Below are 43992 nucleotides of genomic sequence, written 5' to 3'. Positions count from 1 at the left end.
TCGACTAATTCATAGGAATTGCCGAAGGTTTCTGAAAATCTTTGAATAAGATTTGACGAACCAGTAGCAAAAAGGGCATCATTTGATGCCCTTTTTCTGCACTCAATATAATATTTGCTAATTTCTTCAAATAAGCAGATGTCAAATAAGAGCTTATTTTGAATAGTAAGTTATTGAGTAATAAGAAGAGCACGCCAATCTAATAGGTTGTCGTTTCATGGATTTGCCCTGCAGCAGCGGGGTTGTTGTCGTCTATATTAAGACTTTTGACAGGTTGGTTTTATGAAAGCAAATAATGCTGAAACTCCTGATAGCTCAAATGGCGCAGATATCTTTAAGTGGGTTATCACTTTTGCTCTGCTAGCTGCCGCTGTTGTGGGTAATTACCTGTATGGTGAAATGTCTGTAGTGATTCGCGTCGCTGGTGTTGTTGTATTAATTGCATCAGCACTAGGTGTGGCAGCTACGACAGTAAAGGGTAAGGCTGCGATTGATTTCGCTAAAGAATCTCGTATGGAAGTTCGTAAAGTGGTTTGGCCTACAAGGCAAGAGACTGTACAAACTACCTTGATCGTTTTAGCTGTAAGTATTGTAATGGCTCTAGTGCTTTGGGGCATTGACGGAATTATGGTTCGTCTTGTCAACTTTGTGACTGGGGTATAGAGGGTTTTAATTCATGAGTGAAGCTCCTAAAAAACGCTGGTATGTGGTTCAGGCCTTCTCTGGGTTCGAAGGTCGTGTCGCTCAGTCTCTGCGCGAGCATATTAAAATGCATAGCATGGAAGAGCTGTTTGGTGAAGTTCTTGTTCCTACTGAAGAAGTAGTAGAAATGCGAGCGGGTCAACGTCGTAAATCTGAGCGTAAGTTTTTCCCAGGTTACGTTCTTGTTCAGATGATTATGGACGATGAATCCTGGCACCTAGTACGCAGCGTACCTCGTGTCATGGGTTTCATTGGTGGTACTTCTGACCGTCCTGCACCGATCACAGATAAGGAAGCTGACGCTATCCTTAATCGTCTTGAGAAAGCAAGTGAGTCACCTCGCCCACGTACTATGTACGAAGCGGGTGAGGTTGTGCGTGTTACAGATGGTCCATTTGCTGACTTTAACGGTACTGTTGAAGAAGTGGATTATGAGAAAAGCCGCATGAAGGTGTCGGTATCGATCTTTGGTCGAGCTACACCTGTTGAACTTGAATTTGGTCAGGTTGAAAAACAGGACTAAATATCGAGCCGCAATAGTACAAAAAAACACCTTTTAAGGCTTGTATAAGGCGCGAATTATGATTATAATTTCGCGCCTTTTTACTTCGATGAAAGTGGAAAGCTATTCATATAAACGGGGAGCTGGTCGGTCGATTAGCGTTAGTACCCAAAATTAGGAAAAATCATGGCTAAGAAAGTTGAAGCTTATATCAAGCTACAAGTTGCTGCTGGTATGGCAAACCCAAGTCCACCAGTTGGTCCTGCTCTAGGTCAACACGGTGTTAACATCATGGAATTCTGTAAAGCGTTTAACGCAAAAACAGAATCTATGGAGAAAGGTCTACCAACACCAGTTGTTATCACTGTATACAGTGACCGTTCTTTCACTTTTGTAACTAAGACTCCACCTGCAGCAGTTCTTCTAAAGAAAGCGGCTGGCGTTAAGTCTGGTTCTGGCCGTCCAAACACTGAAAAAGTGGGTACGGTAACTGACGCTCAAATCCAAGAAATCGCAGAAACGAAAGCTTCTGATATGACTGGTGCTGACATCGAAGCAATGAAGCGTTCAATCGCTGGTACTGCTCGCTCAATGGGCCTAGTGGTAGAGGGTTAAGATCATGGCAAAACTAACTAAGCGCATGCGCGTAATCCGCGAAAAAGTTGACGTAACTAAAGAATACGAAATCAATGAAGCAGTTGCTCTTCTTCAAGAACTAGCTACTGCTAAGTTTGTTGAATCTATAGACGTTGCTGTTAACCTTGGCATCGATGCTCGTAAATCTGATCAGAACGTTCGTGGTGCAACTGTACTACCTCACGGTACTGGTCGTGATATTCGCGTTGCAGTATTCACTCAGGGTGCAAATGCTGAAGCTGCTAAAGAAGCGGGCGCAGATATCGTCGGTATGGAAGACCTTGCTGAGCAAGTCAAGAAAGGCGAAATGAACTTTGACGTAGTTGTTGCTTCTCCAGATGCAATGCGCGTTGTAGGTCAGCTAGGTACTATTCTTGGTCCTCGCGGTCTAATGCCAAACCCTAAAGTTGGTACTGTAACTCCAAATGTTGCTGAAGCAGTTAAGAATGCTAAAGCAGGCCAGGTACGTTACCGTAATGACAAGAACGGTATTATCCATACCACTATTGGTAAAGCTAACTTCTCTGGTGAGCAAATCAAAGAAAACTTAGAAGCACTTCTAGTTGCTTTGAAGAAAGCTAAGCCATCTTCTGCTAAGGGTACATTCCTGCAGAAAATAAGCATCTCTACTACTATGGGTGCTGGTGTTTCTGTTGATCAGGCTAGCCTGAACACTCAGCAAGCATAATATATTTGCTTAGGCGTGAAATTTATGTATAATTTTGCGCTTAATATTTGTGGTTGGGGCTGAACTTTGGTTCATTAAATTCTTTCTGAATTTACTGTGAATTATGACCCAGTCTCCGTCCAAGACCGTAGGTGTTTTTTCAATAAAACTTAATTTTCCTACGTAGATGGTGCCCGAACTGACAGAAAGCTCTATGTAAATAGTTACCTTTCTTCTGGGAAGCACCTCAATAACTCTCACTGTTGTGATAATAGTGAGTGGTGTAACGACAACCAGGAGTAAATCCAAGATGGCTTTAAACCTTCAAGACAAAAAAGCAATTGTTGCTGAAGTCAACGAAGCTGCCAGTGGTGCACTTTCTGCAGTTGTAGCTGATTCTCGTGGCGTTGAAGTGGGCGCGATGACTTCTCTACGTAAACAAGCTCGTGAAGCGGGTGTTTATGTACGAGTTGTTCGCAACACGCTAATACGTCGTGCGGTTGAAGGTACAGACTACGAGTGTCTAACAGACACTTTCACTGGTCCTACTCTAATCGCGTTCTCTAATGAGCACCCAGGTGCTGCAGCGCGTCTTTTTAAAGACTTCGCTAAAGAGAATTCAAACTTCGAGATCAAAGCTGCTGCATTTGAAGGTGCGCTAGCTGACGCTGAAGTACTAGCGACACTACCAACTTACGACGAAGCAATTGCACGCCTAATGATGTGCATGAAAGAAGCTTCTGCTGGCAAGCTGGTTCGTACTATCGCAGCACTACGTGATCAAAAAGAAGAAGCTGCGGCATAAGCCTTGCTTTTTTCTGGTTGCTTAATAAACTTATTGTTGATTTAAAAGAGAATTGTTATGTCTATTACTAACGAGCAAATCCTAGATGCAGTTGCAGAAATGTCTGTAATGCAAGTTGTTGAACTAATCGAAGCGATGGAAGAAAAATTCGGCGTTTCTGCTGCTGCTGCTGTTGTAGCTGGCGGTGCTGCTGGTGGCGAAGCTGCTGCTGAGCAAACTGAGTTTGACGTAATCCTAGAATCTGCTGGCGGCAACAAAGTTGCTGTAATCAAAGCGGTACGTGGCGCGACTGGCCTAGGTCTTAAAGAAGCTAAGGCTCTAGTAGACGGCGCTCCTACAGCTCTTAAAGAAGCGGTAGAGAAAGATGAAGCTGAAGCTCTTAAAGCTCAGCTAGAAGAAGCTGGTGCAAGTGTTACTGTTAAGTAATTATTGCATAGTTTCTTAGCCTAACGGCTAATGGCTGGTGGTTTTATAACCACCAGCCTTTTTGCGCTGTAGGGGTTGGGTGATTTTTCCGCTGTTTGAGCACCCAAGTTCCTAGCAAAAAACATTTCATTACAGCTTTATGAAATGTCACTACAGTCAAACAGTTGTTAGTCACTGTCTAAGAATAATTCTAGACAGTTTGGGTCACTTATCAGCGAGCTGAGGAACCCCATGGTTTACTCTTATACCGAGAAAAAGCGCATCCGTAAGGACTTTGGTACTCGTCCACAAGTGTTGGACATTCCATACCTGCTATCGATCCAGCTCGATTCGTTCGAAAAATTTATCGAACAGGATCCAGAGGGTCAATACGGTCTTGAAGCTGCTTTCCGTTCTGTGTTTCCAATTCAGAGCTACAACGGCAATTCCGAGCTGCAATACGTTAGCTACCGTCTTGGTGAGCCAGTTTTTGATGTTAAAGAATGTCAAATTCGTGGCGTAACTTATTCAAAACCACTACGCGTAAAATTACGCTTAGTCATCTTTGATAAAGACGCGCCAGCAGGTACTGTAAAAGACATTAAAGAACAAGAAGTCTACATGGGCGAAATACCGCTTATGACAGACAATGGTACCTTCGTTATTAACGGTACCGAGAGGGTTATCGTATCCCAGCTACATAGAAGTCCAGGTGTATTCTTCGACAGCGATAAGGGTAAGACTCACTCTTCAGGTAAAGTTCTATATAACGCACGTATTATTCCTTACCGTGGTTCATGGCTTGATTTCGAGTTTGATCCTAAGGATAACCTATACGTACGTATTGACCGTCGCCGTAAACTGCCTGCTTCTATTATCCTTCGTGCGTTGGGTAAAACCACAGAAGAGATCCTAGACATCTTCTTTGAGAAGGTGAACTTCGAGGTGAAAGATCAGACTCTACTAATGGAGCTGGTTCCCGATCGCCTACGTGGTGAAACGGCATCATTCGATATTGAAGCTAAGGGCAAGGTCTACGTTGAAACGGGTCGTCGTGTTACTGCACGTCATATCCGTCAGCTTGAAAAAGATGGCGTAGAACATATTGAAGTACCGGTCGAGTACATTGTAGGTAGAGTTGCATCTAAAGATTATATCAATGAAGCAACTGGTGAAATTATTGTTGCCGCTAACCAAGAGATTAATCTTGAAGCGCTAGCTAATCTATCTCAGGCTGGTCATAAAGCATTAGAAGTACTCTTTACCAACGATCTAGATCATGGCCCATTCATGTCAGATACATTACGCGTTGACAGTACTGTTGATCGTATTTCTGCTTTGGTAGAGATCTACCGCATGATGCGCCCTGGTGAGCCACCAACGAAAGAAGCTGCTGAGTCACTATTTGATAGCTTATTCTTCTCAGAAGAGCGTTACGATCTGTCTACTGTAGGTCGTATGAAGTTCAATAGCTCTATTGAGCGTGACGATGCGCAAGAGCAAGGTACGCTGGATGAGCTAGATATCATCGAAGTGATGAAGAAGCTTATCGCTATTCGTAACGGCATCGGGGAAGTTGACGACATTGACCATTTGGGTAACCGTCGTATCCGTAGTGTTGGCGAAATGGCTGAGAACCAGTTCCGTGTTGGTCTAGTACGTGTTGAACGTGCGGTTAAAGAACGCCTAAGTTTAGGTGATCTTGATGCCATCATGCCTCAGGACCTCATTAACGCCAAGCCAATATCGGCTGCAGTTAAAGAGTTTTTTGGTTCTTCTCAGCTTTCACAGTTTATGGATCAAAACAACCCACTATCAGAAGTGACGCATAAGCGTCGTATTTCTGCTTTGGGTCCAGGTGGTTTGACTCGTGAGCGAGCTGGTTTTGAAGTTCGAGACGTACACGTGACTCACTATGGTCGCTTGTGTCCTATCGAAACGCCAGAAGGTCCAAATATCGGCCTGATCAACTCTCTATCTGCATTTGCGCGTTGTAACGAGTATGGTTTCCTTGAGACACCATACCGCCGTGTAGTTGATGGTGTTGTAACTGACGAGGTTGATTACCTATCTGCTATTCAGGAAGGTCAATACGTCATCGCTCAAGCGAACACAGTGCTGAGCGAAGAAGGTACGTTTGCTGAAGAGCTAATCACAGCTCGCCAGAAAGGTGAATCTGGTTTACACCCGCGCGACCATGTAGATTATATGGATGTTGCGACTAACCAAGTTGTTTCTATCGCAGCATCGCTTATCCCGTTCCTAGAACACGATGATGCGAACCGTGCGCTAATGGGTGCTAACATGCAACGTCAAGCTGTTCCGACACTTAGAGCTGATAAGCCCTTAGTCGGTACAGGTATCGAACGTAATATTGCGGTAGATTCAGGTGTTACAGCCGTTGCCAAACGTGGTGGTGTTATACAATCTGTTGATGCTTCTCGTATTGTAGTTAAAGTTAATGAAGACGAGCTAATTCCTGGTGAAGCTGGCATCGATATCTACAACTTAACTAAGTACACTCGTTCAAACCAAAATACGTGTATCAACCAGCGTCCAGCTGTTATGCCTGGTGAGCCTGTTGCACGTGGCGACGTTTTAGCTGATGGTCCTTCAACTGACCTTGGTGAGCTTGCACTTGGTCAGAATATGCGTATCGCATTTATGCCTTGGAACGGTTACAACTTTGAGGATTCTATCCTAGTTTCTGAACGTGTTGTCCAAGAAGACCGTTTCACGACTATCCACATCCAAGAGTTATCTTGTGTGGCGCGTGATACCAAGCTTGGTTCTGAAGAGATCACTGCTGATATTCCAAACGTAGGTGAATCCGCTCTGTCTAAATTAGACGAGTCAGGTATCGTTTACATTGGTGCAGAAGTCAAAGGCGGTGACATCTTAGTTGGTAAAGTAACGCCTAAAGGTGAAACTCAGTTAACTCCTGAAGAAAAGCTACTGCGTGCAATTTTTGGTGAAAAGGCGTCGGACGTTAAAGATACGTCTCTACGTGTACCAAATTCAGTTTCGGGTACTATCATCGATGTTCAAGTATTTACTCGTGACGGTGTTGAAAAAGACAAGCGTGCACTTGAAATTGAACAGATGCAGCTCAAAGAAGCGAAGAAAGACCTTACTGAAGAGTTCCAAATTCTTGAGGGTGGTCTTCTAAACCGCGTTAAAGCTGTTCTTGTTGACGGTGGTTACACTGAAGCCAAACTTGACGCTATCGACCGTAAAAAGTGGTTAGAGCTGACGCTTGAAGATGATGCTCAACAGACTCAGCTTGAGCAACTGGCTGAGCAGTACGATGAGTTAAGAGCAGACTTCGATAAGAAGTTTGAAACTAAGCGTCGTAAGATCACTCAAGGCGATGACTTAGCACCAGGCGTATTGAAGATCGTTAAAGTTTACCTTGCGGTTAAACGTCGTATCCAGCCTGGTGACAAGATGGCGGGTCGTCATGGTAACAAAGGTGTTATCTCTAAGATAAACCCTGTTGAAGACATGCCTTATGATGAGAAAGGTCAGCCGGTTGACATCGTGCTTAACCCGTTAGGTGTACCTTCTCGTATGAACATAGGTCAGATCCTTGAAGTCCACTTAGGTCTCGCGGCTAAAGGTATTGGTGATAAGATCAACCAAATGCTCAAAGAGCAGCAGGAACTAGCTAAATTCCGTGACTTCCTGCAGAAGGTTTACGATCTTGGTGATACCCGTCAGATTGTTGATGTGGCATCTTTGACTGATGATGAAGTGCGCACTTTGGTGAACAACTTGCGTGGTGGCCTGCCAATCGCAACACCTGTTTTTGACGGTGCTTCTGAGCAATCGATCAAAGATCTACTAAAACTTGGCGAACTACCAGAATCTGGTCAGTTGGCTCTGTTTGATGGTCGCACTGGTGATGCATTTGAGCGTCCTGTAACGGTTGGTTACATGTACATGCTCAAGTTGAACCACCTTGTTGATGACAAGATGCACGCTCGTTCAACGGGTTCGTACAGCCTAGTTACTCAGCAACCACTTGGTGGTAAAGCTCAATTCGGTGGCCAGCGCTTCGGTGAGATGGAAGTATGGGCACTGGAAGCATATGGTGCAGCTTATACCCTACAAGAAATGCTAACGGTTAAGTCTGATGACGTTAACGGCCGTACCAAGATGTATAAAAACATCGTTGATGGTAACCATAGCATGGAACCTGGCATGCCAGAATCGTTCAACGTATTGTTGAAAGAGATCCGCTCGCTAGGTATCAACATCGAGCTAGAAGACGAAGAGTAATCCCCACGGGGTTATTTGGTTGAAGGTGCTCACTTTTGCGGGTGAGCCCCTTCTAACTCCTTACAGGAGCTGATTGTGAAAGACTTATTAAACTTTCTAAAAGCACAGCATAAGACTGAAGAATTTGATGCAATCAAAATCGGTCTATCTTCACCGGACATGATTCGTTCATGGTCTTTTGGTGAAGTTAAAAAACCTGAAACGATCAACTATCGTACGTTCAAACCTGAACGCGATGGTCTGTTCTGTGCGCGTATTTTTGGTCCAGTAAAAGACTATGAATGTCTTTGTGGCAAATATAAGCGTCTGAAACACCGTGGTGTTATCTGTGAAAAGTGTGGCGTTGAAGTTACACAAACTAAAGTTCGTCGTGACCGTATGGGCCACATTGAACTTGCTTCACCAGTTGCTCACATCTGGTTCCTAAAATCACTACCGTCTCGTATCGGTTTGCTGATGGATATCCCGCTACGTGATATCGAGCGTGTTCTTTACTTCGAGATGTACGTAGTAACTGAACCAGGTATGACGGATCTAGAAAAGTCTCAGATGCTAACTGAAGAAGAGTATCTGGATCGCCTAGAAGAGTGGGGTGATGAATTCACGGCTAAGATGGGTGCGGAAGCGATCAAAGACCTACTTGCGTCTATGGATCTTCCAGCTGAAATCGAAGAAATGCGTGAAGAGCTTCAGTCTACTAATTCTGAGACTAAGCGTAAGAAAATCACTAAGCGTTTGAAGTTAGTTGAAGCTTTCGTTCAATCTGGAAACAATCCAGAGTGGATGATCTTAACAGTACTTCCGGTACTTCCGCCAGATCTGCGTCCTTTAGTACCGCTCGATGGTGGTCGTTTTGCGACATCAGATCTGAACGATCTTTATCGTCGAGTAATTAACCGTAACAACCGTTTGAAGCGTTTATTAGAGCTTGCGGCGCCAGACATTATCGTACGTAATGAAAAACGTATGCTACAAGAGTCTGTCGATGCATTGCTTGATAATGGTCGTCGCGGTCGTGCAATCACAGGTTCTAATAAGCGTCCTCTGAAATCTCTTGCTGATATGATCAAGGGTAAACAAGGCCGTTTCCGTCAGAACCTTCTTGGTAAGCGTGTAGACTATTCTGGCCGTTCTGTAATCACAGTAGGCCCATATCTTCGTCTGCATCAGTGTGGTCTTCCTAAAAAGATGGCACTTGAGCTATTCAAACCGTTTATCTATAGCAAGCTTGAGACGCGCGGTCTAGCCACGACGATCAAAGCGGCTAAGAAGATGGTAGAGCGTGAAGAAGCGGTAGTTTGGGATATTCTAGACGAAGTTATTCGTGAGCACCCAGTATTACTCAACCGTGCACCTACACTTCACCGTTTAGGTATTCAGGCGTTCGAACCTGTACTTATTGAAGGCAAAGCGATTCAGTTACACCCACTAGTGTGTGCAGCGTATAACGCGGACTTCGATGGTGACCAAATGGCGGTTCACGTACCTCTAACTCTAGAGGCACAGCTTGAAGCGCGCACTTTGATGATGTCGACAAACAACATTCTGTCGCCAGCGTCAGGAGATCCTATCATCGTACCTTCTCAGGACGTTGTGTTGGGTCTTTATTATATGACTCGTGAAAAGATCAACGTCAAAGGCGAAGGTATGTACCTTGCTAGTTCAGCTGAAGCTGAGAAAGCATACCGTACTAAGTCTGCAGAGCTTCATGCTCGCGTTAAAGTTCGAATCACTGAGACAGTTAAAGATGAAGACGGCAATAGCACTACAGAAACCAAATTAGTTGATACAACTATTGGTCGTGCAATGCTGTGGCAAATCGTGCCGTCTGGCCTTCCGTTTAGCATCGTCAACCAAAAGTTAGGTAAGAAGCAAATCTCTCACCTACTTAATGAGGCGTATCGTAAGCTAGGTTTGAAAGATACAGTTATTTTCGCTGACCAAATCATGTACACAGGTTTTGCTTATGCAGCATTGTCTGGTGTTTCAGTTGGTATCGACGATATGGTTGTACCTGATGCGAAGTACACCGAAATCGAAGCTGCTGAAGCTGAAGTTCGTGAAATTCAAGAACAGTACCAGTCTGGTCTTGTGACTGCCGGTGAGCGTTACAATAAAGTAATCGATATTTGGGCATCAACCAATGATCGTGTTGCGAAACTGATGATGGAAAACCTTTCATTTGAAACAGTGGCTAACCGTGAAGGTGAAGATGAGCAACAAGAGTCTTTCAATAGCATCTATATGATGGCTGACTCGGGCGCTCGTGGTTCTGCTGCTCAGATCCGTCAGCTTGCAGGTATGCGTGGTCTTATGGCTCGTCCAGATGGGTCTATCATTGAAACGCCTATCACAGCGAACTTTAAAGAAGGTCTAAACGTACTTCAGTACTTTATCTCAACGCACGGTGCTCGTAAGGGTCTTGCGGATACAGCACTGAAAACAGCTAACTCTGGTTACCTAACTCGTCGTTTAGTAGATGTTGCTCAAGATGTTGTCGTTCATGAACATGACTGTGGCACTCGTCAAGGTATCGATATGATGCCTCATATTGAAGGTGGTGACGTTAAAGTTGCTCTTTCTGAGCTTGCTCTAGGTCGGGTTGTTGCAGAAGATGTACTGAAACCTGGCACTGGCGATGTTCTGATCTCACGTAACACTCTCATTGATGAGAAGTGGTGCCAGATCATGGAAGATAACTCAGTAGACAAAATCCAAGTACGCTCAGTTGTTACTTGTGACGCTGACTTTGGTTGTTGTGCACAGTGTTATGGTCGCGATCTAGCACGTGGACACCTAGTAAACCAAGGGGAAGCAGTAGGCGTTATTGCTGCGCAGTCCATCGGTGAGCCAGGTACACAGCTTACGATGCGTACTTTCCACATTGGTGGTGCGGCTTCAACTGCAGCGGCAGAAAACAGCATCCAAGTTAAAACGACAGGTACTGTAAAGCTGCACAATGCTAAATTTGTTACTAATAAAGAAGGTAAGCTGGTTATCACTTCGCGTGCATCTGAGCTAACTATTATTGACGAATTTGGTCGCACTAAAGAGAAGCACAAACTTCCATATGGTTCTCTACTGAGCAAAGGTGACAACGAAGCCGTTGAAGCTGGCGAAACAGTAGCAAACTGGGAAGCGCACACCATGCCAATTATTACTGAAGTGGCAGGTCGTATCCAGTTTGTAGATATGATTGATGGTGTAACAGTTTCTCGCCAAACTGATGATCTAACAGGCTTATCTTCTAGTGAAGTAACAGAAGCTGCCGCTAGACCAGCAGCTGGTAAAGACATGCGCCCAGCGATCAAGCTTATTGATGCAGCAGGCAAAGATGTAATGATTCCTGGAACTGATATGCCAGCTCATTACTTCTTACCTGGTAAAGCGATTGTGAACATCGAAGATGGTGCTGAAGTCGGTGTGGGTGATACGCTTTCTCGTATTCCTCAAAAATCTGGCGGAAACAAAGACATCACTGGTGGTCTTCCACGAGTTGCTGACTTGTTCGAAGCTCGTAAGCCGAAAGAGCCTGCAATTCTTGCTGAGCACACAGGTACTGTGAGCTTTGGTAAAGAAACTAAAGGCAAGCGCCGTTTAGTTATCACTCGTGATGGCGGTGACGCTTACGAAGAAATGATTCCTAAGCACCGTCAGCTTAACGTATTCGAAGGTGAGAAGGTTGAGCGTGGTGATGTGATCGCAGATGGTCCAGAATCCCCACATGATATTCTACGTTTACGTGGTATACATGCTGTGACTCAGTACATCGCTAACGAAGTTCAAGAAGTATATCGTCTACAGGGCGTTAAGATTAACGACAAGCACATTGAGACTATTGTTCGTCAAATGCTTCGTAAGTGTACCATTACTTTCGCAGGTGATTCAGATTTCCTAGCTGGTGAACAAGTGGAGTATGCAAATGTTAAGATTGCTAACCGTCAATTAGAAGCAGAAGGCAAAGAGCCAGCTCGCTTCGAACGTGAGCTATTAGGTATCACGAAGGCGTCTCTAGCAACTGAATCTTTCATCTCTGCGGCATCGTTCCAGGAGACAACTCGCGTGTTAACAGAGGCTGCAGTTTCTGGTAAGCGTGATGAGTTACGTGGTCTGAAAGAAAACGTTATTGTTGGTCGTCTAATACCAGCAGGTACAGGTTTCGCGTACCACCAAGATCGTCAAGCTAAGCGTGTTGAAGAGCAAGAAGGCCCATCTGTTGAACAAGCAACAGATAACTTGGCTGCTTTGCTGAATGCAGGTTTCTCAGTTGATGAGTCATAGCGAATAAATCGCGTTTAAAGGCACCTTTGGGTGCCTTTTTTTTGTACTAAACCTTACAAAATTGTTCTGATAAAGAAAACGGTTACCAGAAAGTTTTTAAGCGCCAGGCGGCACCGCTAAGCTATCTGCAATTAATTGGATTAACTGATCTTCTACTTCAAATCGTACCTCTAGTATTTCACCAATTAATGATAGGTCACTATCAAAAGATTCAAGAGGTTCATCATCTCCAACGGCTGCATATTTATCGGTAAAATTTAGCACTGGATCTGTAGTCAGGACGATTCGCCCATAAGTTGTGTTTATTTCTTCAGTTGCTTCGAAACCTGTTGAGCGCCATTTATCCATTACCATGTCATAGATCTTAAAATGCCCTTCAGATATATAATCGACTAGGTGTTGGCAAAATACTTGGAGTTCATTTTTTGTAGGAAGCGAAGAGAGTGTTGTTTTTACAGAGGTGGGCTGGAGAGCTGCGAGCTTACAATACTCAACAATAAGCGACTGTCTGGTTTCAAGCCAGTGGTCAATAAGCTCACTTGAGCCACCCCATTGTTCTTGTGTTTTTTTGAATTTATTCAGCATGACCATATCCTCATGATCGAGCCACTTTTGCAGTGACAGTTACGCTTTGACTCCCAAAGCACATGCAGAGCAAAACTTCTCGTTCTTACTAGAGTTTATAGCTAGAAAATCGTTCTGCCACAAACTCTGGTATGAATTAAGATTGCCAGTAAAATGAATGAACTGCAAGCAAAGAGGGATGGTAATGTTAAGCGAGAATGATAGAAAGCGAATAGACAATGCTTATTGGTGTGTCGTATCTGGAAGTGAGGTTTGGTTGGTAGACGGCGCATTACCTTGTGGTTCCGCTCAGGAGCTATCACTACCACAAAAGTCAGGGATAAAAATTGGTGACTATCATGATTTACCAGTGATGTGGCTAGATGTAGCTGAAATTGAGCAGGAATTACCAATGTCCGGATTACGTGAGTGTTTAGCTTTTTCTGAATCACTATTCTTACTCATTAGTAAGGCAGTTCAATACGGTCATATGACGCAGACACTAAGGTTTTGTAGTATTTGTGGCGGTAGGAATCATCTTAATAATACCCAGCTAGCGATGCAGTGTAGCGATTGTCGAACTTTACATTACCCACGAATATTTCCTTGTATCATAGTTGCTGTGCGTAAAGGGAAACAAATTTTATTAGCCCAACATTCTCGTCATCGTAGCGGTATACATACGGTTATTGCTGGTTTTGTTGAAGTGGGTGAGACTCTTGAGCAATGTGTGGTACGTGAAGTTAAAGAAGAAACAGGTATCGATATCACCAATATTCGCTATTTTTCGAGTCAGCCTTGGGCATTTCCATCGAGTTTAATGGTTGGCTTTTTGGCCGATTATCAATCTGGTGAGATTAAACCTGATCATACTGAGCTTGATAATGCTGGGTGGTATTATGCACATGAACTACCATTGATTGCTCCTCAGGGAACGATAGCTAGGGCATTAATCGATCAGACACTGCAGGATTGCGGCTAAAGAATCATGTTCTATTGGTGGTTTATATTTTATGAAAGGCTTGTTTCTTATTGGTAATGTATTGTTTTCAAGAAAAAAACCCTCCGAGAGGGAGGGGGTAAGTAAGATGTCGTTATGAGATGCTGAGTAGCAGGTACTCAGGTTATAATTATTATTTTTGCTAGCGGATCAATTTTTATCACTGTTATAGATTGGGTGCAAATTAAGCGCTGATTTAAACGTTAATAACTTGATCCAGGTTACAAAGCACGCCGCTTTTAGTGGTCAAACAGTGTTAGAATAGCCGCGATAAATCGAAGCTCAATAGTTGGAAATACGGAATGACTGAACTGAAAAATGATCGTTATCTGCGTGCGATTTTAAAGCAACCAGTAGATTACACCCCAGTATGGATGATGCGCCAAGCGGGACGCTATCTGCCTGAATATAAAGCAACCCGTGCTGAAGCGGGTGACTTTATGTCTCTGTGCAAAAATGCTGAATTAGCATCAGAAGTTACTCTTCAGCCATTACGCCGTTTCCCGCTTGATGCTGCTATTTTATTTTCTGATATTTTAACTATCCCAGACGCTATGGGCTTAGAGTTACGTTTTGCAGCAGGCGAAGGTCCTGTATTTGATAACCCCATTACCTGTAAAGCTGATGTAGAAAAAATTGGTATCCCAGACCCTGAAGGTGAATTGCAATATGTGATGAATGCGGTACGCCAAATACGCAAGGACTTAAACGGAGAGGTTCCATTAATTGGTTTCTCTGGTAGCCCTTGGACATTGGCGACCTACATGGTTGAGGGAGCGAGTTCAAAGGCGTTTACGAAGATCAAGAAAATGATGTATTCAGAACCGCAAATACTCCATACTTTATTGGATAAACTAGCAGATAGTGTTATCCAATATCTTAATGCGCAAATTAAGGCTGGAGCACAGTCTGTTATGGTGTTCGATACTTGGGGTGGTGTATTGACTCCGCGTGACTATCATCTATTTTCATTGCAATATATGGAGAAAATTGTTGATGGATTAATTCGTGAAAATGATGGTCGTCGAGTTCCAGTGACCTTGTTTACCAAAAATGGTGGTATGTGGCTAGAGAAAATTGCAGCGACAGGCTGTGATGCCATTGGTTTAGATTGGACGATTAATATTGAAGAGGCCGTTGAGCGTGTCGGGAATAAAGTGGCATTACAAGGAAATATGGATCCTTCAATGTTATACGCTTCACCAGAGAGAATTCGTCAAGAAGTTGCAGATATCTTAAAAGGGTTTGGGGAGGCGGGAACTGGTCATGTATTTAATTTAGGTCATGGTATTCATCTCGATGTGCCGCCGGAAAATGCGGGTGTTTTTGTTGATGCTGTGCACGAATTATCTAAGCCTTACCACAAATAAACCAACATTCACTAAAGCGTCTGACCTAATTAGACGCTTTTTGTTTTTTGGTTGGTATATTTTAAGTATGATGGCTTATTATTATGATTCTTATCACTATTTTGTGATTTTATGTTTGTAGTTCCTTGCTGTTGAATCATGATTTAATCATGTAGAGTGGTAATGTGAGGTTATTTCTGCTTTGCATAAAGAATGATAACCGGATGACAAATTAGCTCTAAAAGTAAATTGACCCAAATTATACTGACATTATTAATTGCAGAGGATACGGGAAACAAATGAAGACACGCGACAAAATAGTGCTTGCCGCATTGCATCTCTTTAATGAAAACGGTGAACGTAATATCACCACTAACCACATCGCTGCACATATTGATATTAGCCCTGGTAATCTCTACTACCATTTCCGTAATAAGCAGGAAATAGTACGTGAGATTTTTTCACTCTACTCTAATGAACTGTTAGAACGGTTTTCTCCAATTCATGGGCAGCAAGAAAGCTTAGTCTTGCTCAAGCATTACCTAGACTCTACGTTTAACTTGATGTGGAAGTACCGTTTTTTTTACGCCAATCTTCCAGAAATTCTTCAAAGAGATGAAGAGTTACATGATGATTATATTCAGATTCAAGAAAAATTGCAGACAAACCTAGTCAACATTATGCGATCGTTTGTTGAATTGGAATTACTAGCGGTAGAAGAAAATGAGATGAAACCTTTGGTGACAACGCTGCATTTGATTGCTTCTAGCTGGCTTGGTTATCGTTCTGCGATGTCACAAAAGACTCAGATCACCGAGCAGATAATTCACCAAGGTATGTTGCAGATGATCACAGTGGTAAAGCCAAAGGCAACGTTGCAAGGATTGGAACAATTACAACTACTTGAAGACGGTGTTAAAGCAATTCATGCTTAAGCATAACTAAATGCGATTGTTCAAATCATATTAACCCTTTAAAGTACCATAATAGTCTTTAAGGGGTTTTTTATGCATTACGATGTGTTCAATGGTGATGCTGATGGTATTATTTCATTGCTTCAACTAAGGTTAGCCGAGCCCAGAACAGCGGTTCTAGTTACTGGCTTGAAGCGAGATATTCAGCTTTTAAATTCTTTACATTGTCAGTCAGGGGATACTCTGACAGTGCTGGACATTTCGATGTTAAGTAATATGGCAGCGCTCCATAAAATACTTAATTGTGGCGCTTCGGTGTTCTATGTAGACCACCACCAGTCTGGGGAGATCCCTCATGCAACTGGACTCGAGGCTCATATTGATCTTAATGCTGATGTGTGCACAGCATTGATTGTAGATAAATTACTCGGTGGGCAATTCCACTACTGGGCAATAGTAGCAGCTTACGGCGATAATTTAGTTTCTAAGGCTGATAAACTTTCGTTAGCCGCTGGCCTGAGTGGGCAGCAGAGAATGGAGCTAAGAGAGTTAGGAAGTTTGATTAACTACAATGGTTACGGTGGTACTTTAGCGGATTTGAACTTTGCTCCCGATGAACTTTATCAAAAGTTGTTAGCTTATAATGATCCCTTTGCTGTTCTTGATGACCACAAATCACCATATCCTATATTACGCGATTCGTACGATCGAGACATGGCACAAGTACTCTCGATAGAGCCATTGCATCGCAGTCATTACATCGCGGTGTTTGAGTTGCCAGATCAAGCAGCCTCGAGGCGTATTAGCGGAGTTTATGGTAACTGGCTTGCAAATCAATCCCCTAACTCTGCACATGTTGTGTTGACAGAGAATCAAGATGGTAGCTACAAGGTGTCGTTGCGTGCTCCTATTAATTATAGGTTGGGAGCTGGAGAGTTATGCGCTCAATTTTTTACAGGAGGAGGGCGTGCTGCTTCTGGAGGAATTAATGTATTAGATAAAGATAAGCTGCCTGCATTTATATCTAAAGTCGAAAGCTTTTATTGTCAATCAATTTCAGCAAGCAAATGAATCACCTAGTTAACCAACTCTTTGGGTTCTGAGCTTTGCTGTTACGTCTTATTTCAAAATACAGTGAGGCTTTGGGCTGGCCGCCAGTATCACCCGCTAGAGCAATTGTCTCACCAGCAGAGACTTTATCACCTTCGTTTTTTAGTAAGCTTTGATTAAAGCCGTATAAGGTCATATCGCCTTTACCATGATCGAGCAGAATGACGAGTCCATAACCTCTCAAATAGTCAGAAAAGACGACGGTTCCTGAATAAACGGCTTTAATGGTCTGGCCATATTTGGCACCAATAACCATCCCTTTCCAGTTAAGCTGTCCCGTTTGTCTAGAACCATAATTATGTAGTACGCTCCCTTTCAGTGGCCAAGGAAGTTGGCCCTTTCGCTTGGCTAGTCCGTCCATGGGAATGGTATTATTACGCTTCGCTGCTTTAGCAATTTCTGCTTTTAGCCGCGTTTCATTACGTTGGAGTTCTGTCAGATAAACCTTATCATTGGAGATGTTTTTTCTAATGCTGCCGACTGTACCTTTCCGTTTAGACTGTTCTTTAGTTAAACGCTTACGTGCTTGCTTTTGCTTAGTAAGCAAAGTAGTAATTTGCTGTTTTTCTAATTGAAGCTGCGTGTCACTTTTAGTTAATTCAGTTACCGTTTTTTCTAGCTGTTCAATTGTTCTTGCCCGTTGCTTAGCTAGGTGCTGGAAGTATTGGCTTATTCTGTCTTCCTCTACTCCTTGATTAAGAAGGTTGGTTGAAGAGTTTGCTCTTTGTGTAGCGTAATAAGTTTGCAAAAGCTCAGCTAGGACTTCAGTTTGTTTTTGTTTTTGTTTTTGTAATGAAGCCATGCGTTTTTCTAGCGCAGAAATACTTTGGTTGGTTTTATATAACGATGCCTTTGCTTGCTTAATGTCTTTTTCCAATCGAGCAATACTGAGCTCTTGCTTTTTTAATGACTGCTGGAGTGAATCGAGTTTTTTTTGTCGTGAACTTAACGCCTGTTTCTGTCTGGAAATTTCATTGCTGACACCTTTTAGTTCAGTCGGTGACGAGGACCTGCATGGGAATGCTAAAATGGTCAATATGATGCATAGTAATCCAGCAATTTTAGGTAAAGCTAATGTTCGTCTCGATTGCTGTATTGCCATGTGAGGTGTCAGTCCTAAATCCTTATTTGGCAGTCAGTATAACCAAACACATTCCTCTGAAGAAAGAGTAATGTTAAAACTTGTTGAGGAAGAAATAAAAACTAGCTACTGGTAAGTAAATAAGAGAGTTTTCTCTGTGATATTCATAACTTTGTATGTTGGTGGGTATTGAGATGTGTCAAATGAAACTTTGCCTAGAAAGTGTAAAGTCCTACTGGTTATTTAATCATTTGCAAGCCAGTAGAACTTTACGCTAAAACTGGGCGAAGGTTATTTCACTAATATTTCACCTGTCATTTGATCTGGAATATTCAGACCTGATAGAGATAACATTGTTGGAGCTAGATCAGAAAGTTTACCACCCTCTTTTAATTCAATCTGTTTATCGCCCACATAGATAAGAGGGACTGGGAGGTTGGTATGCGCAGTATGAGTGCCTCCTGTCTCGGGGTTAACCATCATTTCTGCATTACCGTGATCTGCGGTAATCAGCATTTGCCCACCGACTTCTTGGATGGCTGATACAACCTTACCTATACAGAAATCTAGTGCCTCAATGGCAGATTTAGCTGCGTCATAAACACCAGTATGACCAACCATGTCAGCATTTGGATAGTTACAAATGATAGTATCATATTGACCTGATTTAATAGCTGCAATCATTTTTTCAGTTAATTCTTCAGAGCTCATTTCTGGTTGCAGATCGTAGGTTGCAACTTTAGGAGATGCTACTAATTGGCGCTCTTCACCCTCAAATTCTGTTTCTACACCGCCATTAAAGAAAAAGGTCACATGGGCATATTTTTCCGTTTCAGAGATACGTAATTGAGTATGACCTTGTTTTGATAGCCATTCACCATATGTATTTTCTAGAGATGCTGGAGGGAAAGCAATTGCAAGAGGTATATCCGCTGCATATTGTGTAAGCATCACAAAGTGAATGTTCGGGAATACTGTGCGTTCAAAACAGTCAAATCCAGGAACAAATGTCCGTGTTATTTGTCGTGCTCTGTCAGCTCGGTAGTTCATAAAGATAACCGTATCACCATCTTGGATGATCGCATCTTCTTGGCCATTAGTTTTTATCGCAGTAGCTTTAACGAACTCATCGTTTTCTCCCCGTTCATAAGCAGCTTTCAAACCTGAAACTCCAGAATTGGATTGGAACTCTGCTTTAGCTTGAGTTAAAAGGTCATAAGCTGCTTGAACACGTTCCCAGTTGTTATCACGATCCATTGCATAGTAACGACCGATAAGTGAAGCAATACGACCTTTACCCAGCTTGTGAAATAGTTTATCGAAACGCGTTAGGGAATTTTCTGCACTACGGGGTGGTGTGTCACGGCCATCTAAGAAACAGTGCAAATAGATCTTTTCTGCGCCTCTGCTTGCTGCCATTTCTATCGCAGAGTAGATGTGATTTTCATGGGAATGAACACCGCCCGGAGACATTAGTCCCATGATGTGGACTGCTTTTTGAGATTTTACTGCTGTATCAATCGCTTCAACTAGAGCTGGTGTTTGTGAAAACTCACCATCGGCGATGGACTTAGTGATTCGGGTCAAATCTTGGTAAACCACTCGACCTGCCCCAATATTGGTGTGGCCGACTTCTGAGTTGCCCATCTGTCCATCAGGTAAACCTACATCAAGACCTGAAGCAGAGATGAGTGTATTAGGATAACCGGCTAGTAGATTGTCGATGACTGGTGTTTTAGCGTTTGCAATAGCATTATGTGCGGCATCTTCTCGATGACCATAGCCGTCCAAAATAACAAGAGCCAATGGTTTCTTAGCTGACATAGTGATGTCCTCATCCAATTCATAGTAACTTAGGAAACAAAATTAGCGTAATTTTACTACACTTTTAAGCCAAAACTGTAGGTAAAGATCAAAGATTATCGGGTTGTTTGTGTTGTTATCTTTCAATTCTTTACCTATTAAGGTTTTAGCAAGTCATAGTTTCCTGTTTGTAAGCTTATTGTCGTCAATTATGAGTGAATATAAAGCTGTTATTAGCGATTATTCTGATAGCCATTAGTTAATGATCATAACTTCCTTGAGTAAGGCTATGATAGCCCTTGCCAATGTAGCAGTATGGTGTTGGTTTGGTTTTTGTTAATAGGCTTCTAAAATAATTACTGCTGTGTAAATAACAAATAACCCTAAAATACCGAGTAGGGCGCCCGTTTTTGCCATATCTTTACCTTCAATAAACCCAGTTGAATAAGCCAGTGAATTTGGGGGCATAGAATTTAACCTTAAAGGTCAACATGGCTTTAGCATAAAGTATCTCAGTATTGGGGTTTTAGACGTGGATAGGAATTTGAATACTCAATGATGATCTTTTAATCTGAGTTTGTTTTGAGTCAAAAAAGCCCTGAAAATCAGGGCTGTCATATGAGATATATATTTTTTAATCTGTTTCAAGACCAGAAGCGAATGGCGTTCCCATTATCGTTGAGTGGCCGGTAGCCATAGAATCATCGAACTTAATAGAGTTTTTCGCAAATAGATTGATTACCGTTGAGCCTAACTTAAACCGCCCCATTTCCTGCCCTTTTTTAAGTACTACGGCTTTGTCGCCCGTGTTTGGATAATCCCATTTATACACGCTATTACCACGTGGTGGAGTGATGGTACCAGCCCAGACTTGCTCAATACTGCCAACAATTGTAGCTCCGACTAGTACTTGTGCAATAGGGCCAAACTCGGTATCAAAAATGCTTACAACACGCTCGTTACGGGCAAATAAATTAGGGACATTTTCTGCCGTGAGAGGATTCACTGAAAATAGGTCACCTGGTACGTATATCATTTGACGCAAGGTACCGTCACATGGCATATGAACTCTGTGATAATCACGTGGTGAAAGATAAAGAGTTGCAAAGTCACCACCAAAAAATTCTGTCGCTAATTTAGCATCCCCTCCAAGTAGCTCTTGAGCAGTGTACTTATGCCCTTTAGCTTGAATAAGTTTGCCATCTTGGATCGGCCCAAATTGGCTAACGCAAGCATCAGCAGGGTGAGTAATAGTATTTTCCTGAGAGGAAATTGGCCGTGAACCTTCTTTTAGCTCACGAACAAAAAAGTCGTTAAAGGTCTTAAAATGCTTAGGATCTGAGTGCTTTGCCTCATCCATATTGACATTGTATTGTTTGATAAACCAGCGAATGACGCTTGTTGTTAGACCACCAGCTCTGGCTGACGCCAGTTTTCCGATGAAACGTGTCAAACCGTGTTGAGGGATCCAATACTGTAGTCCAACTTTGATTTTATCCATTGTTATATATTCCAATGCTAACTAAATATTTGTTTACTTTGGGGCGTGAGATATTACTGAATTTTGCCAATAAAGTCAGTATTCTCAATGCTGAATTTCGCCTTAAAGATCCGCTTTTTTGTTACGCGAATATTGACGGTTGGCTTTAACCTCCCCCATGCTTTCGAGAATGCGGTGGTAATTTTCGAATCTGGTATTACTTACTTCACTCTTATCGACGGCCTCACGCAATGCGCATCCTGGATCATCCTTGTGCTTGCAGTCACGGAACTTGCAATTGCCTAGGTAGGGACGAAATTCAATAAATGCTTTAGTCACTTCTTCTGCTGCTAAGTGCCATAAACCAAATTCTCGAACCCCAGGAGAATCAATCAAATCACCACCAGTTGGAATATGGTAAAGGCGAGAAGCCGTAGTGGTGTGCTGGCCCAATCCGGAATTTTCAGACACTTCACCTTCTTCGACATTAAACTCTGGCATTAAAGCATTGACTAAGCTTGATTTCCCTACTCCCGATTGGCCAACAAATATATTGACACGATCTTTTAGCTTAGTTTCAAGATCGGCTATACCTTCGCCATTCTCTTTACTTACAAATAAAACTTCATAGCCAATGTGTTGGTATTTTTCTAACGATTGATGATACAGAACACGTTTCTCATCTTCTAGGAGATCAACTTTATTGAGGACAAGTAGTGGAGCAATATTAAGCGTCTCTGCTGCGACTAAGTAGCGATCGATGATATTGAGAGAAAGTTCTGGTAGCACTGAAGACACGATAACCATCTGTTCAACATTAGCAGCTACAGGTTTTAAACCATCGTAGTAATCTGGACGAATTAGAACTGAGCTACGAGGTTCGACCGCTTCCACTACTCCGTTAATACCTTCCATCGACTCTAATCCTGGTCTCCAGATGACGTTATCGCCAGATACCAGTGTCTCAATACCACGGCGTAAGTTACAACGATGCACTGTGCCATTTTCAATATCCTCAATATCAGCGTGTTGACCGAAACGAGTAATCACAAGGCCTTTTTGAGTAGCGCCCAGCATAGATTCCTCCCACTGAAAGGCATCTTCTTTCGACAATTTTCTTTTTTGATTGCTTCGTACTCGTCGAACTTGACCTTTGGTTAATTTTTTCTTTTTTGCCACAATTCTCTACTTAACTATATTCATCTAGGTGATCCTTAGGTTTTCTATCTTGAGGATCAGAATTTGGGTATAGTACCTTTTTTAGCATAAAACCAATAGGCAACGATTTATGTCCTTTAGCGATCAAAATTTAATTTGGATTGATCTGGAAATGACAGGTTTAGACCCCGAAACCCATAAAGTCATTGAAATTGCTACTATCGTCACCGATAGTGAATTGAACATTCTAGCTCAAGGGCCAGTACTTGCCATTCATCAGTCCGAACAAGAATTGGCGAAGATGGATGAGTGGTGTACCAGAACACATACAGGTAGTGGCTTAGTCGCACGAGTTCGTGCCAGTAAAGTGACAGAACAAGAGGCAATAAATCAGACCGTCGAGTTTTTAGGTAAGTGGGTTCCTAAAGGTGCCTCACCTATATGTGGCAATAGTGTGGGCCAAGATAGACGTTTTCTCTATAAGCACATGCCAGAACTTGAAGAGTATTTTCATTACCGATATGTAGATGTCAGTACAATAAAGGAGTTGACCCGCCGTTGGGATCATCAAGTATTGAGTGGCTTTTCTAAGTCTGGGAGTCATCTGGCGTTAGACGATATACAAGAGTCTATTGCTGAGTTGAAGTATTATCGTCAAACTATTTTCAAAATATAACTCGTATGGTTTTCCAAATGTGATGTGGTATTTTAGAGACCGAATAAAGACAGGAACACTTTGTTTTGTGTTCTTTTTCATCAAACAGAAAAAAAAACGGCTTTTTTTACTGTAAGGACTTGCATCACAAAAAAATGCTCTTATAATTCGCAGCCCAACACGACGTAAACGTTGTGAATGCGACACTGGCTCAATTGGTTAAGCACAACCTTATCAAGGTTAAAGTCACACCTTTCTAATATGAATAGTGAACCTAAAGTGTCGCTCTGGTAAGTAGGAATCATCATACTTTATTTGATGAACACGGACGCGGGGTGGAGCAGTTTGGTAGCTCGTCGGGCTCATAACCCGAAGGTCGTCGGTTCAAATCCGGCCCCCGCAACCAATTCTCTTTTTTGAGAACATGCGACACTAGCTCAGTTGGTAGAGCGCAACCTTGCCAAGGTTGAGGTCACGAGTTCGAACCTCGTGTGTCGCTCCAGATACACAAGCAGTCATCATGCTTAAAATGATGAATACGGACGCGGGGTGGAGCAGTTTGGTAGCTCGTCGGGCTCATAACCCGAAGGTCGTCGGTTCAAATCCGGCCCCCGCAACCAATTAAAAAGTGGTATGATTTTCTAAGCCGTTGGGCTAAGTTTTTCATAAAACTCGCTAAGGCCACTGATTAAAATCAGGCCCTTCAGATAAACAAGCGTCATCATGCTTAAAATGATGAATACGGACGCGGGGTGGAGCAGTTTGGTAGCTCGTCGGGCTCATAACCCGAAGGTCGTCGGTTCAAATCCGGCCCCCGCAACCAATTTAAAGGTGTTATGAATTGCTGGCTCGTCAGGTTCTGCTATCCATAATACCTGCGAAGGTCATTGATTTATGTTTGTCCTCGCAACTCTCTTTTTAGAATATGCGACACTAGCTCAGTTGGTAGAGCGCAACCTTGCCAAGGTTGAGGTCACGAGTTCGAACCTCGTGTGTCGCTCCAGATACACAAGCAGTCATCATGCTTAAAATGATGAACACGGACGCGGGGTGGAGCAGTTTGGTAGCTCGTCGGGCTCATAACCCGAAGGTCGTCGGTTCAAATCCGGCCCCCGCAACCAATTTAAAGGTGTTATGATTTGCTAGCTCGTCGGGCTCAGCTATTCATAAGGCCCGCGAAGGTCATTGATTCATATCTGGCCCTAGCAACCAATTCTCTTTTGAGAACATGCGACACTAGCTCAGTTGGTAGAGCGCAACCTTGCCAAGGTTGAGGTCACGAGTTCGAACCTCGTGTGTCGCTCCAATTTATCGTTGCCATCGTTCTTAATGATGGAGAGTGCAACACTAGCTCAGTTAGTTGAGTGCAACCTGATCAAGGTTGAGGTAAAGGATGTTCTATTTGTGAACAAGTTACCTCGTGTGTCACTCCAGATATAGAAGCGGTTATCATACTTCAAGTGATAAATACGGACGCGGGGTGGAGCAGTTTGGTAGCTCGTCGGGCTCATAACCCGAAGGTCGTCGGTTCAAATCCGGCCCCCGCAACCAATTTTAAGGTGTTATGATTTGCTAGCCCATCGGTTCAGCGACTCATAAAACCCGCGGAAGTCATTGACTATATCTGGCTTCCGAAGACAATTATCTTTTGAAAATATACGAAACCAGTTCCGTTATTTGAGTGCCGTCTTGTCAGTTGAGGTCATTCTCTTCTGATTTATGATTAGTAAACCTCGTATATTGAACCAAACTTCCCTTTGACTAGGTGCTTAAATAGCGCAGGTCACCGCTCTTTTTTAATGCTGTGAAGCAAAACTCATCAAATTTAGAAGTCCTCTGTTTAGGCTTTGTAAAAGATATAAGTAAAGATCGCTATAGGATGCTGTAGTATGGCAAAGGCCTCGGGTTAACTGTATTTTTTAAAAGTGTTAACAGACTTATCCACATATTATTAATTGTGGATAAAGTGGTGAGTAACCTGATTATTTTCTGATTTATAGGGAAGTCTAATATGATCTTCAGTTTGATGGAGTTTTATCTTTAATTCTAAAAATGATGATAAGTTCTTGTATATAAAGATATTTGCTGTATTTAATGCTGTTTTATAAAGCTACTTGCTTGATCATTATCTAATTGTTCTTTGATCTTGGTCATTGGATGTAAATGTGATTAACTTCTGCATCTAGAAGAAAAAAAGTAATCATATTTTGCTTTTTCCACATTTTATGTCTTTAGACCTATGTCAAGTTTTTACCTTTGGAGTGATGAAAATTTTACGCGTCTCTGGGAAGTCCTTTTTTCACTATTCTTATTAGCCTATCTAGCTTAGTTGAAGATGCAGGGATTTGTGTGATTTGTTGCTCAATTGCCCAATCAATATGCTCATCAAGTACATCATTTATGCCATATCGTTGCTCGAGTGCATCAATAATATTAGCCGAATATGGTGCATTGCCCATTGCAATCGATAAATTTCTTAACCATTGAGTATGACCTATCCGACGAATTGCAGAGCCTTCCATATTTTTGAGAAAGGTATTTTCATCCCAAGAAAAAAGCGTAATGAGATCGGGTGATGATAAAGCTTTTTTGCGATGAAAGTCTTCCTCTTGAGTCAATTCAGCGAAACGATTCCAAGGGCAGACGAGTTGGCAGTCATCGCAGCCATATATACGATTGCCGATTGCCTTACGAAATTCTTCAGGGATAATGCCATTAAACTCTATGGTCAAATAAGAAATACAGCGCCGTGCATCTACCACCCCGTCTGAAATAATAGCCTGAGTCGGGCAAGAGGTTCGACAAGATGAGCACTTTCCACAGTCTCCCTGATGAGGTGGATCAATAGGCAGTGGTAAGTCAACGAGTAACTCGCCTAAGAAGAACCAAGAGCCACAATCTTTATCGAGAATAAGCGAGTGCTTACCAGTCCAACCTAAACCTGCTTTTTGTGCAAGCGGACGCTCTAATATGGGAGCAGAGTCAACAAAGGGCCGGTAACCATATTGTCCTACCTCTTGTTCGATTTTTTGCCCGAGTTTTTTTAGCTGCTTACGGATTAATTTATGATAGTCTCGACCAAGTGCGTAACGACTGATGTAGGCATGATTTGGCTCTGCAAGGTTGGTTGCAAACTGAGCTTCTGGAGGAAGGTAGTCCATGCGAACACTGATTACTCTTAAAGTACCTGGAAAAAGTTCTTCGGGTCTTGCCCGCATCATTCCATGGCGTGCCATCCAATCCATATCACCATGATAACCAGCGTTCAGCCAGTTTTTTAAAGCTGTCTCGTGCTCTCGTAAGTCTATATCACAAATACCAGCCTGCTGAAAGCCGAGCTCATTTGCCCAGACTTTGATCTTGTTTGCTAGCTCTTGATAGTTCATGCTTATGACTCAGTAGAGTGGGGAGCGGATTTTAACGGATCTTTTTTATTGAATCTAGCAGCCAAAATAAAGAATTCATGCCAGAATAACAAGAATTTGGCTTTTACTTACACAACAGGCCTTGTCTGATAAATCCAACCCAGTTTACTATTCTTAGTTCTTTTATTTTCATATAGCCACCTAGTAGAGATTGATCTTCATGACCACAAAACAGTTTGCCCTTAAAGACGAACTTGCCACCATTCAGCTTGGGGCACTATTGGCAAATTTATGTACTCAGCAAACAACAATCTATTTACATGGGGACTTGGGAGCTGGTAAAACGACGTTTAGTCGAGGTTTTGTTAGGGCACTTGGGCATTCTGGTAATGTAAAAAGCCCAACTTACACCCTGGTTGAGCCATATGAATTAGGATTGTGGCAGGTTTACCATTTTGATCTATATCGTTTATCGGATCCTGAGGAGTTAGAATTTATGGGGATTCGGGACTATTTTACCTCTGATGCGATTTGTTTGGTGGAATGGCCAGAGAAAGGGCAAGGGCTACTACCTCATGCAGATTTAGATATTGTGTTAACTTATGATGGTGAGCAACGCAAAGTAGATATCGTTGCCAACAGTAATTATGGTTATCAATTAGTTGAACAGTTGGAGTTATGACAATCAATAAATTCTCTAAGTTTGTCTGCGCTTTTGGGCTTTTCATGTTGCCTATATTCGCATGGGCAAATGCGTTAGAAGGAGTACGTGTTTGGCCATCTCCTGATGAAACGCGAGTTGTAATCGATCTTTCCTCAGAGGCAGAATTCAGCTATTTCTCACTCAGCAGCCCTCAAAGGCTGGTTGTGGATCTTAAACAGACAAGTTTAAGTACTAAGTTGCCGATTAATGTTACTGATAGCCCTATTTTAAAGAAGGTTCGACAGAGCTCCCCTCCAGAAAGGGGGACTTACCGTTTGGTTCTTGAATTAAAAAAACGTATTACCCCTCAGTTGTTTAAGCTTGCGCCAACTCCTGGAGGCCAATATGGTCATCGTTTAGTTATTGATATGCCTCATGGAACGATATCATCTTCTGCAAAAGTGACGTCGAAATCTATTACGCCCCAGGTGAGTCGTGATGTATCACAGTTACACGGGACGGCTGATATTGTTGTTGCAATTGATGCAGGGCATGGAGGAGAAGATCCCGGCTCTATAGGTCCTTCACGCAAATATGAAAAACATGCAACTCTCGCAATCTCGAAGAAAATTGCAGATCAGATAAATGCTGTTCCGGGTATGAAAGCAGTATTAACTCGCCGTGGTGATTATTTTGTTAACCTTAATAAGCGTTCTGAAATTGCCCGAACGAACAAAGCGCATTTGTTGGTGTCGGTACATGCTGATGCCTTTAGTTCTCCTCAGCCACGCGGTGGCTCAGTATTTGTACTTAATACCCGTCGAGCTAATTCAGAAATTGCCCGCTGGGTTGAGAATCACGAAGAACAGTCTCAACTACTTGGTGGGGCAGGTGAAGTACTTGCGAAGAATAATAGCGATAAAAACATCAGTCAAACATTGCTGGATTTGCAATTTAGTCACTCTCAAAAAGAGGGCTATAAGGTTGCCACTCATCTTCTCAAAGAGATGGGAAGTGCGGGTATTAAATTACATAAAAGGAATCCTGTTAATGCGAGTTTGGCTGTATTGAAGTCTCCGGATATTCCTTCGGTATTAGTAGAAACGGGGTTTATTTCTAACCCGACAGAAGAAAAGTTACTATTTCAACGTAGTCACCAAGACAAACTGGCACGAGCATTGGCTAAAGCGATTGTTCAGTATTTTGAAGCGAGCCCCCCTGAAGGTACTTTATTTGCCAATCGAGGTAAATCGATTAAACACAAAGTTCAACGCGGTGAATCGCTTTCTGTTATTGCCAAAAAATATGGGACGACTACTCGGGTTCTTATGCAGTCTAATAAGCTAACAAGTACAAGTTTGGCGGTAGGACAGCGATTGACAATACCGGGAGCCAAAGGTTCTGTGCCAGTACCTCGACTTAGTAATCCTGTTGAAACGAAAACAATTACTCACAAAGTCGCAAAAGGTGAATACCTAGGTAAAATAGCGACAAGGTATAAGGTCTCTGTTACTGACATTAAACGAGAAAACAAATTACGCACTGATACACTCAAGTTGGGCCAGAAATTGCGTATTACTGTGAGTATGAAGGACCAACCTCTGAAAAAGCACAAAGTTAAACGTGGAGAATTTCTCGGTAAAATAGCCCGGCAATATGGTGTTGGTGTTAGCGTGATCCGTCAAGCGAACAATTTACGCTCTGATACACTCGCCGTTGGGCAGGTACTCATTATTCCCAATAGACCCTAGTATGACTATTAAGATTTTGCCAGCTCGACTGGCTAACCAGATTGCTGCAGGAGAAGTTGTTGAAAGACCTGCATCCGTTGTTAAAGAGCTAGTGGAAAATAGCCTAGACTCTGGTGCTACTCGTATCGATGTAGATATCGAAAAGGGAGGTTCAAAGCTTATTCGTGTTAGGGATAATGGTAAAGGTATTGCTAAAGAAGAGTTGAGCTTGGCTTTGAGTCGCCATGCGACATCCAAAATTGACTCTCTCGATGATCTTGAAGCGATTATGAGCTTAGGTTTTCGAGGTGAAGCTTTAGCGAGTATTAGCTCTGTATCACGTTTAACCCTTACGTCTCGAACGGTCACTCAAGAGCAGGCTTGGTCAGCTTATAGCGAGGGGCGAGACATGCAGGTGAAATTGCAGCCAACGGCACATCCTATTGGGACTACAGTTGAAGTTTTAGATGTATTTTTTAATACCCCAGCTCGGCGCAAGTTCCTTCGTACTGAAAAAACTGAGTTTACTCACATTGACGAGCTACTAAAGCGTATTGCTTTGAGTCGCTTTGAAGTAACAATCAACCTTAGGCATAATGGTAAGATTGTTAAGCAATATCGAGCTTCCCAGACAAAGGTGCAAGAAGAGAAACGCATTGCCGCTGCTTGCGGTAGTGCTTTTGTACGTAACATGCTTAATATTGAACTGGAGCATAACGGACTTAAATTGCATGGATGGATCACAACTCCAGATGGTGCACGACAGCAAAGTGATCTTCAATATTGTTACGTAAATGGCCGTATGATGCGTGACAAACTTATTAATCATGCAATACGGCAAAGTTATCAAAATACGTTACGTCCAGAGCAATTTGCAACTTATGTGTTGTTTATTGAGTTAGAGCCTAAGCAAGTCGATGTCAATGTCCATCCAGCTAAACATGAGGTTCGCTTTCATCAAGCTCGCTTAGTTCATGATTTTATTTACCAAGCGCTCAGTGATGCTTTAGCCCAAACTACTCACATTGAAAAGCCACATATTAATGTTGCTGCCTTTTATGAGAACAAACCATCACATATAGATAGCGTGAATGTCAGTAATAAAATAGATGACTCTTCAGTGGTTTGCGACTCACCTTGCATTACAATTGAACCAATACCTAGCTATACACATCAAACTAACGCTGAAAAGGAGAACGCCTTTGCAGGAAGTTCTGGCCAGATTCGTGAAGCTAGTAACGTAAATGATTGGCTTAATAATGGTGAGGGAGCAAGAGGGAAATCCTCTGCTAAGAAGCAATTTGGAGAGTCTCCCCCAAGTAAAAAAAATGTTGAGGCCTATACTCAGCTACTTAAAAACCCGATAACAGATAATGTATGTCGATTTGACGCGCTCAGTGAAACTGGACATCAGGCAGAAACGATACCTGCTAATGTGTTTGATGAAACTATTGAGGCATTAGGAAAGGCTATTTGTATGACGGATGGTCAGTATGTGTTAATGGGCGATAACAAGGGGGTGAGAATAGTCTCACTTGTTCAAGCGGAGCGTATACGTATTAAAGGCCAACTTAATGTCCATGAAGGCAGTTTGAAAAGTCAGCCCTTACTTGTTCCTTTGTCACTAACCTTGAGTTCATCTCAAATCTTGGTTGCTGAGCAAATTATGCCCATGCTGGCCCGTCTCGGTATTGAGATAAGGCAACGTAATTCTTCTTCCTTGATGGTGATGGGGGTGCCCCAACCTCTTCGACAGCAAAACTTACAACAACTGTTACCGGATCTGTTATCTTACGCCGCTGCGATGTCAGAGAGAGAGCAAAATTTGCATCTACAGGAACTTTCTGACTGGTTAACCACTCAAATCACTCAGGTAAAAAGTGCCTACACTTTGTCGGAAGCTATTCACATCGTTGCGGATATTGAGCAGCTTTGGCAAGGTAGTTTGCCTCTCGACGATCGTACTTTTGTGTGTCCTGTTGATTTCTCTTCAATCACAGCAGCGATGAAATTATGAAACAAGACTTACCCTTGGCTATTTTTTTAATGGGGCCAACTGCATCAGGCAAAACAGAGTTAGCTATTCGGCTACGAAAGAAATTCCCAGTTGAAATTATTTCTGTCGATTCCGCTCTCATCTATAAAGGTATGGATATAGGAACGGCTAAACCTGATAGCGGTGAACAGGTGCAAGCGCCACATCGCTTAATTGATATTTTAGATCCTGGAAAATCTTATTCAGCTGCAGATTTTCGTCGCGATGCGCTTATGGAAATGCATGAGATTTCGCAGCAAGGCAAAATACCTCTGTTGGTTGGAGGCACAATGCTCTATTACAAAGCGTTATTGGAAGGTTTGTCACCGCTACCGGCTGCAAATCCTGAAATCCGTCAGCAAATTGAGCGAGAGGCATTGACGCAAGGATGGAATATACTGCACGATCAACTCAAACAAGTAGACCCTATCTCTGCTGAGCGCATACACCCTAATGATCCTCAAAGATTGTCGCGGGCATTGGAAGTGTATAGAATTTCGGGTAAAACATTAACGGAACTAACTGAGACGAAGGGTGATAGTCTTCCGTATAAAGTTAGGCAGTTTGCAATAGCTCCCAAGGAAAGGTCTGAGCTCCACCGTCGCATTGAGTTGCGATTTGACCAGATGATGAAAGCAGGATTTGAGGATGAAGTCAGGGCTTTGTATGCTCGAAAAGATCTTCATCCTGATCTTCCTTCTATTCGTTGTGTGGGTTATCGTCAGATGTGGGACTATTTGGATGGAAGTGGTACACTAGACGAAGCTATTTTTAAGGGCGTTTGTGCTACCCGCCAGTTGGCCAAGCGACAGATCACCTGGTTACGCAGCTGGGATGAACTAACTTGGTTAGATAGCGAAAACATAGAACAAGCTTTGGAAACCGTATCAAATACCATAGTGTCTGATGGTTTTAGCTGTGTATAATGTGATCGCTTTTGCGTGAATGCACCTTGCAAAAGATTCGTTACTTGAAATTTGACCTTAAAGCCATCATAACAAGTAACGTCAGGGTGTTTTTTATTCGTTTAGCTCAGATGCAAAGGCGCACCTAGTTTTTCGCGCACCACTAGCTAAATAACTAGAACAAAATTACAAAATAAGGAAAATAAAATGGCTAAGGGGCAATCTCTTCAAGACCCATTCTTAAATGCATTACGTCGTGAACGTATTCCAGTATCGATCTATCTAGTAAACGGAATTAAATTACAAGGTCAGATAGAGTCTTTCGATCAGTTTGTTATATTGTTGAAAAACACAGTAAACCAAATGGTATATAAACACGCTATATCTACGGTTGTCCCTGCTCGCCCGGTTAGCCACCATAGTGCCGAACGCCCTCAGGGTAGTGAGCGTCAACCAGAAAAATCAGAAGACTAATACTCTGAAACTAATTAATAATTTTACTTTAAGGAGTTGATTGCTTGTTTGACCGTTATGAATCCGGGGAGCGAGCCGTACTTGTTCATATCAACTTCACGCACGAAGGGGAGTGGGAAGATCTCAGCGAATTTGAAATGTTGGTTTCTTCTGCTGGTGTATCTAGTCTACAAGTTGTAACTGGGAGTCGTCAGTCACCACACCCTAAATACTATGTTGGTGAAGGTAAGGCTCAGGAAATTGCGCAAGTTGTGCAAATGTCGGGCGCGAATATTGTCATGTTTAACCATGCCCTTTCTCCTGCCCAAGAGCGTAATCTAGAATCCTTGTGTAAATGTCGAGTACTTGATCGAACCGGTCTTATTTTAGATATATTTGCCCAGCGAGCACGAACTCATGAAGGTAAATTACAGGTTGAGCTTGCTCAACTTCGTCATATATCAACTCGACTGATACGTGGTTGGACCCACCTTGAAAGACAAAAAGGTGGTATTGGTTTACGTGGGCCGGGTGAAACTCAGTTAGAAACTGACCGACGGTTGTTGCGTGATCGTATCAAAGCTATTTTGCGTCGTCTTGATAAAGTCGCAAAACAACGAGAGCAAGGCCGCAGAGCTCGAAGCCGAGCACAAATCCCAACAATATCTCTTGTAGGCTATACCAATGCTGGTAAGTCGACCATGTTTAACTGTATTACTGATGCTGGTGTGTATGCAGCAGATCAGTTGTTTGCTACTTTGGATCCGACATTGAGGAAAATTGACCTTGTCGATGTGGGGCCAGCGATTTTAGCTGATACAGTTGGTTTTATCCGGCATTTACCTCATGATTTGGTTGCGGCTTTCAAGGCAACACTACAAGAAACGCAAGAAGCTGACATTTTGTTACATGTTGTCGATGCCAGTGATGAGCGTTTTCATGAGAATATTGATGCTGTTCACGAAGTACTAGAAGAAATCGATGCTCATGAGGTTCCGGCTCTTCTGGTGATGAATAAAATTGATAACCTTGAATCTCAACGTCCGCGTATTGAACGTGACGAAAATGGGGTTCCTCGTGCCGTTTGGGTATCGGCTATGGAAGGTGTTGGTATTAAACTGTTATTTGACGCGTTGACTGAACGATTGGCAAGTCAGATGGTTCAATATCACTTACGTATACCCCCTCTTTATCAAGGGCGCATGCGTAGCACATTTTTCCAAATGAAATGTATTCAACGAGAAGACTATGATCAGGACGGTAACTTGTTGATTAATGTTAGAATGCAACAGGTTGACTGGTCTAGACTAGAGAAAAGAGAAGGGGCAGTTTTTCGTGACTTTATAGTTACTTAAATGACTGCTACAGTATAACGTCATATCAAATGATGGAGCTTTCTAATGGCGTGGAATGAGCCTGGTAATAACAACGGCAACAATGGCCGCGATAACGACCCTTGGGGTAATAATAATCGTGGTAATAAAGGTGGCCGCGATCAAGGACCGCCAGACTTAGACGAAGTCTTTAATAAACTGAGTCAGAAATTGGGTGGAAAGTTTGGTGGTAAAAAAGGTGGCAATGGGTCGTCTATCGGTGGCGGTGGGGGCGGTGCACTGGGTTTCGGTGTAATCGCAGTTATCGCTATCGCTATTTGGTTCTTTTCTGGTTTTTACACCATTGGTGAAGCCGAGCGTGGTGTCGTATTACGCCTCGGTAAATATGATGGTCAGATTGTCGATCCCGGCCTGAACTGGCGGCCACGTTTTATTGACGAAGTGACAGCAGTTAATGTTCAAGCGATACGCTCTTTGCGTTCCTCTGGTCTTATGCTGACCAAAGATGAAAACGTGGTGTCTGTAGCTATGGATATTCAGTATCGAGTGGCAGATCCGTACAAATATCTATACCGTGTGACTAATGCTGATGATAGTTTGCGTCAGGCGACTGACTCAGCCTTGCGTGCTGTAATCGGTGACTCTCTGATGGATAGTATCTTAACTCGTGGGCGCTTGTTAATCAGACAAAATACACAAGTTACGCTAGAAGATATCGTGGATGGTTATGATATGGGTATTGAAGTTGTTGCTGTGAACTTTGAAGATGCTCGTCCGCCAGAAGAAGTCAAAGATGCATTTGATGATGCGACAGCTTCGCGCGAAGATGCTCAGCGATTCAAACGTGAAGCAGAAGCGTACCAAAACGATATTATCCCTAAGGCAAAAGGCCGTGCGGAGCGTTTACTTAAAGAGGCGCAAGGTTATAGTGAGCGAGTGGTTAATGGGGCTTTGGGTCAAGTTGCTCAGTTTGAGAAGCTCTTACCAGAATACCAAGCAGCTCCTGATGTAACACGTAATCGTCTTTACCTAGATACAATGGAAAAGGTGTATGCAAATACGTCTAAGGTACTAATTGATTCTGAATCGAGTGGTAATCTTCTGTATCTACCTATCGATAAGTTAAGAGATGGACAATCTACGTCGAAGAAACGCTCAATCAAAGAGACTTCGACCTATGATCAGATTGAATTGGAGCCTCAATTGAACAATAAGAGTACTGATTCATCACAGCGTTCTACATCACGTCAAGGGAGATATTAATCATGCGTAAATTAATGATCCCTGTATTAGTATTTGCTTTAGTTCTGATGCTAATGTCATTGTTTGTGATCCCTGAAGGTGAGCGTGGTATCGTTATTCGTTTCGGACGTGTACTGAAAGATAACAATGAAATTGCTCGTATTTATGAACCAGGCTTACACTTCAAAATGCCATTGTTTGATAAAGTCAAAACGCTAGATGCGAAAATCCAAACCATGGATGGCCGTTCAGATCGCTTTGTGACTTCTGAGAAAAAAGATGTTCTTATCGATTCCTATGTTAAATGGCGTATTGAAGACTTTGGCCAGTTTTACTTAGCGACAGGTAGTGGTGATGCTGGTACAGCTCAAACGCTGCTGGGCCGTAAAGTGACAGATGTACTTCGTTCTGAGATTGGTGCGCGTGAAATCAAACAGATTGTATCTGGTCCACGAAATACCGATATCCTTCCAGACAGTGCAGATAGCGAAGAGGTAACAACTGAAGCGGCTAAAGAAGCGCTTGAAGTCGATGGTGAGCGTGACATCATTATGAAAAATGTTCTTAATGGAACACGTAAAGATGCGATGGAAGATTTGGGTATCCATATTGTGGATTTCCGTATGAAGAAAATAAATCTCCCGGATAGTATCAACCAGTCAATTTACAACCGCATGCGTGCTGAACGTGAGTCGGTAGCTCGTCAGTTTCGCTCTCAAGGTCGTGAGCAAGCTGAAGTCATTCGCGCTCAGGCTGAGCTAGAAGTTGCGACTATTTTAGCAGAGGCTGACAAAACCGCTCGAGTAACTCGAGGTGGGGCGGATGCTGAGGCTGCGAAAATTTATTCTGGTGCATATACCAAAGACCCTGAATTTTATAGCTTCTTGCGTTCGTTAAGTGCTTATGAACAGTCTTTCAGTGATAAGAGCGATATTTTGGTCTTAGATCCAAATAGTGAGTTCTTTAAGTACATGAACACAGCTTCAGGTATTGCTACTAAGTAGATGTATAGTAAGTATTTTAAAGGCTCCTCTATGGAGCCTTTCTTTTTTGAGGTAAGGCTTATGTCTAATTCATTATGGTTGGCAATGGGGTTAGTTTTAATTGTCGAAGGCTTAGGGCCTTTGATTGCTCCTAATGGTTGGCGCAATATGGTACGTCAGCTCAGTGAGCAACAAGACCACCAGTTACGAAGAATTGGTGGATGTTTAGTGGTCGCAGGAATTGTTATTGCTTACGTCTTTAGTTAATAACTAGTAATGAGGAGGTGGCGTTTCTTCAGAAGGGTCTGCCAAATCTGAAGTGTCGAAGTTTTTTATTTTACCGACGACATATTTCATCTGATCCTTCATTTTTGAGATTAATAACTGCTGTTGGCTCAGGGCTTCATTGAGTGACTCTAATGTTTGTTCTTGAAAAGCGAGTTGGCACTCTAGATCGTTAACACGGCTTTCCAGTTGTTCTATGTACTTTTCTGTCATGATTAATAGTCTACGTTCCAAGCTTGAGCGATTCCAGCAGATGAACCCGATATCACTCTATTTTGATCATCAAAAGCCGCATCATACACTACCGCACGTGGAGGGCGAGTATCTTTTAGTGGTTCAGCTTCAAATCCATCGATTCTCTTACCTGTTTTAGAGCCCCAAACCATAATTCGACTTGATGGGGTTCCAGTAACAAGATATTGGCCGTCATCTGAAAAACGTGCGGTTGAAAAAATAAGCTGGCGAGAAAAACTGCGTAATTTTGAGAGCTGTTTGCCAGTGCGTAGATCCCAGATGATAGCTTGATTTCCTCCGTCTGAGGTAAAAGCCAACAAACCATCTCTATGTAGTGCTACTCGATTGATACGTTGTTCATGTTTAAAGCTTTTGATAATCTGACCAGTGCGGGTGTCCCATAGGTAGGCGTTATGGTCATTGCCTCCTGATAGGGCAAATCGTCCGTTAGGTGATAGAGCGACGGAGTTGACTTTTTCTTTATGAGCAAGGAACTCTAGCCTTCTTCCGGTGACTAAGTTGACGTAGATGGCTTTGCCATTCGATAGGCCAAGCAAAATTTGCTCGCCATTACTGGCAATGTCAATATCGCGGATTAAACCATCAGATATGGACCATAGTCCCTGGGCCTGTGTCCAAGCAAGATCCCATACAGCAAAGTTTATTTGTGTTGCTGTGACTGCAAACCTGCCGTTATCTGAGATGCGAATTCGAGAAACGGTACTTGCTTGAGGATCTTGCTCACCTAATGAAGCAAGCTGTTTGTTTTCGTTGAGATCCCATAAAACCAGTTGGTGCTCTTTGGAGTACAATAGGGCAAACCGGGCATCTCGACTCAGTGCGAAACTGGTGGTACCAAGAGACTCAATGACCCATCGTTGATCATCTTTTGTAGAGAAAAAGCAACCATTTAACGTAGTGATGACAAACGTAAACAGCAGAGTGTGAAAAATAATTCGCATTAACTACAAAGATCCGCTTTAGTTAACGTTTAATTTAAACGCATATTGGTTATAGTGGTACAACATACTAGTATGCACCAGTCAAAAGTGTCGATTTGTGCACAAAGACAAATGGTTAGCCATCAATTGGAGAATTCAATGAAATCTATTTTTAAGGTGTCGCTGCTTGCAGCTACAGTAATGTTAGCAGTTGGCTGTCAAAAAGACGATGAAACAAAAGCAGATGCGACACCTGCAACCGAAGTTGTGAAAACGGTTGATTTTAAGACAGATGATGACAAAGCAGCATATGCAATTGGAGTTTCGTTTGCAAACTACCTAAACACTAGCCTAGATAAACCAAATGAGATTGGTATTAATCTAGACAAAGAAATGGTACTTAAGGGTATTGAACATGTGTTTGAAGGTAAGCCAGAGTTAAACGAAGAAGAAACTCGTATCGCTCTTGAGGCACTTGACAAGCGTGTTGCTGAGACGATGCAGAAGCAATCAGTAGAAAAAGCAGCTGAAGCGAAGAAAGCAGGTGATGATTTCCGTGCTGAGTTTGCTAAGCAAGACGGCGTCAAGAAGACTGATTCGGGTCTACTTTACCAAGTTGTGACTTCTACTAAAGGCGATCAGCCAAAAGATACTGACACTGTTCAAGTACATTATAAAGGTACACTTATCGACGGTACGCAATTCGATAGCTCGTATGATCGTGGTGAGCCAGCAACCTTTCCACTTAACCGTGTGATTTCAGGTTGGACTGAAGGTGTTCAACTTATGCCTGTTGGCTCAAAGTTCAAATTCGTTATTCCACCAGAACTTGCTTATGGCGAACAAGATACTCCGAGCATCCCTGCTAACTCTACGCTTGTGTTTGAAGTTGAGTTGCTGAAAATTGATAACGCAGAAGAAGTTGAGCAAGCGATTCAATAATCACCTTCTTTCAAATTTGAATAAAAGGCCTGACTTTTGTCAGGCCTTTTCATTTTGGGTATTCTTATTTTGTTAATAGTTTGTTCTAAATCACTAGATAGTATTGTTGCTAGATCTTCAATTCAAATTTTCTGATAAACTTACACCAATTTTTTGATTTTTCGCTTGAAGGCTTAAAAAGTGACAGCTACAGAAACAGTTAATACGGATATGTTACTTGAAATGGAATCTGTCAATGTGATGCCATTTAGTGAGCATGATAAAACTATTCTCAAATCTTACGAGGCAGTAGTCGATGGTATTGCTAGCCTGATTGGTCCATTTTGTGAAATCGTGCTGCACTCTTTAGAAGATCTTAATACATCGGCAATCAAAATTGCCAATGGCGAAAATACGGGACGTCAGGTCGGATCACCAATTACTGATCTTGCGTTAAAGATGCTGCGTGATATCGAAGGTTCAGAACGCAACTTCTCACGGTCCTACTTCACTCGTGCTAAAGGTGGAGTATTGATGAAATCAATTACAGTGGCTATCCGCAATGGTGAAAATCGTGTGATAGGTTTACTGTGTATTAATGTTAATCTTGATGCCCCATTTTCACAGGTACTGCAGTCTTTTATACCCACTGAAGAGGCTAAGCAAGCAGCGTCTTCTGTCAATTTTGCTAGTGATGTAGAAGAACTAGTAGACAAGACGGTTGAGCATACCATTGAAGAAATTAATACAGATAAATCAGTATCCAATAACACTAAGAATCGTCAGATCGTAATGGAATTATATGATAAAGGTATCTTTGATATTAAAGATGCTATTAACCGAGTGGCAGATAGGCTGAATATCTCAAAACACACGGTTTATCTGTATATCCGTCAGCGTAAAATAGAGGATGAAGACAATTGAGTTGCTTAACATACACCTTAGTGGTCAATGGAGCCGTTTATGGAGATCAGTCTGCACGTACGGCTTATCAGTTCGCCTGTAGCCTAATCAATAAAGGTCACCAGCTGGTGAGTGTATTTTTCTACCAAGATGGTGTTACCAACGGAACGGGCCTAAGTGTCCCAGCTAATGATGAGTTTGATCTTGCAAAAGGTTGGCAGGCACTAGCAGATAAGCATAATGTTCGTTTGGAAACTTGTGTGGCTGCTGCTCTGCGACGTGGTGTCATCAGTGAAGATGAAGCAAGTCAACATAACTTGGTGAAAAGTAATCTTGCTGAGGGGTTTCATCAAGCGGGATTAGGTAGCTTAGCTGAGGCAATGTTAACTCAAAGTAGAGTGGTACAATTTTGAGTAAGTTAACTTATTTGTTTAGAACCGCCCCACACGGGATCGCGTCCGGTCGAGAGGGGGTTGATGCTTTACTGGCTGCGTCCGCTTATTGTGACAATGTAGATGTGATTTTTATCGGAGATGGTGTTTATCAGTTGATGGCTGGTCAGCAAGCTGACAGTATTCTTAGCAAGAATTATTCACCCATGTTTAAGTTATTCGAATTGTATGACATTGAACAAGTGTTTGTGTGTGTGGAATCTTTGTCTGAGCGAGGTATTTTGCAGGCAGATTTGGTTATTGATGCCAAACGGTTAGATGTTGATGGTATCAAATCGCAGATCCATTGCTCAGATAAAATTCTCTCGTTTTAGGATTATCATGTTACATATTGTGAAGTCGATAACCGCACTAGAAGAAGTAAATAAAGTTTACTTGGATACTGATATTTTACTACTCATTCAAGATGCTGTGTATGCTGTAAACCCTTTACATCGTACTTACCCCTTACTAAAAACATTCAATACGCTAGTGCTAAAAAGTGATCTGGAAGCAAGAGGTATGCTTAATCGAGTGAGTCCATCGATTAATGTGGTTGATTACGAAGGTTTTGTTGACCTCACCGTTGAGCACGCCACGTCTCTAACTTGGGATTAACTCTGAGTATTGCTTGGTTCACTGAGCCATTTTTATCTATCAACATCGGAATTGGATAAAAAAGATTCGTATATTTCTTGACACACATCTCACTGCTGAATAGAATTTTGCGTCCCTAATTGTCTTTGATGATTGGGAATAGATTTTTCACAAAGCTTACTTTCAAGTAATTCAGGAGCTAGTTAATGGCAACTATTAACCAGTTGGTACGTAAGCCTCGTGCAAAGCAGGTTGTTAAAAGCAACGTGCCAGCACTAGAAGCGTGCCCACAAAAACGTGGTGTATGTACTCGTGTATATACTACTACACCTAAAAAACCTAACTCAGCACTTCGTAAAGTTTGTCGTGTACGTTTGACAAATGGTTTCGAAGTGACTTCGTACATTGGTGGTGAAGGTCACAACCTTCAGGAGCACTCGGTTGTTCTAATCCGTGGTGGTCGTGTTAAAGACCTTCCAGGTGTGCGTTACCACACTGTACGCGGTGCACTTGACTGTGCTGGCGTAAATGACCGTAAACAAGGTCGATCTAAGTACGGTGTGAAGCGTCCTAAGTCTTAATGCTCTTCTTTTTAGAAAGAAGCGTTAAGTAAGGCCAAACACCAAAAATTATTAATTTTTGAAGAAACTGTAAAGTTTTGGATAACCTGAAGAATAAGACAACGGAGAAATACCATGCCACGTCGTCGCGTCATTGGTCAGCGTAAGATCCTTCCAGATCCTAAATTCAAATCTGAATTGCTGGCAAAATTCGTTAACATCCTTATGGTTGACGGTAAAAAATCTACTGCAGAGAAAATTGTTTATACTGCACTAGAAACTATGGCTGAGAAATCTGGTAAAGATCACTTAGCTGTATTTGAAGAAGCTCTTGAAAATGTTCGCCCAGCGGTTGAGGTTAAATCTCGTCGTGTAGGTGGTTCAACTTACCAAGTTCCTGTAGAAGTGCGTCCAGTTCGTCGTAATGCACTTGCTATGCGTTGGATGGTTGAGGCTGCGCGCAAGCGTGGTGAAAAATCTATGGCTGCTCGTCTAGCTGCTGAAATGCTAGAAGCTGCAGACAATAAAGGTACTGCTGTTAAGAAACGTGAAGACGTTCACCGTATGGCAGAAGCGAACAAAGCATTCGCTCATTACCGTTGGTAATACCTTTCATTACCGCGAGATTCCTCGCGGTATAACTCTAGTTCCTATGCGTAAGCTTAGGAACTATTGCTATATCTAGAACAAAGAAAAACTGCTTAGAGCCAGTAATGATGCAACTAGGAATAGCAATAGTCCCTAATTCAAGAGGATTCAATCGTGGCTCGTAAAACACCTATTGAGCGCTACCGAAATATCGGTATTGTTGCTCACGTAGACGCAGGTAAAACAACCACAAGTGAACGTATTCTGTTCTACACTGGTCTTTCTCATAAAATTGGTGAAGTTCACGATGGTGCCGCCACCATGGACTGGATGGAACAAGAGCAAGAGCGTGGCATCACAATTACCTCAGCAGCGACAACAACTTTCTGGCGTGGTATGGAAGCTCAATTTCAAGACCACCGCATCAATATCATCGATACTCCAGGACACGTAGACTTTACTATCGAAGTGGAGCGCTCTTTGCGCGTACTTGATGGTGCTGTTGTTGTTTTTTGTGGTTCATCAGGTGTTGAACCTCAATCTGAAACAGTATGGCGTCAAGCGGACAAATACCATGTACCTCGTATGGTTTTTGTTAACAAAATGGACCGCGCCGGTGCAGATTTCTTACGCGTAATTGATCAAATTAAAAACCGCCTTGGTGCAACTCCTGTTCCCATCCAGCTTAATGTAGGAGCAGAAGAAGATTTTCAAGGCGTTATTGATCTTATCAAAATGAAGATGATCAATTGGAATGCAGCAGATCAAGGCACCACCTTCACTTATGAAGATATTCCAGCGGATATGATTGAGCTTGCCGAAGAATGGCGCAATAACCTTATTGAATCTGCGGCTGAAGCAAGCGAAGAGTTGATGGATAAATACCTTGAAGAAGGTGAATTATCAGAAGCTGAAATTAAACAAGCATTGCGTACACGTACACTTAATAACGAAATTGTACTGGCCACTTGTGGAAGTGCATTTAAGAACAAAGGCGTACAGGCGGTATTGGATGCTGTTGTTGAGTATCTTCCATCTCCAGTCGATGTACCTGCAATCAAAGGTGTTGATGAAAAAGATAACGAAGTTGAACGTCATGCAGATGACAATGAGCCGTTCTCAGCTCTTGCGTTCAAAATCGCGACAGACCCGTTTGTCGGTACGCTAACTTTTATGCGCGTATATTCGGGTGTGGTTAACTCTGGTGATGCCGTTTACAACTCAGTTAAACAGAAAAAAGAGCGTTTTGGCCGTATCGTACAAATGCACTCCAATAAGCGTGATGAAATTAAAGAAGTTCGTGCCGGTGATATAGCTGCTGCGATCGGTTTGAAAGATGTGACGACAGGCGATACTTTGTGTGATCAGCATCATAAGGTGATTTTGGAGCGTATGGAGTTTCCTGAGCCAGTAATTCAAATTGCTGTAGAGCCGCGTTCGGTTGCTGATCAAGAGAAAATGGGTGTTGCTCTAGGCAAACTAGCAGCAGAAGATCCTTCTTTCCGAGTAGAAACGGATGATGAAACAGGGCAAACATTGATTTCTGGTATGGGCGAGCTTCATCTAGATATCATTGTTGACCGTATGAAACGTGAATTCAGCGTTGACTGTAATGTTGGTAAACCTCAGGTGGCTTATCGAGAAACTATCCGCGGTAGTGCGGAAGTGGAAGGTAAATTTGTACGTCAATCTGGTGGTCGTGGTCAATACGGTCACGTATGGATTAAACTGGAGCCGTCTGAACCAGGTGAAGGTTTTGTCTTTGTTGACGAAATTGTGGGTGGTGTCGTTCCTAAAGAATACATCAGTTCGGTATCGAAAGGTATCGAAGAGCAAATGAACAGTGGTGTTCTAGCTGGTTACCCTGTGCTAGATATTAAAGCAACACTGTTTGATGGTTCATACCATGATGTCGACTCTAACGAGGTAGCGTTTAAGATCGCTGGCTCGATGGCATTCAAGAAAGGATCATTAGAAGCAAGCCCAGTGCTGCTTGAACCAATGATGAATGTTGAAGTAACCACCCCTGAAGATTGGATGGGTGATGTCGTTGGTGATTTGAATCGCCGTCGCGGCATGATCGAAGGTATGGATGAAGGCGTGGCGGGTATAAAGATCATTCGCGCCCAAGTACCTCTATCTGAAATGTTTGGTTATGCGACTGATTTGCGTTCTGCAACTCAAGGCCGTGCATCATACTCTATGGAATTTAATGAGTATGCTGAAGTGCCTAAGAACTTTGCAAACACAATCATTGCAGAGCGTGGTTACTAATAAAACGTATTAACCTTTAAAAATAGCAAGACTTTTTTGAAGATCAATACGTCCAAATATTGCGCTGACGAACGTTGGCGCATAAAATAGCAAATTCTGGCGCGTCGTGATCAATAACGTTCGCGGCGAATCATAACTAGGAAGGAACACGATCGTGTCTAAAGAAAAATTTGAA

At 42.5% G+C, this 43992-nt stretch carries 39 protein-coding genes and 8 tRNA genes; 38 read left to right on the top strand and 9 right to left on the bottom strand.

Annotation, left to right across the window (positions count from 1 at the left end; genetic code table 11):
• Window positions 1–282 precede the first annotated feature (282 nt).
• The 8 genes from secE (at window position 283) to rpoC (ending at window position 12279) form a co-directional block, all read left to right on the top strand.
• Window positions 283–663 carry a preprotein translocase subunit SecE gene (secE, locus tag KO511_RS02790; RefSeq protein WP_215985958.1) on the top strand — a complete coding sequence of 127 codons (381 nt, stop codon included), beginning with the start codon at window positions 283–285 and terminating at the stop codon, window positions 661–663.
• A gap of 13 nt (window positions 664–676) precedes the next feature.
• On the top strand, window positions 677–1225 hold the full coding sequence (gene nusG, locus KO511_RS02785) for a transcription termination/antitermination protein NusG (RefSeq protein ID WP_125319295.1): 549 nt from the start codon (window positions 677–679) through the stop codon (window positions 1223–1225).
• Window positions 1226–1390: 165 nt separating this feature from the next.
• The gene (gene rplK, locus KO511_RS02780) at window positions 1391–1819 is read left to right on the top strand and encodes a 50S ribosomal protein L11 (protein WP_125319296.1); all 429 of its coding nucleotides are present in this window, start codon (window positions 1391–1393) and stop codon (window positions 1817–1819) included.
• Between the two features lie 4 nt (window positions 1820–1823).
• Window positions 1824–2528, top strand: a complete 705-nt coding sequence (rplA, locus tag KO511_RS02775; RefSeq protein WP_125319297.1) for a 50S ribosomal protein L1 — start codon at window positions 1824–1826, stop codon at window positions 2526–2528.
• 289 nt (window positions 2529–2817) lie between these two features.
• Window positions 2818–3312: a 50S ribosomal protein L10 gene (rplJ, locus tag KO511_RS02770; protein ID WP_125319298.1), complete on the top strand. Its 495-nt coding sequence runs from the start codon at window positions 2818–2820 to the stop codon at window positions 3310–3312.
• 57 nt (window positions 3313–3369) lie between these two features.
• Window positions 3370–3738, top strand: a complete 369-nt coding sequence (gene rplL, locus KO511_RS02765) for a 50S ribosomal protein L7/L12 (protein WP_215985957.1) — start codon at window positions 3370–3372, stop codon at window positions 3736–3738.
• A gap of 231 nt (window positions 3739–3969) precedes the next feature.
• Window positions 3970–7998, top strand: coding sequence for a DNA-directed RNA polymerase subunit beta (gene rpoB, locus KO511_RS02760; RefSeq protein ID WP_215985956.1), 4029 nt, complete (start codon window positions 3970–3972; stop codon window positions 7996–7998).
• Between the two features lie 75 nt (window positions 7999–8073).
• Window positions 8074–12279 carry a DNA-directed RNA polymerase subunit beta' gene (gene rpoC / locus KO511_RS02755; protein ID WP_215985955.1) on the top strand — a complete coding sequence of 1402 codons (4206 nt, stop codon included), beginning with the start codon at window positions 8074–8076 and terminating at the stop codon, window positions 12277–12279.
• Between the two features lie 96 nt (window positions 12280–12375).
• Here the strand turns inward: rpoC and rsd are convergent, their stop codons facing one another.
• The gene (gene rsd, locus KO511_RS02750) at window positions 12376–12870 is read right to left on the bottom strand and encodes a sigma D regulator (RefSeq protein WP_215985954.1); all 495 of its coding nucleotides are present in this window, start codon (window positions 12868–12870) and stop codon (window positions 12376–12378) included.
• Between the two features lie 178 nt (window positions 12871–13048).
• Here rsd and nudC point away from each other — a divergent pair, with 178 nt between their 5' ends.
• The 4 genes from nudC to KO511_RS02730 all read left to right on the top strand — a co-directional run bounded on the left by nudC (window position 13049) and on the right by KO511_RS02730 (window position 17177).
• A complete protein-coding gene (gene nudC, locus KO511_RS02745) occupies window positions 13049–13825 on the top strand; it encodes an NAD(+) diphosphatase (RefSeq protein WP_215985953.1) in 777 nt (258 codons plus the stop codon).
• Between the two features lie 320 nt (window positions 13826–14145).
• A complete protein-coding gene (gene hemE, locus KO511_RS02740) occupies window positions 14146–15213 on the top strand; it encodes a uroporphyrinogen decarboxylase (RefSeq protein WP_215985952.1) in 1068 nt (355 codons plus the stop codon).
• 278 nt (window positions 15214–15491) lie between these two features.
• Window positions 15492–16127 carry a TetR/AcrR family transcriptional regulator gene (locus KO511_RS02735; protein ID WP_215985951.1) on the top strand — a complete coding sequence of 212 codons (636 nt, stop codon included), beginning with the start codon at window positions 15492–15494 and terminating at the stop codon, window positions 16125–16127.
• A gap of 72 nt (window positions 16128–16199) precedes the next feature.
• Window positions 16200–17177, top strand: a complete 978-nt coding sequence (locus tag KO511_RS02730; RefSeq protein WP_215985950.1) for a DHH family phosphoesterase — start codon at window positions 16200–16202, stop codon at window positions 17175–17177.
• 1 nt (window position 17178) lies between these two features.
• Here KO511_RS02730 and KO511_RS02725 read toward each other — a convergent pair whose 3' ends face one another.
• The 5 genes from KO511_RS02725 to rsgA all read right to left on the bottom strand — a co-directional run bounded on the left by KO511_RS02725 (window position 17179) and on the right by rsgA (window position 22759).
• A complete protein-coding gene (locus KO511_RS02725) occupies window positions 17179–18318 on the bottom strand; it encodes a murein hydrolase activator EnvC family protein (RefSeq protein WP_215985949.1) in 1140 nt (379 codons plus the stop codon).
• A 270-nt stretch (window positions 18319–18588) separates the two neighbouring features.
• A complete protein-coding gene (gene gpmM / locus KO511_RS02720) occupies window positions 18589–20121 on the bottom strand; it encodes a 2,3-bisphosphoglycerate-independent phosphoglycerate mutase (protein WP_215985948.1) in 1533 nt (510 codons plus the stop codon).
• Window positions 20122–20436: 315 nt separating this feature from the next.
• Entirely contained in the window at window positions 20437–20568 is a 132-nt protein-coding gene (locus KO511_RS02715) for an anion permease (protein WP_215985947.1), read from the bottom strand.
• A 166-nt stretch (window positions 20569–20734) separates the two neighbouring features.
• Window positions 20735–21601: an archaetidylserine decarboxylase gene (gene asd / locus KO511_RS02710; protein ID WP_215985946.1), complete on the bottom strand. Its 867-nt coding sequence runs from the start codon at window positions 21599–21601 to the stop codon at window positions 20735–20737.
• A 102-nt stretch (window positions 21602–21703) separates the two neighbouring features.
• A complete protein-coding gene (rsgA, locus tag KO511_RS02705; RefSeq protein ID WP_215985945.1) occupies window positions 21704–22759 on the bottom strand; it encodes a small ribosomal subunit biogenesis GTPase RsgA in 1056 nt (351 codons plus the stop codon).
• 109 nt (window positions 22760–22868) lie between these two features.
• Between rsgA and orn the strand changes: the two genes are divergently transcribed.
• The 9 genes from orn to KO511_RS02660 all read left to right on the top strand — a co-directional run bounded on the left by orn (window position 22869) and on the right by KO511_RS02660 (window position 24944).
• On the top strand, window positions 22869–23414 hold the full coding sequence (gene orn / locus KO511_RS02700) for an oligoribonuclease (protein WP_215985944.1): 546 nt from the start codon (window positions 22869–22871) through the stop codon (window positions 23412–23414).
• Between the two features lie 308 nt (window positions 23415–23722).
• Window positions 23723–23799, top strand: a tRNA-Met gene (locus KO511_RS02695).
• Window positions 23800–23819: 20 nt separating this feature from the next.
• Window positions 23820–23895, top strand: a tRNA-Gly gene (locus KO511_RS02690).
• A 41-nt stretch (window positions 23896–23936) separates the two neighbouring features.
• Window positions 23937–24013, top strand: a tRNA-Met gene (locus KO511_RS02685).
• Between the two features lie 126 nt (window positions 24014–24139).
• Window positions 24140–24216: transfer RNA gene (locus tag KO511_RS02680), tRNA-Met, on the top strand.
• 104 nt (window positions 24217–24320) lie between these two features.
• Window positions 24321–24396, top strand: a tRNA-Gly gene (locus tag KO511_RS02675).
• Between the two features lie 41 nt (window positions 24397–24437).
• A tRNA-Met gene (locus tag KO511_RS02670) sits at window positions 24438–24514 on the top strand.
• Window positions 24515–24623: 109 nt separating this feature from the next.
• Window positions 24624–24699, top strand: a tRNA-Gly gene (locus KO511_RS02665).
• 168 nt (window positions 24700–24867) lie between these two features.
• Window positions 24868–24944, top strand: a tRNA-Met gene (locus KO511_RS02660).
• A gap of 722 nt (window positions 24945–25666) precedes the next feature.
• Here KO511_RS02660 and queG read toward each other — a convergent pair.
• Entirely contained in the window at window positions 25667–26779 is a 1113-nt protein-coding gene (gene queG, locus KO511_RS02655; protein ID WP_215985943.1) for a tRNA epoxyqueuosine(34) reductase QueG, read from the bottom strand.
• Between the two features lie 199 nt (window positions 26780–26978).
• Between queG and tsaE the strand changes: the two genes are divergently transcribed.
• The 9 genes from tsaE to KO511_RS02610 all read left to right on the top strand — a co-directional run bounded on the left by tsaE (window position 26979) and on the right by KO511_RS02610 (window position 36350).
• Window positions 26979–27440 (top strand): tRNA (adenosine(37)-N6)-threonylcarbamoyltransferase complex ATPase subunit type 1 TsaE, encoded by a 462-nt coding sequence (gene tsaE, locus KO511_RS02650; RefSeq protein ID WP_215985942.1) that lies wholly within the window; start codon window positions 26979–26981, stop codon window positions 27438–27440.
• Between the two features lie 44 nt (window positions 27441–27484).
• Complete coding sequence (locus tag KO511_RS02645) at window positions 27485–29152, top strand: N-acetylmuramoyl-L-alanine amidase (protein WP_252724226.1); 1668 nt, start codon at window positions 27485–27487, stop codon at window positions 29150–29152.
• Window position 29153: 1 nt separating this feature from the next.
• Complete coding sequence (gene mutL, locus KO511_RS02640) at window positions 29154–31148, top strand: DNA mismatch repair endonuclease MutL (protein WP_215985940.1); 1995 nt, start codon at window positions 29154–29156, stop codon at window positions 31146–31148.
• Window positions 31145–32092 (top strand): tRNA (adenosine(37)-N6)-dimethylallyltransferase MiaA, encoded by a 948-nt coding sequence (gene miaA, locus KO511_RS02635; protein WP_215985939.1) that lies wholly within the window; start codon window positions 31145–31147, stop codon window positions 32090–32092. Before mutL ends, miaA begins: the two co-directional genes overlap by 4 nt.
• 186 nt (window positions 32093–32278) lie before the next feature.
• Window positions 32279–32545, top strand: coding sequence for an RNA chaperone Hfq (gene hfq, locus KO511_RS02630; protein ID WP_215985938.1), 267 nt, complete (start codon window positions 32279–32281; stop codon window positions 32543–32545).
• Window positions 32546–32589: 44 nt separating this feature from the next.
• Window positions 32590–33879, top strand: coding sequence for a ribosome rescue GTPase HflX (gene hflX / locus KO511_RS02625; RefSeq protein ID WP_215985937.1), 1290 nt, complete (start codon window positions 32590–32592; stop codon window positions 33877–33879).
• Window positions 33880–33924: 45 nt separating this feature from the next.
• Entirely contained in the window at window positions 33925–35121 is a 1197-nt protein-coding gene (gene hflK, locus KO511_RS02620; RefSeq protein ID WP_215985936.1) for an FtsH protease activity modulator HflK, read from the top strand.
• A gap of 2 nt (window positions 35122–35123) precedes the next feature.
• Complete coding sequence (gene hflC, locus KO511_RS02615) at window positions 35124–36104, top strand: protease modulator HflC (protein WP_171362088.1); 981 nt, start codon at window positions 35124–35126, stop codon at window positions 36102–36104.
• A gap of 60 nt (window positions 36105–36164) precedes the next feature.
• The gene (locus KO511_RS02610; protein ID WP_125319283.1) at window positions 36165–36350 is read left to right on the top strand and encodes a DUF2065 domain-containing protein; all 186 of its coding nucleotides are present in this window, start codon (window positions 36165–36167) and stop codon (window positions 36348–36350) included.
• Window positions 36351–36353: 3 nt separating this feature from the next.
• Here KO511_RS02610 and KO511_RS02605 read toward each other — a convergent pair whose 3' ends face one another.
• Window positions 36354–36581, bottom strand: a complete 228-nt coding sequence (locus KO511_RS02605) for a SlyX family protein (RefSeq protein WP_125319284.1) — start codon at window positions 36579–36581, stop codon at window positions 36354–36356.
• Between the two features lie 2 nt (window positions 36582–36583).
• On the bottom strand, window positions 36584–37564 hold the full coding sequence (locus KO511_RS02600) for a WD40 repeat domain-containing protein (protein ID WP_215985935.1): 981 nt from the start codon (window positions 37562–37564) through the stop codon (window positions 36584–36586).
• Between the two features lie 138 nt (window positions 37565–37702).
• Here KO511_RS02600 and fkpA point away from each other — a divergent pair, with 138 nt between their 5' ends.
• The 8 genes from fkpA (at window position 37703) to fusA (ending at window position 43817) form a co-directional block, all read left to right on the top strand.
• Entirely contained in the window at window positions 37703–38485 is a 783-nt protein-coding gene (gene fkpA / locus KO511_RS02595) for an FKBP-type peptidyl-prolyl cis-trans isomerase (protein WP_215985934.1), read from the top strand.
• Between the two features lie 180 nt (window positions 38486–38665).
• The gene (locus tag KO511_RS02590) at window positions 38666–39388 is read left to right on the top strand and encodes a helix-turn-helix transcriptional regulator (protein WP_215985933.1); all 723 of its coding nucleotides are present in this window, start codon (window positions 38666–38668) and stop codon (window positions 39386–39388) included.
• Window positions 39385–39780 carry a sulfurtransferase complex subunit TusD gene (gene tusD, locus KO511_RS02585; protein WP_215985932.1) on the top strand — a complete coding sequence of 132 codons (396 nt, stop codon included), beginning with the start codon at window positions 39385–39387 and terminating at the stop codon, window positions 39778–39780. Before KO511_RS02590 ends, tusD begins: the two co-directional genes overlap by 4 nt.
• Window positions 39777–40133, top strand: a complete 357-nt coding sequence (tusC, locus tag KO511_RS02580; protein WP_215985931.1) for a sulfurtransferase complex subunit TusC — start codon at window positions 39777–39779, stop codon at window positions 40131–40133. Before tusD ends, tusC begins: the two co-directional genes overlap by 4 nt.
• A 7-nt stretch (window positions 40134–40140) precedes the next feature.
• Entirely contained in the window at window positions 40141–40416 is a 276-nt protein-coding gene (gene tusB / locus KO511_RS02575; RefSeq protein WP_215985930.1) for a sulfurtransferase complex subunit TusB, read from the top strand.
• Window positions 40417–40601: 185 nt separating this feature from the next.
• On the top strand, window positions 40602–40976 hold the full coding sequence (rpsL, locus tag KO511_RS02570; protein ID WP_004399892.1) for a 30S ribosomal protein S12: 375 nt from the start codon (window positions 40602–40604) through the stop codon (window positions 40974–40976).
• Between the two features lie 114 nt (window positions 40977–41090).
• Window positions 41091–41561, top strand: a complete 471-nt coding sequence (gene rpsG / locus KO511_RS02565; RefSeq protein WP_125319291.1) for a 30S ribosomal protein S7 — start codon at window positions 41091–41093, stop codon at window positions 41559–41561.
• A 156-nt stretch (window positions 41562–41717) separates the two neighbouring features.
• Entirely contained in the window at window positions 41718–43817 is a 2100-nt protein-coding gene (gene fusA / locus KO511_RS02560; protein ID WP_215985929.1) for an elongation factor G, read from the top strand.
• The last annotated feature ends 175 nt before the right edge of the window (window positions 43818–43992 follow it).

This window comes from Vibrio hepatarius (assembly GCF_018860525.1).
Lineage (GTDB): Bacteria > Pseudomonadota > Gammaproteobacteria > Enterobacterales > Vibrionaceae > Vibrio > Vibrio hepatarius_B.
This window is presented reverse-complemented; position numbering and strand designations above follow the sequence as displayed.

Excerpts from the sequence above, each read along its gene's own strand:
- secE (WP_215985958.1), top strand. The coding sequence starts at position 283 with ATGAAAGCAAATAATGCTGAAACTCCTGATAGCTCAAATGGCGCAGAT.
- nusG (WP_125319295.1), top strand. The coding sequence starts at position 677 with ATGAGTGAAGCTCCTAAAAAACGCTGGTATGTGGTTCAGGCCTTCTCT.
- rplK (WP_125319296.1), top strand. The coding sequence starts at position 1,391 with ATGGCTAAGAAAGTTGAAGCTTATATCAAGCTACAAGTTGCTGCTGGT.
- rplA (WP_125319297.1), top strand. The coding sequence starts at position 1,824 with ATGGCAAAACTAACTAAGCGCATGCGCGTAATCCGCGAAAAAGTTGAC.
- rplJ (WP_125319298.1), top strand. The coding sequence starts at position 2,818 with ATGGCTTTAAACCTTCAAGACAAAAAAGCAATTGTTGCTGAAGTCAAC.
- rplL (WP_215985957.1), top strand. The coding sequence starts at position 3,370 with ATGTCTATTACTAACGAGCAAATCCTAGATGCAGTTGCAGAAATGTCT.
- rpoB (WP_215985956.1), top strand. The coding sequence starts at position 3,970 with ATGGTTTACTCTTATACCGAGAAAAAGCGCATCCGTAAGGACTTTGGT.
- rsd (WP_215985954.1), bottom strand. The coding sequence starts at position 12,870 with ATGGTCATGCTGAATAAATTCAAAAAAACACAAGAACAATGGGGTGGC.
- nudC (WP_215985953.1), top strand. The coding sequence starts at position 13,049 with ATGTTAAGCGAGAATGATAGAAAGCGAATAGACAATGCTTATTGGTGT.
- hemE (WP_215985952.1), top strand. The coding sequence starts at position 14,146 with ATGACTGAACTGAAAAATGATCGTTATCTGCGTGCGATTTTAAAGCAA.
- KO511_RS02735 (WP_215985951.1), top strand. The coding sequence starts at position 15,492 with ATGAAGACACGCGACAAAATAGTGCTTGCCGCATTGCATCTCTTTAAT.
- KO511_RS02730 (WP_215985950.1), top strand. The coding sequence starts at position 16,200 with ATGCATTACGATGTGTTCAATGGTGATGCTGATGGTATTATTTCATTG.
- KO511_RS02725 (WP_215985949.1), bottom strand. The coding sequence starts at position 18,318 with ATGGCAATACAGCAATCGAGACGAACATTAGCTTTACCTAAAATTGCT.
- gpmM (WP_215985948.1), bottom strand. The coding sequence starts at position 20,121 with ATGTCAGCTAAGAAACCATTGGCTCTTGTTATTTTGGACGGCTATGGT.
- KO511_RS02715 (WP_215985947.1), bottom strand. The coding sequence starts at position 20,568 with ATGCCCCCAAATTCACTGGCTTATTCAACTGGGTTTATTGAAGGTAAA.
- asd (WP_215985946.1), bottom strand. The coding sequence starts at position 21,601 with ATGGATAAAATCAAAGTTGGACTACAGTATTGGATCCCTCAACACGGT.
- orn (WP_215985944.1), top strand. The coding sequence starts at position 22,869 with ATGTCCTTTAGCGATCAAAATTTAATTTGGATTGATCTGGAAATGACA.
- queG (WP_215985943.1), bottom strand. The coding sequence starts at position 26,779 with ATGAACTATCAAGAGCTAGCAAACAAGATCAAAGTCTGGGCAAATGAG.
- tsaE (WP_215985942.1), top strand. The coding sequence starts at position 26,979 with ATGACCACAAAACAGTTTGCCCTTAAAGACGAACTTGCCACCATTCAG.
- KO511_RS02645 (WP_252724226.1), top strand. The coding sequence starts at position 27,485 with ATGTTGCCTATATTCGCATGGGCAAATGCGTTAGAAGGAGTACGTGTT.
- mutL (WP_215985940.1), top strand. The coding sequence starts at position 29,154 with ATGACTATTAAGATTTTGCCAGCTCGACTGGCTAACCAGATTGCTGCA.
- miaA (WP_215985939.1), top strand. The coding sequence starts at position 31,145 with ATGAAACAAGACTTACCCTTGGCTATTTTTTTAATGGGGCCAACTGCA.
- hfq (WP_215985938.1), top strand. The coding sequence starts at position 32,279 with ATGGCTAAGGGGCAATCTCTTCAAGACCCATTCTTAAATGCATTACGT.
- hflK (WP_215985936.1), top strand. The coding sequence starts at position 33,925 with ATGGCGTGGAATGAGCCTGGTAATAACAACGGCAACAATGGCCGCGAT.
- hflC (WP_171362088.1), top strand. The coding sequence starts at position 35,124 with ATGCGTAAATTAATGATCCCTGTATTAGTATTTGCTTTAGTTCTGATG.
- KO511_RS02610 (WP_125319283.1), top strand. The coding sequence starts at position 36,165 with ATGTCTAATTCATTATGGTTGGCAATGGGGTTAGTTTTAATTGTCGAA.
- KO511_RS02605 (WP_125319284.1), bottom strand. The coding sequence starts at position 36,581 with ATGACAGAAAAGTACATAGAACAACTGGAAAGCCGTGTTAACGATCTA.
- KO511_RS02600 (WP_215985935.1), bottom strand. The coding sequence starts at position 37,564 with ATGCGAATTATTTTTCACACTCTGCTGTTTACGTTTGTCATCACTACG.
- fkpA (WP_215985934.1), top strand. The coding sequence starts at position 37,703 with ATGAAATCTATTTTTAAGGTGTCGCTGCTTGCAGCTACAGTAATGTTA.
- tusB (WP_215985930.1), top strand. The coding sequence starts at position 40,141 with ATGTTACATATTGTGAAGTCGATAACCGCACTAGAAGAAGTAAATAAA.
- rpsL (WP_004399892.1), top strand. The coding sequence starts at position 40,602 with ATGGCAACTATTAACCAGTTGGTACGTAAGCCTCGTGCAAAGCAGGTT.
- rpsG (WP_125319291.1), top strand. The coding sequence starts at position 41,091 with ATGCCACGTCGTCGCGTCATTGGTCAGCGTAAGATCCTTCCAGATCCT.